The following is a 57,671-nucleotide window of genomic DNA, read 5'->3' on the forward strand; positions in this document are numbered from 1 at the left end:
GGCACGATCTGCTGGGTGTCCTGACAGCCCTGCTCCTTGTCATCACCGGGATAGGTGGCACCGAGGACCCGGATGCCGAGTTCAGTCTCGTCCGGCAGCGCGTCCACCACCTCGTTGAACGCCTGCTGGGCAACCGAGATCCGGCTTCGCCCGTCGATGTCGGTGGCCCGCATCGACCCGCTGACATCGAGGACCAGCTCGACCTTCGGTGGCTCGACCGGGGTCTCCCAATCCGCGAGGGCCGGTGCCGGACCAATCATCACGCTCGTCGCCAGCAGCCCGACGAGAGCTGCCGCCAATCGTCTCGTCTCGATCATCGCGCGCAGTCTAGGGCAGCTCCACATCGGACGAGACCGCGGGTTCGGTGACGCAGATCACGCATGCTTCCCGTCCGGACCGTGCCTAGCGTCGGGTGACGTGGTTGATCCGTCGATCGAGTATCACGAAACGCCGACCACCGGACCGCCGGTGCGTCCACTGGCCCAAAACCGTGACTTCGTCATCCTCTGGGTGAGCCAGTCAATTTCGGCGCTGGGTAGCGCCGTCTCCTCGGTGGGCTTTGTCCTGCTGACTCTGGCCACCACCAGATCGGCAGCACACGCGGGAGCCGTCGGGTCAATCGCCGCTGTCACCACTGTGGTGTGTCGGCTCCCGGCGGGGTCCCTGGCGGATCGACACGACCGCCGACTTCTCATGATCATGGCAGATCTGGGACGTGCGCTTGCGCTGAGCAGCCTGGTCATCGCTGGCATCATCGACCAGATCACGTTCGTCCACATCGTAGCTGTGGCGGCCACGGAAGCGGCCCTGAGTAGTTGCTTTCAACCCGCGGAGACGGCAGCCCTTCGGCTTGTCGTGGCGCGGGAGCAGGTGACCCAGGCCGCCGCCCGAAACGAATCCCGCACGCATCTCGCGACGCTGGTCGGACCCGCCCTCGGCGGCATACTCTTCAGCGTCGGCCGGACGGTGCCGTTCCTGGTGGATGCCGTCTCCTACCTCGTCTCCGCAGTGGGACTGACCCTGATCCGGCGCCCCCTGCGCAACAACACCGAGGATCGTGCGCCGCACAGAAGCCGCGGCACCCCGGTTGGTCGCGCGGTTCCCGCCACGGACACTGATCATGGCGTTCGGGTGGGTTGCGGCGACGGTGACTCCGCTGTTGGCAGTGGCCCACTCCGCATATCTCATCGGTGTCATCGGGGCACTGGCCTTCTTCCTCGGACCCGCAGCCAATGCCGCGATCGTCGGCTACATACTCACCCACGCCGAGACTGTCCTCAAGGGACGGGTGAGTGCCGCCGTGCACTTCCTCGGCGGGAGCCTGCTACCGCTCGCCCCCGCACTCGCCGGGGTACTGGTCCAGTACCTCGATGCCGTCCCGACTGTGCTGCTCTATTCGTCGGCCCTGCTCGCCCTCGCGATCTTCGCAACGGCAACGCGCAGCCTCGGCGTACGTCAGCGATGAACGGAGGTCGCGGCCAGCCAGCACGGGTCAGGTGCGCTGCGGGCCCCCCGGATCGGTGGCGCGCAGGCGCGCACACGCCTGCTCACACGCCCGTTCAAGTTGTTCCGTGGCATCCCGGGACAGACCGCGTTCGGCTGCGGTCCAGGAAGCCCACGCATGGACAACGTCCGGAAGGACGTCACTCACGCCCGGATCACCGATGGCGTCTCGGGTCAGACCCGGCAGGCCCAGGGCGGCCATCACCCGGCGCGGGCCGAGTCGCATCGGATGGCAGCAAGCCCGATCGGTGAGCTGTTCGACGAAGAGGTCCACCGCCTGGCTCGTCGCGTCGTCCCCGGGCAGCTTGGAGCCGATACCGGAGGCGAGGAACGCCCGCTTCATGAGTTCGACATCCACGCTGTCGGGCAGCGGGTCGGGCGGTGCGGCCGCGACGCTCAACGCCCGGGCCCGGGCCAGGGTCAGCGCCCGCATCTTCCGGTACGCAGTCGGCGCCGGATTCGGCTGGTAGTCCCGATCTTCCAGCACCTCGTCCGAGGTGACGATCGCGTCCTCGAACAACCGCCGGGCATACGCCGGGTCGACCGGCTCGGTAACCAGACCATCGACTCCGTCGGCACGGCGCAGGACATCCTGCAGCACCTCCACGTCCATGCCGAGGGTCAGCTCCCGAAACAGGCCCCCATCCACGGCAAGGTCGATCATGGCCAGGATGCCGTGCTCATCATCTCCGTCGTAGGAGAAGACGCAGAGCAGGAAGGCGGTCTCGTTGAAGGGGTCGTGCGCCCACCAGCAGCCCTCCACCCGCACCCGGCCGATCGTGGACGCCCAGGAGGCCTCGGGAACGCCCTGCCGGATGAGCCGGTCGGCGTGCAATCCGGCTAGTTCCCGCTGCGTGTCGACCGGACTCATCGCCTGGAACGCCCGCAGCGCCGCCACCGCCGTCGGTGTCTCCCGCCGACCCAACTCCTGAATGACCCGGGCGTCCTCGCGCGCCGCGACCGCCAGGGATGGCCCGAACCCCTCCGCACCCTGGTGGGCGAGGAGTTGCGTCATCCCCTCCTCGATGCGCCACGGCGAACCATTCGCCATGATCGAAAAGTTCCACTCTACGAAGTCAGCGCCCGCAACGGCACGATCGATGCCCTGATCGCTGTCATCCATCCCCGGATTGTCGCAGCCGATCGGTGACCAGGCGACCACCTCGCCGCGCGCGGCGAGGTGGTACCGCCCCGGAGAGGGCGAGCCGCCACGCGCCGCGGTCAGTCCTCGACCCAACCGTACTGGCGCGCCATGGCGACCAACGCCCGACGGGCCTCGACGATCTGCGCACCGGTCATCGAGGGCACGTTCGCCAGCAGCAGCTCGGTCACGGCGCTGTCGAACTGCTCAACCGCCAACACATCACACTCACCGTCTTCGTCAGACAGGGGCTGCGGGCGACTCGGCGCACCACGGTTCGGTGCGGCTGGAGCCGTCTCCAGCACCACGCTCGCGACCTTCAGGCCCCGTTCGGACTGCACAACCTCGTAGCTCACCCGCATGCCGGCGGCGACTTGGTGCCGCTGATCACCGAAGTCGTTCGCGTGCACAAAGACGTCATCGCCGCCCCCGAACGGCGCGATAAACCCATAACCGCGAACGTCATCGAACCGGACGATCGTTCCCTTTTCCACCACAGTCCCCCAACAAAGACACACCACCAACACCAGAAGCGCGCACCCTGCGGATGGGTTGCACGCGCAGCCAGCCTAGCGGCACTGCTACCGGGACGGGACCGGACGTCAGCGGGGTGAGCCGGAAACGCCGACAACAGCGGTCCCGGGCACGGGTACGATCGGCTCCTTGTGGACGGGAGCCAGCAGGATTTGATGATCACTGTCCCGGCGGGGCGGGTAACGCTCTCCGACCGCCGCACACAGCGCCGGTGGTCGGTCGAGTTGAGGCCGTACGAGCTCGCCCGTTTCCCGGTCACCCAGGCCCAGTATGCCGCGATCATCGGCGCCCACCCGAGCACGGCTCGCGGCGATCAATTGCCGGTCGAGGGGGTGTCCTGGTGGGATGCGGTCCGGTGCTGCAATGCCTGGTCGCGACGGGACGGGTTGTTGCCGGCCTATCGAATCTCCGGCGAGGAGGAGATCGAGTGGGACCCCTCCGCCGACGGGTACCGGCTGCCGACCGAAGCCGAGTGGGAGCACGGGTGCCGCGCTGGTACGACCGGCCCTCGCTACGGACCGCTGGACGAGATCGCCTGGTACCGCGACAACTCGCGGGAGCGCATCCACGAGGTGGGCGGCCGACAACCGAACGCCTGGGGCCTACACGACATGCTGGGCAACGTCTGGGACTGGTGCTGGGATCACTACGACCCGGAGGTCTACGGCAGCTACCGGGTCCTCCGTGGCGGCGGCTGGTTCGACGAGCACTGGAGTTGCCGGGCCTCCGTACGGCGCCGGAGTCATCCGACGTTTCGCGTGGACGACGTGGGTTTCCGCGTTGCGCGCTCCATTCGCCCCCAGTCGGACTGACCTGGCGCCCGCGCTTCATGCCAGGGCGTAGACCCCAGAAATCGCAGCGAACACCTGATCCCGAGCAGCCTCGGCCGGACAGACGCCGATAAGCACGTAGGAGGCCAGCCCTTCTACGCGCAGGCGTTCGCGTTCACCGCCCTCATCTTGGCCCTTGTCGCCATCGTGGCGTTCGCACTACCAGCCGGAGACTCCATCAGGCCACCTCCCGGGTCTCGCCGGACCAGCGCCGGCGCAGCCGGCGGTCGTGACTGACCACCACCACGGCGCCCGAGTATTCCTCGAGAGCAGCCTCCAGCTCCTCGACCAGGCCCAGCGAGAGATGGTTGGTGGGCTCGTCCAGCAGCAGTAGGTCGACGGGATCGCTGAACAGCCGGGCCACCGCCAGCCGCTGGCGTTGCCCGGTGGAGAGCCGACCGATCGGCACGGTGAGGCTCACCGGGGTGAACAGCCCGAGCGAAAGCAGATGGGAACGGTGTTCCTCAGTCGGACCGGGCCGTCCGTGGGCGAAGGCGGCCAGGAGGGTCCGCTCCGGCGCGGCGGTGGAGACCTCCTGCGGAAGGTACCCGATCCGGCCAGAACGGGTCACCTGACCACCGTCTGGGACGAGGTCACCGGCGAGGATCCGCAGCAGCGTGCTCTTCCCGGCGCCGTTCGGCCCGCAGATCAGCAGGCGTTGTCCCGTCGCGACGGTCAGCGTGGTCGGCTTGAGCCGACCGGCGAACGTCACCTCCTGGGCGGCCAGCAGCACCCTGGCGGCGACTGCCGTTTGCGTGGGTGGCTCGAACCGCAGCGGGTCGGGCGGCGGCGGCACCGGATCTGCCTGCAGGCGGCGCAGTCGTAGCTCCGCGTTACGGACGCGGCTGGCGACCGACTGCTGCACCCGGCCCGCGTTGCGGTCATAAGCGATCTTGTTGCGGTCCTTCCTCGCCCGGCCGGGCGCCACCTGTCGGGCCGTGGTAGCCGCGACCTCCCGCAGCCGGTCCAGCTCCGCCTGCCACTGTTCGTACGTCTGCTGCCAGCGTTGCCGGGCCGCCGCCCGCTCGACCAGGTAGCCGGCGTACCCGGTGCCGTAACGGACCAGGGTGCGCCGATCCGCGTCCACCTCGATCAAGCCGGTGGCGACCTGCTCCAGGAAGACCCGGTCGTGGGAAACCACGACCGTGGTGCCGCGCCGGGAGCGGAGGTACCCCTCCAGCCAGCTCAATGCGGTGTCGTCGAGGTGGTTGGTCGGTTCGTCGAGCAGCAGCACCTCGCTGTTGGCGGCCAGCACCGAGGCCAGGTTCACGCGCGCCTGCTCTCCGCCGGAGAGGCCGCCAAGCGGACGGTCCCGCTCCACCGCGGTCAGCCCCAGCCCGTGCAACGCCTGCTCGACCCGGGCGTCGGCCTCGTAGCCTCCCCGCAGCTCGAAGGCGGTCGCCAGGTTCCCGTACTCGGTCAGGTCGTCCTGGTTGCCGGCGGCGAGCCGTGGCTCCAGTTCCCGTAACCGCGCCTCCATCGCACGTAGGTCGGCCAGGGCGGCATCGATCGCCTGCTGAACGGTCAGCTGCCCCGGCAGGTACATGTCCTGGGCGAGGTACCCGACACCGCCGTCCGCGCTGACGGTCACCCGCCCATCGTCCGGCTCCTCTCGGCCGGCGAGCAGGCGCAGCAACGTCGACTTGCCGGAGCCGTTCTCACCGATGATCCCCGTACGCTGGTTCGGGGTGATGGCGAAGGTGACGCCGTCGAGCAGAAGTCGATCGCCATACGCCTTGGTCACATCATGGACGCTGATCTGGGTGGGCATGTGGATACTCCGAGGTCTCAAGGTCGGAAGCCCGCCGCGGCGGGAGGTCAGACACGGGGAACACTCAGCGGAGCATCATGCCTCCCTAAAGCTATGGATGTAGCGATAAGATGCTGACATGGGCCAGCCCCTGTCGACAACCGATAAATCCCCGCGCCGCCCCAACGGACGCAGTGCGCGCGTCCGCCACCAGGTGCTTGACGCCGTCCGCGCGCAATTGGTTGACGGCGGCTTCGACCTACTGACCATGGAGGCTGTGGCCGACCGGTCGGGCGTACACCGGACCACGGTCTACCGACGCTGGCGGGACGTCGGCGGCCTCCTGGCCGATGTCCTGGCAGACGCGACCGGCGACGACTGGAGCCCGCCACAGACCGGCTCGCTGGAGACAGACCTCGCCGCAGTCAACCGTGAGATCCACGCGGCGCTGACCGCCGACCCACCGATCAGCACCGCGCTGATCGCCGCTTCGTTTCGCTCTCCCCAGGCAGCGGAGGCGCTGCGGACCTTCTGGGCCGACCGTCACGCGCGCTGCGCTACCATCGTGCGGCGCGCCATCGACCGGGGCGAGGTCCCAGCCGACACCGACCCCCGCGCCGTGATCATCGCCGCGACCGCCCCGCTCTACCACACCCTCGTCCTACTCCGCTCCTCCGCCGACACCGGCCTCGCCGCACGCTCGGCCCATCAGGTGAGCGTCGCCGCCCGCGCGGGCGCCTTCGCCCGCCCCAGCAGCGAGCTGTTGGCCACTGGTATGCGGGGGTCCAGGGTGCGGTGAGGCCGCAGGCGGTACCGGCGCACCAACACCGCGCACCAGGCACCAGGCACCAGGCACCACCCAGCACAACACCAGCAAGTCCGTGGCGGGGCGGCGCCTGTGAACCTGATCCAGCCCCGCCAACCCGAACTCTTCACGTGCGGCTGTGAAAAAGGTAACCAACATGAGGCTGCGTGCCGTTGAATCCTGTTAGGATTCCGCAATTCTTCATGTCGCCGCCATTGAAGAAGGGAATCTTCTGAATGCATGACGTGGACACCGTGCGTTATCCACTGGCCGCTCCAGGAACCGACGCATGGGAACGCGTCGTCACAAAAACCCGCACCGACCTGCGCGAACACGGTTGCAGCGTGCTGCCGGAGTTCATTCGACCGAGTAGCTGGGAGACGCTACGACGGGAAGGCGCCACAGTTGCCCCATCGGCATATTACGACGTTACGGAAACCAACGTCTACAATACGAAACTCGATGCCGATCTGCCGGCGGAGCACCCGGGTCGCATCATCATGCGACGTGGCAACGCGTTCGTCCCGCGCGATCTGATCCCCGCCGACACTGTCATCCACCGGCTCTACCGCGACCCTTCGTTCGTACGCTTCGTTGCCGCCTGCTTCGAACTCCCGGCGCTCCACGAACTCGCCGACCCGCTCTCCGGCCTGGTACTCAATGTCGTGCAACCCGGCATGGACCATCCGTGGCACTTTGACCTCAACGAGTTCACCGTCAGCCTGCTGACCCAGGAACCGGAGGACGGTGGCGTCTTCGAGTACTGCCCGAACATCCGTTCGGCGGATGCGGAGAACTTCGACACAGTCCGCTCGGTGCTCACCGGCACCGATCGGGCACCGGTACGAGCCCAGACCCTGCGCCCCGGTGACCTCCAACTGTTCAGGGGACGGTACGCGCTACACCGGGTGAGCCCCGTGCACGGGGACACCGCCCGGCATACAGCGATCTTCGCCTACTCCCAACGCCCCGGCGTGATGGGCAGTGTGACCCGTACGCGGCAGCTCTTCGGCCGGGTCCTGCCCGCACACCGCGATGCCGAGCGTCATGCCGTTCGAGTCGACAAGCTGCTGGACTAGTGCTCGCGCACGTAGTCCAATGCGTTTCCACCAGCCCGGAAGACTTCCGACGGCATACCCTTTGACCTCAACCGCTGGCCCAGAAGACGGCCCGACGAGCAGCACAATCCAGGAGGCCGAGTGAGTACGTTCGACAACGAGGACAAGTTACCCTCGATACCGTTGCCCACACTGGAGGAGACCTGCGCCCGGTTCCTCGAGTGGTCCAGGCCGCTGCTGACGGAGCAGGAGTTCGCCGACACCGAGGCCGCGGTGCGGGAGTTCGAGCGGGTCGACGGTCCGGGTCCGAAGCTCCACGCCGACCTGGTGCGGTACAACGAGGACACCGCTACCCACAGCTGGCTGGACGACTTCTGGCCGGCCCGCTACCTCGGCCGGCGCGACCGCATCGCGTTGAACGCCAACTTCTTCTTCCTGTTCCGCGACACGCCGCTGCGCGGGATCGCCGACCCACAGGTGGAGCGTGCGGTGCGGCTCATCGCCGCCACCGTCAACTACAAGGTCCAGCTCGACGCGGAACGCATCCCACCTGCCGTGATCCGCGGGCAACCGCTATCGATGGAGCAGAACAGATTTCTCTTCTCCACCACCCGCATCCCGGGGCCGGTGCAGGACAGTGTCCGAGCGCCGTACAGCGCCGAGATGCCGGGCCCCGCAACCGCACGGCACATCGTGGTGTTCTGCCACGGCAACGTCTTCCGGATGGACGTGCTCGGTCCGGACGGGCGCCCGTACTCCCTCGATGACCTGGCTGCGGGCCTGCGGGAGCTGCAGAAGGCCGGCCTCGTGCCCGCGGCGATGACCACCGCGACCGGCCATCTCACCACCATGGCCCGAGCCGAGTGGGCGGCGGCCCGACAGCGACTGGTCGCACTCGACTCCAGCAACGCCGCGGCGCTGGAGACCATCGAGACGGCGCTGTTCTGCGTCTGCCTGGAGGACCTGGCCCCGGCCGACGACCTAACCGCCTGTGATCAACTGCTGCACGGCGACAGCGGCAACCGGTGGTTCGACAAGGCGGTGTCGCTCATTGTCTTCGCGGACGCCACCGCCGGCGTCAACGTCGAACACTGCGAGCTGGACGGCACCACCATCCTCAGCTTCGTCGACGCAATCCTCGCCGGAACGCCGGAGGAGCACGCCGCGCAGTCAGGTGCGGTGGCACAGGGCGTGCCAGCCATTGAGCCGGTAGCCTTCGTACTCGACGACGGGCTACACGCCGAGATCGCCACCGCGGCACAATCCTTCGCCCAATTCAGCGCGGACACCGCCACCGTGACCCTGTCCATCGACGAGTTCGGGGTGGACGAGGTCAAGCGACTACGGATGTCACCAGACGCCTTCGTGCAGCTGGGGTACCAGCTCGCGCACAAGCGCGCCAAGGGGTTCACCGGTGCCACCTATGAATCCATCGCCACCCGCCAGTACTCGCGGGGACGCACTGAGGCGATGCGCGTCGTCACGCCAGAGGTGCTGCGGTTCGTCGCGGTCATGGACGATCCCACCGCGGCTGGGGATGAGCGACGGGCGGCGTTCCGTGCCGCGGCCGACAAACATGTCGAACGCGCGAAACAGTGTCAGGCCGGCGCCGCACCCGAGCAGCACCTCTGGGAGCTACAGCTCATCCAGCAGCGGCGGGGGGCCGCACTCGGCGTGCCGGAGTCGCCCCAACTCTACGAGACGCCGGGGTGGCGCACGATGCGCGACGACTACCTGAGCACCAGCTCGGCGCCGTCAACCAATATCCGCTACTTCGGTTTCGGGGCCACCAGCAGCCGTTGCATCGGAATCGCCTACGTGCTGCTGCCAGACCGGTTCCAGCTGTACCTCAGCACTCCACGCCCCGTCGCCGACATGATGCACACGTTCGCCGACCGGCTCCGCGAGGCGTTGCGTGAGCTGCGTGCCCTACTCGACGAGCGGTAGCCGACCATAGACCACTGCCACGCCTACACCAGAGGCTCGGTGCAGCGGACCTGCCGGCGGAAAGGGCCGGCAGGTCCGCTGCTAGAAGTGGCCTACTCGTAACCCGCAGTTCAGCGATGGACCACCAATCAGCCTGACCCACGTGACGGGTCAGGTCACAGGTGACGTGAACGATAATTCGTTGCAGGGTCACATCCTGCCGGTCTGGTCGCCACCACCACACCCGACCGGGGGCATCGAGTGGAAGCTGCTCGGTCGTCTGATCCGCAAAGGCGGCCACCCGACGATACGGCTCGATGAGCCCATCCTTCGTCTCGTCTACCTCCGCATACCAGTCCGCCTGTGAATCCTTTTCATACGCCTCCACTGAAACTAGTTCCTCCGGCGCGGGAAACGCACGCCCGAAGGTAGGACCAAAGTAGCCAGCTTCGACATTGAGGCAGTGTTTGAGGATTCCCAGCAGATTGTTGCCGGTTGACGTACGTGGCCATCTCGCCTCGCGTTCACCCAACCCTCTGCCATCGGGCCAACACCGGCAGCGATAGGGTTGAATTAATACCGCCCCGGGACATCGCGGGCGGCTTCTCCGCTAACGGAGTCGGCGCGCACATGCACATGTGCCTGCGCGAGTTGAGGGTGAGCTCCGGCGACACGGTCCTGATCCACGCTGCGGCAGGCACCCTGGGCACCTTCGCGGTCCAGCCGGCCCGGGCCTGGGGGGCAAACACCGTCATCGGCACGACGGGCGAGGCCAACCACGCTTACCTGCGGTCGATGGGCGTACTCCCGGTGATCCACGGCGATGGACCGATCGAGCGGGTAGACCGGGACACCGAAATCGATCACGCCGGTTAGGCCGAACCCGAACTTGGTCAGGCGCGGCCGGAGCACCTACCGCCTCAGCCAACCAAATAGCCACTTCAGACGCTCCGAAACCTCACATAAAATAGCTACGAACCGAGCGCAGCGGCACAACAGCTTGGGGGAAACATGAACCGGATCGAGATCGACCCCCAGATTCAGATCCTCGGTCCCATCCAAGCGACTATCTGCGGTAGCGAGATCGACCTAGGCCCCCCGAAACAGCGAACAATTCTCGCTCTTTTGGCGCTCCGGGCCGGACGACACGTGCCACTCGAGGAGGTGATCGGCGCGCTCTGGGCGGGACAGCCACCGACCCGGGCCGCCAACCTCGTGCACACCTATGTCGCCCGGCTACGCCAGGTGTTGGAGCCGGACACACCACGCCATCGACGAACCAACGTCATCGCCTCGGTACCCGGCGGGTACCGGCTGGCTGTCGGCGTCGGGCAGCTCGACCTGCACGCCTTTCGTGCCGAAGCCCGGGATGCCGCAGCCCTCCGTGAGCGCGGCCAGCCGACCGACGCCTTCGCCCGCTTCGGCGAGAGCATTGGCCGGTGGCGAGATCCCCAGGTCAGCGAGCTGGCCGCGCTCCTGATCGAGCAGGACGACATCCGTCCGCTGCGGCAGGAGTTTCTAGCCGCGGCGCTCAACTATGTCGGCCTAGGCCTAGAGCTGGACCGACCGGAGGCAGTCCTGCCCGTTGCCGAACAACTGGCCTTGACGGAGCCGCTCAACGAGCGGGTACAGGCCCGGCTGTTGCAGACGCTGGCCCGAATCGGCCAGCGGGCTCGGGCCATTGAGCAATACGCCGAGGTCCGCGGCCGACTTCGGCTTGACCTCGGGGTAGACCCGGGGCCCGAACTGTCCGCGGCGTACCGCGAGGTGTTGGACGCCGAGCTGGCCCCGTCGCCCACCCACCGCCCGAGCCCGGCGCACCCGCCACCGTGGCGCGGGGTGGCACCCCTAATCGACGAGCTGACCGGAAGATCAGCCGATCTTGCGGCGGTCAATGACCTGCTCGACGGGTATCGCCTGGTGAGCCTCACCGGTCCGGCCGGGGTGGGCAAGTCCGCGCTCGGCCTGGCCGTCGCCGAGCAGCAGCGGGAGCGGCACGCTGACGGGGTGGCAGTGGTTGACCTGACGGATGTCCGCACCGGGCCCGCTCTCGAGCGGGCGGTGGTCGCCGTGGTCGCCTCCCCACCGTGGCAAACGACGGGGCCACCCGCGCCCCTGGTGCGTCAGCTGGACGACCGACGGCTGTTGCTCGTGATCGACAACGCCGAGTTGGCTACCGATGCGGCGGCCGACCTGGCGGACGAGCTGCTTCGGGGTTGTCCCGGCCTCACCGTCCTGTTGACCTCGCGCGAGTTGCTCGGGATGCGGTACGAGGCGGTGTATCCGGTCCGGCCGCTACGCACCGATCCGGAACCGGGGTCGTCGGCACCTCCACCCGCGCAACAGTTGTTCGCCCGGCGGGCCATGCAGGTGCAGCCGAGCTTCCGACTCGACGAATCCGCCATGCCGGGGGTCAGCGCGGTGTGCCGGGCCCTTGACGGCCTCCCCCTCGCCATCGAGTTGGCCGCGGCGTGTCTGCGGACGCAGCAGCTGGACACCCTGGTTGAGGTCGTCGCCGATCCGCTGCATTGGCTCCGGCCACCACGGCGAGGCGTGCCGAGTCACCATCGGTCGCTCCACGCTGCTGTACACCGCAGCATCGAGTTGCTCGACGCGGCGGAGCTGCGCTGTTTCACCGGGCTCGGGGCGATGCCCGCCGACTTCGACCTGGCAGCCGCTATGGGTGCGGGTGCCGGTGCGGCGCTGATCGGTGATCCCCGCGCCGTACAGGTGCTATTGGATCGATTGGTCGACAAGTCGGTGTTGGAGGTTCGACACGGTCCCGCCGGTCGGATGTACCACATGCTCGGCACGGTTCACGCACTGGCCCGGCAGCTGTTCCAGGAGGGTGGTTGTGCCGGGGCGCTGCCGTCTGCACGGTGCACATGCGGCTGCCACCTCGACGATTGAGCCAGGGTCAGCCGTACATCGTTCTGTACTTTGTACCGTTGCCCTGCTGGCCCTGGATCGCAAACGGAGTGATGCCATCTGCGCCCGCCCCAGGCGATGGGTGGTGGTGGCGGCTTCAAGAAAAGTTCAAGGAGGTGTCAGCAGAATTCTCGGTGGGTGCCCGAACAACCGTACAGGGGGCTCACATGAATTCAACCTCAGGTGTCTCGCCCTACCTGGCGGACCAGGCCCGAAAGGCAGCCGCGGCACAGGCGATCGACCACATGCGCCAGCACCTAGCGGAGCCGCTGCAACTGGCCGACCTGGCTCGGGTAGCGCCTTTCAGCCCCTTCTACTTCCATCGGCTGTTCCGAGACGTGACCACGATGACTCCGGCCCGCTTCCTCGCCGCGTTACGTATGGCGGAGGCACGGCGGTTGCTGCTGCACACGGATCGCACCATCACCGCGATCAGCCGATGTGTCGGCTACACCAGCGCCGCCACCTTCACCACCCAGTTCTCCCGGTTGGTCGGGACCACGCCAGGGTACTTCCGACAGGTGGCACGCCTGCTCGATGGTCGCTGCTGCCATGTCCTGGCGGAACGACTCCACCGCACCGCCGCAGTAGTCACCCGCCCCCGACTGACCCTGCTCGTGCCAGACAGCGAACCCGACGACCTGGTGTTGGTAGGCCTGCGCGGAAAGGGACGGAGCACCGACGTACCGACCGCTTGGGCGGTGGCCGCCGGCAGTTCGGCTGTTCCGGTCGTCGCCCGCCCCAGCACCTACCAGGCCCAGATCGTGCTGGTACGGGCGCACTGCACGCTGATCGGTGCCCTGGTTGACGAGGAGCCGGCGAGCTACCTGGTCGGTACTGCCGAGGTGGAGCTGACCCAGCGCGGCGCGACGGTTGGTCGAATCCTGATCGGACCGCCGCGGCCAACCGACCCACCGGTGCTGGCAATCGGCCCGGTCGGCCGAATCATCGAGACGTTTGCCTGTCTCTCCGAGCCACCAGGGTGGCCAGACTCAGTCCCGCTGGCCACCGCACCCACCACGGTGGCCAGCGCATAATCCCCCTAATCTGAGAAGGCGACCCAGCCAGCCGCCACCTCGCCTGCCATCTTCGCCGCACTTCGTCGGGTCTACGACGCCGTACCACCCGCTGCGACGAAGCGTTGGCTTCGACCCGAGTGCCATCGGAATGACTGTGGAGCTATGTCACCCGGGCAGCGCCCCAGACCGGCAATCAGCTCGACCCGCTCGGACCCAGACAGGGCCTGACAGATCGGCTCATCCGGCCGGTTGGTCTCGTCCTCGATTGCTTGTCGAGATGGCTCCTCGGGCGGCGACCCGCTAAACGCGCGACCGGAGTGGAACTACCTGGACCGGGTCACGACACTGGCCGGGCGGCGCCCCAGGCGGACAGGGCCCGGGCCAGGTCGGGCCCGGTGGAGCCGGCCCAGGCGACATATCCGTCGGGCCGCACCAACATCGGCGTGGTCGGCTCCACCGGCCGAAACGTCACCAGGTGGTCGTAGCCGGGGCCGGTGGGATCCGGATCCACCAGGACGAAGCCGCCACCCCGCAGCGCCGCGTACAGCCGACTTCCGTCCTGGCCCACGAGATCGGGTGCGCGCTGGCCGACCAGCGGATGCGCGCCGCGAGGGGCCGGATAGCGTACACCGATCCCGCTCAGCCGCAATCGCAGCTGGTCGCCCAGCGGTCGCACGGCGATGCCGGCGCGGAAGATCCCGTTGCGGGCTGCCCGCGCGAGCGAGGAACGGAGGATCACCGCCCGGATCAGCCCGCCACTCGTGCGCAGCACCATTCGACCGACCGGCCGGCGCTCCGTCTCGTACGTGTCGAGCAGACTGTCACCAGCCCGACCGTGCAGCACGGCAGCGAGCTTCCAGCCCAGGTTGGCCGCGTCCTGCAGACCCGTGTTCATGCCCATGCCGCCGGCTGGCGAGTGAACGTGGGCGGCGTCACCGGCGAGCAGCACCCGCCCCTGCCGGTAGGCGGTGGCCTGCCGCTCGTCGCTGTGGAACCGGGACATCCAGCGGGGACTGTGCATGCCGTAGTCAGTTCCGGCGATCCGGCGCACCAGAGTGGCGATCTCCTCGAGGGTGACCGGCGTGTTGTCGGGCGGCTCCCAGTTCGGATCCCGCGCCATAACCCGATACCAACCGTCGCCGAACGGAACGATAAGGCAGAAGCCATGCTGGTTGCCCAGGACCGTGAGCACCTCGGGCGGTGACTCGGTGAGCTGGACGTCAGCCAAGATCAGTGAACGGAGTACGGAGTGGCCCGGGAAGTCCAGGCCGAGTTGGTCCCGCACCGTGGAGTGGCGCCCGTCGGCGCCGACCACGTACCGGCCCGTTACCGTGTGAACGTCCCCATCGCGGTCAACGGTCAGCTGCACCTCATCCTGACCTGACTCGATCTTGATTACCCGGGCACCACGGATCAGATCGACCCCACCCGCGACGGCGCGCTCCAGCAACAGTCGCTCCACCTGGTACTGGGGTGTGACGAGCAGAAACGGGAAGCGGGTCGGCAGCGATGCGAGGGACACCGACACCGTGCCGAACAATCGGAGCCGGCCCAGCGCTTTGCCGGTGTCGACCAGTTGGTCGGCGAGCCCACGGGCGTCGAACTGCTCGAGGGTTCGCGCATGCACCCCGAATGCTCGGGTCAGGTTCGACTCGTCGCGGCGCTTCTCCAAAACAGCGACCCGAACCCCGGCCGCCGCGAGATCACCGGCGAGCAGCAGCCCGGTTGGTCCGGCTCCGACAATCACGACATCGTAAGTGGCTTCGTCCATGGGATCAGCCCACCTCCACAGTCCGTTGCGCGGATCGCCCCAGATCAAGAGCATGCGATAACTCGTTCCACTCTCACTGGCGAGCCTACGCAGACGGACATCACTACCACCAGAGAGTGACGACTGTGGCTTCGATGACAATAAAAGTATGGCCGCGGTGCAGATCCGCTGCTAGCAACACGGTGTGCGACCGGCCGCGGATTACGCCGGCCAGGCGGGACGGTTGACACCTGCTACAGCCGCCGGTCGGCTGGTCAACCACGGCTACCGACGCTGGGCCGGACAGCGACGAGCCCGGTCGACCCTCGTCGGGTCGACCGGGCTCGTCGTGGGGTCCGATCAGGCGAGGTCGAACCGGTCGAGCTCCATGACCTTGGTCCAGGCCGCGACGAAGTCCTGCACGAACTTCTCCCGCGCGTCCTCGCTGGCGTACACCTCGGCGAGGGCCCGCAGCTGCGAGTTGGAGCCGAAGATGAGGTCAACCGCGCTGGCGGTCCACTTCACCTTGTCGGTGGCCAGATCCCGAATCTCGTACCCGTGCTCAGTGGACTCCGACGCCTTCCACTGCGCACCCGAGGCGAGCAGGTTGGTGAAGAAGTCGTTGGTGAGCACACCGGGGCGGTCGGTGAGAACGCCGTGCCGGCTGCCGCCGGCGTTGGCCTCGAGCGCCCGCAGGCCGCCGACGAGGACGGTCATCTCGGGTGCGGTCAGGTTGAGCAGGTAGGCACGGTCAACGAGCAGCACCTCCGGCTGGGTCTTCTCACCGGGACGCAGGTAGTTACGGAACGCGTCGGCCCGCGGTTCGAGCACCCGGAAGGACTCGACATCGGTCTGCTCCTGGGTGGCGTCGGTACGACCCGGCCGGAACGGCACGGTCACCTCGACGCCGGCGTCCCGCGCCGCCTTCTCGACCGCGGCCGAGCCGGCCAGCACGATCAGATCCGCGAGCGAGATCTTCGCGCCACCAGCGGCGTTGAACTCCCGCTGGATCTCCTCCAGCGCCGGCAGGACGGTGGCGAGCTGCTCGGGCTGGTTGACCTCCCAGCTGCGCTGCGGCTCGAGGCGGATCCGGGCACCGTTGGCGCCACCGCGCTTGTCGGTGTGACGGAAGCTGGCCGCGGAGGCCCACGCGGTGGAGACCAGCTGGGCGGTCGTCAGCCCAGACTCAAGCACCTTCGTCTTCAGGGCGGCGATGTCGGCAGCGCCGACGAGCTCGTGGTCAACGGCGGGTACCGGGTCCTGCCACAGCTGCGTCTGCGGCACCCACGGCCCGAGGAACCGGCTGACCGGGCCCATGTCGCGGTGCAGCAACTTGTACCAGGCCTTGGCGAAGGCCAACGCGAACTCGTCCGGGTTCTCCAGGAAGCGACGCGAGATCCGCTCGTACGTCGGGTCAACGCGCAGCGACAGGTCGGTCGTGAGCATCGTCGGCCTGTGCTTCTTGGTCGGGTCGAAAGCGTCGGGGATGATCGCCTCGGCGTCCTTGGCAACCCACTGCTTCGCGCCACCGGGGCTGGTGGTGAGTTCCCACTCGTAGCCGAACAGGATCTCGAAGAAGCGGTTACTCCACTGCGTCGGCCGGTCGGTCCAGGTCACCTCGAGGCCGCTGGAGATCGTGTCGGCGCCCACGCCGCTGGCGTGACTGCTCATCCAACCCAGACCCTGCGCCTCCAGGGGCGCGCCCTCGGGCTCGGGTCCCACGTGATCGTCGGCGACCCCGGCACCGTGGGTCTTGCCGAAGGTGTGGCCGCCGGCGATGAGGGCCACGGTCTCCTCGTCGTTCATCGCCATCCGGCGGAAGGTCTCCCGGATGAAGTACGCCGCCGAGGCCGGGTCCGCGTTGCCCCGCGGCCCCTCCGGGTTGACGTAGATCAGACCCATCTCGGTCGCCCCGACGCCCGCCGAGAGCTCCTGCTCGGAGACGTAGCGCTCGTCGCCGAGCCAGGTGTCCTCCGGGCCCCAGATGATCTCCTCGGGCTCCCAGACGTCCTCGCGGCCGAAACCGAACCCGAAGGTCTTGAAGCCCATCGACTCCAGGGCGACGTTACCGGCGAGCACGAGCAGGTCGGCCCAGGAGATCTTCTGACCGTACTTCTGCTTGACCGGCCACAGCAGCCGCCGGGCCTTGTCCAGGTTGACGTTGTCCGGCCAGCTGTTCAGCGGCGCGAACCGCTGGCCGCCGTCACCGGCGCCACCACGGCCGTCATGGATGCGGTAGGTGCCGGCAGCGTGCCAGCTCAGGCGGATCATCAGACCGCCGTAGTGGCCGAAGTCGGCCGGCCACCAGTCCTGCGAGGTGGTGAGCACCTCGGTGATGTCCCGCTTGAGGGCCTCGACGTCGAGCTTGGCGAACTCCTTGGCGTAGGAGAAGTCCTCGCCCAACGGGTTGACCTTCGCCGAGTTGGTGGAGAGCACGGACAGGTCGAGCTGGTTGGGCCACCAGTCCCGGTTGGTACGCGGACGGCCACCACCGACCGCGGTGGGAGAGTCGATCGCCGGGCTCTCGCTCTCGCTGCCGTGCGCGGTGACTGAGTCGTGCGCGACCGGACAGCCGGCCGCCGCCTTCTGATCCACGCCCTGCGCGCTGACGGGGGCGTTGTCCTGAGTGTCGCTCATCTACTTCCCTTCACGTGGTGGAGCGCGGAAGGCGCGTCCGATTTCTGGCAGTTGGGGCAGGTGCCCCGGTAGACAACCTCCGCCTCATCCACCACGAAACCGTGGTCGTCGGAGGCGGTGAGGCAGGGAGCGCGGCCAACCGCGCAGTCGACATCGGCGATCGCTCCGCAGGACCGACACACGACGTGGTGATGGTTGTCCCCTACCCGGGACTCATACCGAACGGGGGCGCCGGTTGGTTGAATGCGTCGCACCAGGCCGGCGGTGGTGAGCGCGCGGAGCACGTCATACACGGTCTGATGCGACACAGTTGGATTATCCACCCGCACCAGGGCAATAACCTCATCGGTGTCGACATGCGGATGGTCACGCAGCGCGGCGAGCACCGCCATCCGGGGACGGGTCACACGCAACGAGACCGACCGCAGCTGCGTCTCGAAGTCGGGCGTCACGCGACGACGATAACCAGTCTTCTGGAATGAATCAAGTTTTACGGCGGACGAGTCCGACCCACCAGGCGGGTCGAGAACCTCCTCACCCAAGACGGCGAGCGGCCACCCCTTCGCAAGGGGGCCGCTCGGAGCCGCACGACGGCTCCACGAAACCAGCGGTTCGGCTGCTCAGTGCTTGGCGCGGTCGAACTGGCAACAGTCGATGTTGAAGTTCTGAAACTCCGCCTCGTCCATCCGCACCTCGAACTCGTGCGTACCCCGACGCAGGAAGTGGGTCTCCGCAATCGACTGGGGCTCGAGCGCGCTGTGTGACGTCGTACCGGCCGCCTCCATCGGACCGAACACCGTCTTGTCACCGAAGGTCATCGTGAGTCGGCCCGCCGGGAAGTACGGCGACGACAGCCGCACGCTCGCCCGGTATGTCCCCGACCTCAGCACCTCAACCGTGTACCTGACCCACTCGCCGCCGCGGATGTAACACATCACCAGCGCGCCGTCGCTGTCGCAGATGTCCACGCCCTCGTACTGGCGGCCCGCCGCGCCACCCCGGTTCTCGTCATCCAGGTCGTGATATCCGATGCCCTTACCCGCGGTGGACGACCGCGGCGTGGCCGTGCCGGGCCAGCGCCTCAATGGCCATGGGCGCATGGTTGGAGAGCCACCCATCCCGTTCCGGCCCGAAGTGCCGAATCCGCTGAAAAGCCTCGTCGAGTACATCCACTCGAGAACGGTAAGAGTTGAATTGAGGTTGAGGTCAACCGCCGACGTGCACTGGCCGCACTGGCTCAGCCCGCATTCGACCAGGATCGGCTGGACAGGTCCACGCGGTAGCCATCCGGGTCCTCGACAGTGACACCCCAACAATCCCAGTAGGGTCCCTGGGAGACCACCCGACCACCGGCCCGCTTCAGGCCATCGATGAACGCGTCATCGATCGGCCGGCCCGGGTAGAGCACCAGTAGGCCCTCGGCGGTGGGCGCCGGCCGCACCGTAAGGTAGTCAGCCGCACTCCCGGCGAGCGCCGACTCGTCACGGCGGCAGGATTCCGGCGGCCACCGCCCTCAGGTCCGCAACCGGCACCCCAGCATTCCCTTCAACGTTGATCACGGTACCGCTGGGCGTCGTGATCACCACCTCGTGGACGGTAGCCTCGGAGCCGACGAATCTGGTGAGCTGGGCTTGGCCGGCCGGAACCGGGAAGCTGTCAATCACCGCCGTGCCCTTGATGGACCAGCCGACCAGCCACTCGGTGACCTGCTCCCGATCAACCTCCGCCGTCGTCCGCTCCGGGCGCAACACCGAAATCCACAGCCAATTCCCCCCGTTGGGTCGCACATAGTTACGGAGCGTTGTCGCGGCGGTCGGATGGTCGGAGCCGGCGACCGCTCCGCCACCTGGTGGTGGGGGCACCTCGCCGTCGTTGTGCAGTTGGTTCTTCGACACGACATAGCTAACAGGTCCAAGCTGCGCAACATAGGCCCGCAGCCCTTCCGTCCGGCGGGAGTGCAGGCACCTTCACACTATGACTACCCCGCATCCCTCTGGAAATGTTGCATGGGTCCCCGGATCCGGCGCCCGGGTGGAGTCCTTTCTAGACGTAGACCGACGCATGCTGGTCGTCGCGCTGCCCGACGGCATTCGCACGAAGCCGGGTTGGTACGGCGACCTGCTCGCCGAGCCGCAGGTGACCCTGGAGAACGACGCCTTCACGATCGAGGCACGCGCGGTGCTGCTCGAGGAGGGCGAACGGGACGCCACGCTCGGCCGGGCGGCGGAGCTGGACCCCGCACTGCGGCGGGAGTTGGCGGACAGGTGACGATTCGGCCTGACCGCGGCCCGGTCAGCCCCGCCCCGCCGCTGCGCGGTTCCCGTACCGCTCGGCGGCACGCGCCTTGGCCTTCGCGGCCTCCACTGCGCGGTCCCGGGGAGACGCCTTGGTCACCAGGTCACCCAGGAGGGTCTGGGTGGCCGCGGCGACCGCACGAACGGCTTCGTTGAACGCCTCCTCGTTGGCCGCGGACGGTCTGGTCGCGCCACTGACCTTGCGCACGTACTGGACCGCGGCGGCCTCAATCTCGTCGTCGGTGGCGGGCGGTTCGAAGTTGTGGAGCACGCGAATGTTCCGACACATGGCTCCACGATGCCAGCCACAAGCCCCAACTTGAACCGCCCACGCCCCACACCGCGCTATCCGCGGGACGAGATCTGTTGCACCGTCCAGTGGTTGCCGTCCGGGTCGTCGAAAACGATGAAGCCGACGTTGTCCAGGCTGTCGCCGTCCCGGGCTGGGCGAAAGCCCTCCGGCCCGGCCACTCGAACCTCGCTGACCGCGACCCCCCGCTCCACCAACTGTTGATGGGCCTTTCGCACGTCCGCGACCACGAACTGCACCCCCTTCAGCGACCCCGGCTCCATCTCACTGATGCCCTTCCCGATGATGATCGAGCACCCGGAGCCGGGTGGGGTCAGCTGCACCGGACCGAACTCGCCGTCACCGCGAGAATCAAAATCCAGGTGGAAGCCCAGCTTCTCGGTGAAGAATTCCTTGGCGCGGTCCACGTCCGCCACCGGCACCAGCACCACTTCCAGAGTCCAGTTCATCTATCCCACTCTCGCTCGCGCTACCCCTTGCTTGGCCCGACACGTTCGCCGGGCGCCGACCTCTCCTTGGTGGCACCCCAACGGGCCCACATCACCGTGACGCGAGCACCTCGTCGAGCCGGTCGTAGCTCTCCGCCACACCCCGCTCCATCGGAGTGGCCAGCACGAGGTCGCGCACCTCCTGCGACGAATAGCGCAGGGTGGTCTTCAGCGTGGTCAACCCGGCGCGCTCCGTGAGTACGGCGGTGACGAGGGACTCGCCCGGCACCCACTGGTCGTCGTAGGACTCGGTGTAGACGAGCCGGTCTGGCGCCTGGACCTCGCGGTACACCCCGCCCTGCCCCATCTTCAGGCCATCCGGCCCCACCGAGACGAAGCGCCAGCTGCCACCGACCCGTAGCTCGACCTCGCATTCGACCAGGCGCCAACCGCGAGCGCCGAACCACCGCCTGAGCAACTCGGGCTTGGTCAACGTGTCGAACACGAGGTGCCGTGGCGCGTTGAACACCCGGGTCAGGACGATGTCAGTCGGTGCCGGTGTGCTCACCCGCAGAGATTTCGCCGTCATGTCCCCTGCCCCTCCCGGGCGCCACTCGACCGACGGACATCGTCACCGGCCTGGAGTTCGTCGAGCAGTTCGTCCAGGTGCCCGTACGCCTCCGCCCAGTAGCCGCGGTAGTTCTCCAGCCAGTCCACTACCAACCGGAGCTGGCCCCCCTCAAGGTGACACGGCCGACGTTGGGCGACACGTCCGCGGGAGATCAGCCCCGCGCTCTCCAAGACCTTCAGGTGCCGAGAGATCGCCGGTTGACTCACCGGGAACGGGGCGGCGATCTCCTTCACGGTCGCGTCGCCCTGCGCGAGCCGGGCGAGGATCGCTCGCCGGGTCGGGTCCGCCAGGGCCGCGAAGGTGGCATCGAGACGCTCGGGCTCATCAAGTGCATAACCAGCTTGTTTCATAACGAGTTGGTTATATCCTTCGGCTGTTGCCCTGTCAAGCCCGACCTCGGCATGTCTTCGCAGGTGGAGGCGCTCCGGCCAGGGGACGAGAGCTGAACGGCTGCCCGGCTAACGCGCCGGTCCGGAAGGTGGGTCGGCCGCGCGGTGGGGTGCCCAAGGACCCGGACCTGAACGCCTGTGCCCTGATGAGGTGCTCAGGGTTCGTACGGGTAACACCTGAGCAATTCGGTCCGGGGAACATCTGATTGATCTTGGTGGAGCGCGTGAGCAGGGTGAAACCATGTCATCGCAACCGCCGTCGAAGCGCTCGATCCGCCCCCACCTGTCGCGCCGCGCCGTGCTGACCGGCAGTTGTCTTGGTCTGCTCACCGCCGCCGGCGCCACGCTCTGGGGCGATCCGCCCTCAGCAGCCACGGTCAGCGATCCTGCGGTGGGCGCCATCCCCGAGGACCGGCTGTTACGGCCGTGGGGACGGGTACCTGCCACGGCGCGCATCGGTACCGGCATCACGGTGGGGCCTACCGGGGAGATAGCTCTGCTGCACCGGGCGGGCACCGCGTTCGCCTACGACGCGGTCATCGACACGGACACGGTCGTCGTCCTGAACCCACGCGACGGCACGGTGCGCCGCACCTGGGGAGCGGGACGGTTTCGTTCGCCTCACTCGATCACCGCAGACAGTGAGGGACGGTATTGGGTCACCGACGTCAGGACTAACAAGATCACCACCTTCGACGCGGCGGGACGGCAGGTCGGTGAAGTGGGCCACGACTATCCCACCGGACTGGAAACCTGCCTGCGAGTACGTAACGTCCTCAGCAACCTGCCGTGCACCCTCGACGGGTACATCTTCGCCCGCCCCACCGACGTGGCCGTGTCGGCCGATGGGTCCATCGTCGTCACCGATGGCTACCGCAACTGCCGAGTGGCCCGGTTCGACACGCACCGCGTGCTGACCCGCCAGTGGGGCGAACTCGGTGACCAGCCCGCACAATTCAACATTCCGCATGGCGTGGCCCTGGACAGCAATGAAGCTGTGTACGTCGCCGACCGGCGCAACGCACGAGTGCAGGTCTTCAATGCCGACGGATCGGTGCGGCACGTGTGGCACAGCAGCGCCCTGGGCCGTCCTTACGACGTCGCGATCGGTCCAGACGACGCGGTCTACGTCCTCGACGGCGGAGATCTCCTGGATGAGAACAACGGTGAGCAGCGCGGCTATGTCTGCCGGCTGTCGACCACCGGGCAGGTCACCCACCGGTGGGCGCTAGCTGATCAGCGCGCCAACCCCCACCAACTCGCCATCGGTGTCCGGGGGGAGATTTACGTGGCGGCTCTTGCCGGTGCCCCCCCTGTGGCGATGGGCTCCCATAAAACCAGCGCGGTCAAACACGACCATGTCCGGGATCCGCCGGCGATGACAGCCCAGCGGGGGCCGGATCGAACTCGGGCTGCTCAGGCCACAGCGCGGCGAACTGCACCCAGCTGGGTTCGAGCAACGATGACGGCAGCGCAGGCGCGGAACTCCATCGATAGCCAAACGTAGACGAGATCGAGACGCTACTCGACAGCCCGATCCACGAGGTACGCGCCGGCGCGGTCAGCATCATGTCCAAGCAGGCCGCACGGAAGAAGACCACCGACGCGCGCCGGGCGGAGCTGTACGACCTCTACCTGCGCCGGCATGACCGGATCGACAACTGGGACCAGGTCGACCTCGGTGCCGCGAACGTGGTGGGGGCACATCTGGTCGACAAGCCCCGCGACGTGCTGTTCGAGTTGGCGCGCTCGGACGACCCGTGGCAGCGACGAACCGCGATCGTCAGCACTGGCGTTCGTCCGCGCCGACGACCTCGACGACACGTTCCGGATCGCCGAGATGTTCGTTGCTGATTCGCATGACTTGGTCCACAAGGCCACCGGTTGGCTGCTACGCAGCGCCGGGGACCAGGACCGGGCACGGCTGCTCGGGTTCCTCGACCAGTACGCGGCCACCATGCCCCGGACGCTACTGCGCTCCGCCATCGAACACCTCGACCAGGAGCAGCGGACCTACGACCTGGGCCGGAAGAAAGCCAAGCAGGGAGCCTCAGCTCGCTAGCCGACACTCCCCGACCCCATGCAGTAAGATGCGCGCATGGCCAAGCAGCTGACCGGCAGGGTGGCGCTCGTCGCCGGAGGGACCCGAGGTGCCGGGCGAGGAACCGCCATTCAGCTCGGAGCGGCTGGGGCAACCGTATACGTCACCGGCAGGTCAACCCGCGCCCAACGGTCGGAGATGAACCGGCCGGAGAGCATTGAGGAGACCGCCGAGTTGGTCAGCGCCGCCGGCGGGGTCGGCATCGCGGTGCAGGTCGACCACCTTGTCCCCGACGAGGTACGCGCGCTGATCGCGCGGATCGAGTCCGAGCAGGGCGCTCTCCACGTACTCGTCAATGATATCTGGGGCACCTCCCAGGTGGAGTGGAACAAAACGGTCTGGGAGTCAGACCTCAACGCCGGGCTGCATACGCTACGTCTCGCCGTGGAAACCCACGCCATCACCAGTCACTTCGCGCTGCCCCTACTCATCCGGAACCCGGGCGGGCTGGTCGTTGAGATGACCGACGGGACAGACGAGTACAACGCGGCCACCTACCGCAACTCATTCTTCTACGACCTCGCCAAGGGCGCCGTGAGCCGGATGGCGTTCGCACTGGCGCATGAGCTCCGGTCGCATGACACGACATCAGTCCTGCTCACTCCCGGATGGTTGCGGTCCGAGGACATGCTGGACGCCTTTGGTGTGACCGAGCAGAACTGGCGCGACGCGCTCACGGTCGAGCCCCACTTCGCAATCTCCGAAAGCCCCGCCTACGTTGGCCGCGCCGTGGCGGCCCTGGCACAGGATCCTGAGGTGTCCCGTTGGCATGGCAGGTCGCTCTCCAGTGGGGAACTGGCGAAGGTCTATGGCTTCACCGACCGGGACGGGAGTCAGCCCGACGCCTGGCGATACCTGGTCGAGGTGCAGGACGTCGGCAAGCCCGCCGACACGACCGGATACCGCTGACCTCACCCGGGCCAGTAGCTGCACGACGGTGAACATGTTCATCCACTGCACATCCTCGAGTAGTTGAAGTCGGAAACTTCGAATGACCATCATTGATGGTCATGAAGAGACCGCAGAGTCTGCTGCTCGCCCTGGCGCTCACCGCGACTGGGGTGCTTGCCCCCACCGCCCCTGCCGCCGCTGCACCGGCACCGCTGAAGGTCCTGACCCACAACGTCATGTTCCTGCCCCAGTCACTTTTCCCGAACTGGGGTCAGGTCACGCGCGCCAACCTGATCGCCGAGGCCGACTACATCACCGGCCGGGATGTCGTCATCCTGCAGGAAGTATTCGACAACGAGGCATCCGACCAGCTCAAAGACCAGCTCGCTACGGAGTATCCCTACCAAACGCCAGTTCTCGGCCGATCGAGGTCCGGCTGGGACGCCACTCTGGGCTCATACTCCAACGCGACGCCGGAGGATGGCGGAGTCACCATCCTGAGCCGGTGGCCCATCCTGGAAAAGATCCAGTACGTCTACGCGGACGGCTGCGGCGCAGACTGGTTTTCCCACAAGGGCTTCATCTACGCGCAGCTCAACGTCAACGACGAACCCGTACACGTGGTGGGCACCCATGCTCAGGCGGCCGACACCGGCTGCGCGGACAACACCGGGGCCCAGGTACGGGCAGCCCAGTTCGACGAGCTCGACGCCTTCCTAGACGCTCGCGGCATCCCGGCGGATGAACAGGTCATCCTCGCTGGCGACTTCAACGTTGACCGCTACTCCACCGAATACGACAGCATGCTGACCCGGCTCGACGTCAGGGATGCGACGTTCACCGGCCATCCGTACTCGTGGGACGCGCAGCGCAACGACATGGCCGACTACAACGACGACCAGGACAGCCGCCAGCAACTCGACTACATTCTGCAACGCAACGGCCACGTGCGGCACGGCTCAGGCGACAACGAGACGTTAGCCGTCGAGGCACCGAAGTGGTGTGTGACGAGTTGGTTTGTCCGCTACTGCTACACCGACTACGCCGACCATTACCCAGTCGCGGCCGACATCTGACGCAGTCACCTGGGGCAGACAGCTGTCCTCCAGGGCTGGGGCTGGGCAGCGGCGCGTGCGCCGCTGCCCAGCCCCAGCCCCAGCCCCAGTCCCAGCCCCACCACCGTCACCACCCCAACCTCGCAGCCAGCCGCCCACCAACCGGCGTGCGGCCAGAACCCCCTGCTTGCTCGGGCTCAGTGGCAGGCGCTGCTCCGCCAGGGTCACGGCACGTGCCCGTTAGCTTTGATCATCGCGCACCGGAGCGAAGAGTCCATGCCCGGCAGCGCGGCTTCGTGTCGCATGGTCGCTGTCAGCTCGCCTCCAATCTCCGTGTTGGGTAGCTCCCGGTATCCAAGCCTCCGGTAGTAGGGGCCATTCCAGGGCACATCGCGGAAGGTGGTCAGGGTCGTCGCCGGACGACCACTACGCCTCCCCCACCCCTCGACGTGTGCGATGAGCCGCCGACCAATCCCGCGCCGAGCGTGCGTGGGCGCTACCGACACCTGCTCGATGTGGGCGTTGCCGTCCAGCACCGCCGCGATGACGTAACCGACCGTCCGATCGCCTTCCTCGGCAACCCAGATCAGCCCCTGCCGCTGACTTCGCCTCAGGGCCTGTCGATCCACGGCATGATCAGCTATTTCTGACATGCCAACCGAATGGAAGAGCTGGCCGGCCTGGACCTCAAGCCGAGCCAGGTCACCGAGCTCCGATTGTCTTGCCGCCCGAATCAGGGACGTCCTCCTCACTCTCGCAGCAGCAGGGCCGCCTGCCATCGACCACACCCTGCTCGCCCAACGCGCTGTCAGGGCCCCGCGATCACGGCGTCATTGCCCGGCATCCGGGTCACGCTGGGCAGTTGCAGCACGGCTGCGGCCGACTGGCCACTCGTCTCGTAGGTCGGGCACATCGCCGTCAGCAGGAACGACTGCCAGGCGATGTCGATCGGATGTGCCTCGGGCAGGCTGATCTGATGGTGGCTGAGGTTGATCCCGGACGACACCTGGCGCCCGCCATCGCGGCTGTGCAACGAAAACATCTGGTGACCGAACACCAGACCGTCATGGCCGAAGAACTCACCGCACGGAGTAGGAAGCGAGAGAATACCAAGACCGTAGGTACCGGCTTCGGGCACATCCGGCAGCATCGGCATCCCGGTGAGCATCTCATCGAGGGTGGCCGGGCTGAGCAGATCACCGTTGAGCAGCGCCCGGAAGAACGTGTTCAGGTCTGCCGTGGTCCCGATCATCTCGCCCGCCGTCCACCCCCAGCTCATGTTGAACTCGCTGAGGTCACGAACCCCGAACGGGGCGAAGTAGGCACCGCTGTGTGGGCCATGAATAGTCGGATCAGTGCCAGGGAACGACGTCCCCGTGAGCTTCAACGGTCGCAGAATGCGTCGCTGCACCTCTGCCGCCGCCGGATTGCCAGTGATCGACTCGATCAGTAAGCCGGCCAGGATGTAGTTCGTGTTCGAGTAACTGAACTCAGCCCCGGGCACGTTGGTCGGCGGCATGGCCAGGCCCATCGCAACCAGATCCGCCGGAGCGTACGTCGTGGCCTGCATCTGGTCGATCGCCGCCCACGAATCGAGCATCGCATTGGTGTAGTTGCCGATGCCGCTGGTGTGGTTCAACAGCATCCTGACGGTGACTTCGGCGCCACGTTCACCCGGCACGATTTCCGGCAGCAGCTCCCCGATCGGGTCGTCGAGGCCCAGGCGGCCCTCGTCAACAAGCTGCAGCACAGTGGTGGCGACGAACGTCTTGGTGATGCTGCCGATGCGGAACCGCAGCTGTGGCTGCATCGGCCGGGGGTGGGTCAGGAACGCCTGGCCGGCACTGCCGCGCCAGTCGTGTCGGCCGTCACGTACAGCAGCCAACGCACCCGGAACCCCGGCTTCGGGCACCGCGGCGAGCGCGGTGCGCAACTCACCCCGATCCAGCCCGCCGGAGGAGCTTCCCCCAGCTGTCTGAGTAGGTAACGCGGCCGCAGATGTGGGCACCACAAAGGCCGTAGCTGCCAGCGTCGCACTGGCAACCGCGATCTTCAACGCCCGAGGAATCATAGACATATTGCGATCCTAGGTGGTGACTGCAACCAGGATTTCGCTGCCGCTCCGATGGCAATCGTCGAAGTGATGTAGTTCGGCATCTCCACCACCGAGCGTCCGTTCGCCGCCCGTGTTGCTCAATATCCATGCTGACCCGTATCGCACGCCCCAAGATGCACAACGAGGAGCATCGATATAGCGCCCCGGGCTGAGGCTCTACGGTATGTGATAGCCAAACGCGAAATCTTCGCTGACGTTACGTTCGACGCTTCTCGCGGTGCGTAGTAGCGCTGAGCGACGCGACCGGCGGCTGGCCCTGCTTGACGCCCTCGGTGCTCCGCGCTCCGCCCGCGCCTACCTCCTCAACGTGGCCAAATTCAGCCAACACCCTGACCTCGCGCAGTACCTGTCGCGCACAAGAAACCGGGTCCTGGTGGAAGCCAGCCCGATGGATCAGGTCTGGGGCATCGGCCTATCCATCACAGACCCACGCGCGGCTGACCCTGCCCGATGGCGCGGTCGTAACCTCCTCGGATTCGGGCTGATGAGCACCCGCGCAAAGCTCGCCTTCGGCTGATCCCGAAGGCCCTGGCAGCTACCGAAGCCTGCGCCGGGCTGCCCAGACATGGTTGGTGGCCGGCGCCCTGGTTCGGGTGCCGGCCACCAGTTTCTTTCTCCCTTGTGTGGGTTGGGTCGTGTGTGTGGTGTGGGTGGGGTTAGCTGGTCCAGTGTTCGGCGACGAGGTCGGCGGCCTGGGTCTCCCACTGGGCGTAGTGGAACGGGAACGCCGACACCTGCACCGTCTGCGCGGCTTCGGTCAGGGGCATGTCCTGCCAGCCCTCGACCTGCTTGAGGCCGTTGAGGAAGGCGGTGGTGGAGTAGGCGGGGTCGGTGATCTGCTCCACGCTGCCCCAACCGGACGACGGGCGCTGCTGGAACAGGCCCTGCGAGTCGTGGTCGTTACGCGCGCCCAGGTGGCCCAGGTTCTCCAGCTTCGACTCCTGCAAACTGGTGGCGATCGCCACCACGGCGGCCCGCTCGTCCATCCCGGCGGCCTTCGTGGCCTCGATGATGGCCTTCACGTTCGACACCTGCTCATCGCCCAGGGCGATGCGCGACTGTGTGCCCTGGGTGCCGTGCGGGATCAGCGCGCTGATGTCGGGTTTATCGGCCTGCACGGCAGCGGAGGCCGAGGCGGGGGTGGGGTCGGTGAGGGTGGCCAGCGGGCCGGCGACGACACCGGTGGACAGGGCCAGACCAGCGATACCCAGCACGCTACGACGCAGAATCGTGTTCATCAGGGATTGCTCCATTCGGGGGTCGACACCCCACACCCGAGGGGGTTCGGGGTGGGTGCGAGCACCGTCCGGCGCTCAACGAAACTAAGGGGAAGAGGTCGGCGACCGCGGGCCTCATCGGGGGCACACGCACGGCGCCGGGTCCAGATGTAACGACCGGCCGGCCACCATCATTCCCGGCGGCCCATGCCCGGCGTCACCCGCCCGAGCGGGGCACCTCCACGGCCGTACGCAGGGTGTAACGCCCCCACGCCCACCGAGATTCCACCACCACCGTGCCCCCGACCACACCCCACACCGACATAGACCAACTATTCGTGACGCCGAGTCACGAAGGCGGTGGTCTTCCCCAGCCCGCTACAAAAGCGGACACCGCGGCACGGTGGGTGCGCGACACCGAGTGACCCAGCATCCGCAGATCGGCGGTTACCCGTCATCGCATCTCATGTCGGTCAATACCGGTAATATACGCCACACCCCGTAGAGCATCCTAGGAAAATGGTAAGCCCGCCCCGCGACCTACCCCAACCAACCGGCCGTCGCGGTCTACCCGGATGCGCCGGCCCATGCCGAGACGGTCTTGCCGCCCTACTCCGGCGGCGGGGTGACCCGCCGGTGCCGTCGGGGTCCAAAAGTCGGTTGTCGGCGACAGTGACGTCCGGGACGCTGGGCGGCATGTCGTTGTGAGGGCAGCACCTTCGTCGCCGCCACGCCATCGCGATCGGCGGCCGTCCACCCAACCCTTGGTGAGAAGTGAGCGTCCTTGTCTGTTCCACCTTTCCGGCCGGAGTCCCGGCCGGCACCCACCCCTGCCACCGTCTCCGTTTTCGCCTCCCCGACCAGCTGGGTCGAGTCCGACGCCGTTGACCAGTGCCACCAGGTGGCCGCCCTCGACGGCATGGTCCATGTCGCCGGCATGCCGGACCTGCACCCCGGCAAGGGCGCCCCGATCGGCGCCGCGATGACCTCGACCGTGCTCTACCCCCATCTGGTCGGCTCGGACATCGGCTGTGGCATCGCCGTCTTCCCGATCGTGCTGAAGCGGGTCGTACCGGAGCGGCTCGCCCCCCGCTTCCCCGACCTGGACCGCCCGCTCGATCCGGACCGGGACGCCGACGACCCGGCCTGGTCCGTGCTGGACGGTGACATTCCGGCCGGCCACCTCGACGGTCTCGGTACCGTCGGGCGGGGCAACCACTTTGTCGAACTCGCCCGCGTCGGCGAGGTCCTCGACCCGGGCCACGCCGCGCGACTCCGGCTCACCGCCGGCGACACGGTCCTCGTCGTCCACAGCGGTTCCCGTGGCCTCGGCGAGCGGAATCTGCGTGCGCACACCGAGCAACGCGGCGCCGGGCCCACCAAGGACCCGGCCGCGTACCTGGCGCGGCACGACGACGCGGTGCGCTGGGGTTCGCTGAACCGGCGGCTACTGGCGGCCCGGGCCGCGATCGCGCTGGGTGCCGAGCCGACGGCGCCGATCGTGGACCAATGCCACAACCTGGTCGAGGTACGCGACGGGCACTACCTGCACCGTAAGGGCGCGGCGCCGGGCGACGGCCGGGACGTGCTCGTCGCCGGCACCCGCGGCACCCCGTCGTACCTGGTGGCCGCGCACGCGGGGGCCCAGGCCAATCATTCGGTGGCGCACGGGGCGGGCCGCAAGATGTCCCGGGCGGACGCGCTGCGCCGGGGCCGGGCCAAGCACACGGTCAAGGAGCTGCGCCGCACCCCGCTGGGTTCGCTGGTGGTCTGCGGTGACCGGCAGCTGCTCTTCGAGGAGGCGCCGACCGCGTACAAGCGGATCGAGCAGGTGGTGGGTGACCTGGTCGCCCACGGACTCGCCACCCCGGTGACGACCACGGTCCCACTGGTCACCTACAAGACCCCGGACATGGGGGTCACCCCGCGTGGCGATCGACGGCCCGAACGCCGGCGGCGGGGGCAGCGATGAGCCTGCACCTGCTGCTGTCGGCTGGCCGGGGTCCCCAGGAGTGCGCCTGGGCGCTGGCCCGGCTACTGCGCCGGCTGGAGGCTGACGCCGCCCGCAACAACGTGGACGTGGTACGGCTGGACAGTGTCGTCGGTGACCGACCCGGCACCTACCGGTCGGTGTTACTCCGACTCACCGGCACGGAGGTGGAGGCGTTCGCCGGCGGCTGGACCGGGACGTTGTGCTGGCAGGCGCCCAGCCCCTACCGCGCCGGCCAGGGCAGAAAGAACTGGTACGTCGCAGCCCGACGATGCGAGGTAGACGCCCCGGTCACCCCGTTCGCCGAGACGGACGTGGAGGTGCTTGCCGTACGCACGGGTGGGCCGGGGGGCCAGCACCGCAACAAGGCCAGCACCGCGGTGCGGGCCACGTACCGCCCGACCGGCACCGTCGTCGTCGTTGACACCGAACGACAGTTCAGCCTCAACCGCAGCATCGCGCTGCGGTTGCTACGGCAACGACTCACGGCCGGTGACGAGGCGGCCGGGCGGGCGCTGGTGGCCGCCCGGCGGCGCGCCCACGACGAGCTGGTCCGGGGCGATCCGACGCGGGTCGAACGGCCCTGACCGGTCTTCCCGCCACGGCGGGTCCGCGCCGAGTAGTACGAACAGACCGCTCTGTCGGCCCTCAGCCCTCTGTCCCCGTTGGGCCAGACGGTCTCACTGGAACCCAGTGGCCGGCGCGAGGCCCAGGTGGTGGCGGTCTCGCGCCGGCCGGTTCAGCCGCCTACGGATTCCCCGTACCTTGGGGGCGTCTGTGGTTGGCGGCCTCGGGGGTAGGGATCAGGAAAGGACTTCGAAGGTCCAAGTCTTGGCACCGGAGCTGATGGTGGTGCCGTCGGCAGCGAGCACGCCGGTGACCTCGAAGGTGACGTCGTAGGTCCCGGCGGCGTCGAAGCCCCAGTTGACGTGGGCGTGGGTGTTGTAGTTGACATTCAGGCTGTCGGGGAGCCCGTCACCGCTGTCGAAGAGCACCGTTGGGGTGCCGCCGGAGACGGTGTAGGCGCTGAAGCCGGCCGGCCCGGTGACGTTGGTGAGCTTGAAGGTGACCCGGTTGTTCTGGAACACGCCACTGGGCACCTCTTCAGTGTTCCAGCCTGCCCACAGCAGATCGGAGCTGCTGGCCTGCGGTAGCACCCACGCTTGATTGTCGGTGCCGAGGAACGACCACTCACTACCGCTGGGCACGGTGACCTTGGCGGTGTTGGGGACGCTCAGGATGACATCGGCGGGATCGCGCTCCACCGAGTCGTCGTCGAGCAGGTTGACGGTCAGTGCGCCGCCGGCGTAGTCGACGTCGAGGACGTCAACGTGACCGCTGGAGATCACGATCGGCGTTGCGGCAGCGGTAGTGGTGGTGCCGGCAAGCAGCGCGGCGGTGACGGCGAGGCCGGTGAGAATTCGGCGACGGAGGTGCATGGTGCTCACCCCTGAACCACGACGCGCAGGGTGACCGCCTCGCTGCTGACCTGCTCCCCGGTGTCGGCGAGGGTGCCGGTGGCGCTGAAGGTGAGGCAGTAGGTGCCGGCGCGGTCGAAGGCCCAGTTGTAGTGCTGGTGGTCGCCAGCGTTCAGGGCGATGGTGTCGGGCAGACCGGCACCGCTGTCGACGAGGACGTTGGGCTGCCCGACCGCGTTTTCGGTGTAGAGGGCGAGTTCCCCGGGCCCGCTGACCGACTGCATCGCGAGGGTGAGCTCGTCGTCGGTGAAGACGCCGGACTCGACCTCCTCGGTGGCGACGCCGGGCCATACGAGGTCGGTGTCCTGGATCTGGGGCAGGATCCACACTGTCGACACGCCGGGGGTGCCGAGGAAGTCGAAGGCGGGGTCGTTCGGGACCGTCACCTCGGCCTGCTGCTTGACGACGATCTTCACCTCGTCGGCGGCGTATTCGACGTCATTGTCCTCGTCGTGGACACCGAGCTCCAGCTCGCCGGCCTCATAGGCGATATCGACCAGGTCGATGTGCCCGGAGCTGAACCTCACCAGTGATGCCTGCGCTGGTTGCGTTGCCGCGAGCAGCGCCGCGGTCGCCGCCCCGGAGGCGAGCAGCAGGCGGATGGGCTTACGCACGAAGGAACTCCTTCCCCGCGGTCCTCCTTGGACCGCAGCTATTGGAAATGATAGTCGTTTTCTTTAACTGGGGGAAGCGGCTGCCGGGTGAAGTCGGTCACGGTGACGTGTCCTCAGTGGATCGCCACGCTGCGGGGCCGGGCAACGACCACCGAAAGCCGCCGACCCCACACCCAGCACGACTGAAGCCACGAGCCGGTGATGAGAGCATCTCAAGATCACCGATGACCACTCGCCCTCGCCGACCCTCCGGGCGGTCTACCGGGTAACCGGTGACGCCTCCTGACGGGAACTGGGGTCGGACAGTGACGAGGGCCGGGAACTATCACCCTGCCCACCCCGCCGCCGCCACCGCCTGGCCAAGAGGCCATGTCGAGGGGCAAGCAACCAGGCGGCAAGGAAGACGGCCGTGGCAATCAGCACGATCGTGCCACCAACGGGGGTGTCGTAGCTCCACGACAGATACAGGCCAACCACCGCTGCCGAGCCGCCGATCACCGGGGCGAGCAGCATCATCACGCCGAGTCGGTCGGTGAGCAGACGCGCCGCCGCCGCAGGGGTGATCAGTAGAGCGAGGACAAGAATGTTTCCGATCGTCTGCAAAGAGATCACCACGGCGAGGGTGACCAGAACGTAGAGCACGATGTCGAGCCAGAAAACCGGAAGCCCCATCGAGCGCGACATCTCCCGGTCGAGGCAGACCGCGACAAACTCCTTGTGCAGAGCGAGTACCAGGCCGAGGATGACCAAGCCGGCGCCGCCGACGACATAGAGGTCCCGGTCGGGAATGCCGGTGATCGAGCCGAACAGGAACTGTTGCAGGGACCCGGCGTACCCCGGGGCCTGTGAGATGATCACAATGCCGAGGGCGAACGCGCCAACGAGGAAGACACCGATGATCGAGTCCTCCTTGACCCGTCGATTCTGCGAAAAGATCGCGATCAGCAGTGCGGTGGCGACCCCAGCGACGGCTCCGCCCAGGACCAAACTGCCCTGCAGGACGAAGGCGACCGCGATTCCCGGGAAGACCGCGTGGGCCACGGCGTCGCCGATGAAGGCCATGCCCCGCAGGACCACATAGCAACCCACGACACCGCAGACGATGCTCGACATGACCGCGATCGCCAAGGCCTTCGGCAGGAACGCGAGGTTGGGGTTGAACAGGTCGGTGAGAAAGTCGGTGATCGACATCAGATCGCCTTCACGAGCTTCAGTAGCGGGGAGGTATCACTCACGCCGAAAGTCGTCGTCCACAGCGCGGCGTCCTGCAGGTCCGCCGGGTGTCCGTCGGCGATGATCCGGCCGTTGAGCAGGACCAGTCGGCTACAGGTGTCCACTGCGGCCACGAGGTCATGGGTGGTCATCAGTACCGCGTGCTCTGCACCAGCCAAACTGGTGAACAAGTCACCCAGTAGTTCCTGGGTGGGCATGTCCAGCCCGGTGAACGGCTCGTCCAGCAGGAGGATCCGCGGCGCGAGAGCCAGCGCGCGAGCGACCAGGACGCGTTGACGTTGCCCACCGGACAGCTCACCGACCGGGCGGCGACGCAGCTCGGTGAGCTGTACTCGGTCCAGCGCGGCGCCGACAGCCCGCCAGTCGGCGACGCCGGGGCGGCGGAACAGCCCCATTCGGCCGGTCCGGCCACTCAACACGGCTTGCTCGACGGAGATGGGAAAGTCCCAGGTGAACTCGTGGCGCTGGGGGACATAGCCGATCTCGCAGCGGCCGGGGCGCGACGGCTTGCCCCCGACCAGCACCCGGCCGGCGCGGATACCGGTCAGCGCCAGAATCGCGCGCAGCAAGGTGGTCTTGCCGGCGCCGTTCGGGCCAAGGAGCCCGACCAGCTCACCCCGGTCCAGGCGCAGGTTGATGTCCCGCAGGACCGGTCGGCCACCGAGATCCACCTCCAGCTGGTCCACCTCAAGCTCGCTCAACGGTCACCCCCGGACAGCGAGGTCCCGCCTTCTCGCTCAGCCTGCCGCTTGGCCCGGCGTCCCCGCAGCAACAGAAGCACCAGGCCGGTGGCGAGCAGGACCGCCAGCGTCACCATCGCGGGGAGGAGCAGATTTATGGACTCGGCGGCTGGCTTGCCGGCCTCGGCGCGGTCGCTGACCGGTGAGGTCTGTTCCGCCGATCCGGGGAGGTCGGTGGTGGCGGTATACGCCTCGTCAACGCTGGTGCCGTCGCCCACGGCAAAGCGCAACATGCGGGTTGCTGACACTGTCTCACCGCTGATCAGGTCGGCGGACACCTGCACCGCGATCAGGTAGACACCTGGTGCGGTGAAGACCCAGTTGGCGTGGGTGTGGGTGTTGACCTCCGCCCAGAACGGCTGGGCCTTCGGCTCGACGGAGCGCCACAGCGGCTCGGGGGCCGCGAAGTTCCCCGACTGCAGGTACGTCGTGAGGGTTCCGGGGCCGTCCACGCCGAGCAAGGAGAGGGTGACGCCACGGTCGATGCTCTGCATCACCCGGGGATCCTGGGTGTTCCAGCCGAGCCAGACGACATCGGGCTTCTGGACCTGCGGCACCACGTACACCTGTTCGCCGGCGTCAACGCCGAGAAACTCGTACGCCGGATCCTCCGGAACGGTCTGCAGTGCCGCGTCGGACACCCGCAACACCGTCTCGTCGGGGTCACGCCACACCGGCTGTGCCTGCGTACCGTCGTGAATCAGCAGTGTCCACTGGTCATCGACGTAACGGGGGCCGAGGTCGATGTGTCCGGCACCGAGTTCCGCCCGACCGGTGGTGAGCGGCTGGTCGGCGGCGATCGACTGGCTGAGCCCCGGGGTGGGCTCCTGCGCCGCCGCGGCAGCCGGCATCGTCGTCAGCACGATCAGCACCGCGAGCACGCAGCGTGGGAGCAGCCCGCGTACGCGGGTGCGGCGTCGCACCCATCCGGATGTCACTGAGGCCTCCCCTGGTTGGTGGTGGTCAGACAGTCACGCAGCGATTCAGCGTTGAACCGCATCATCTGCACGTAGTTGGTGATGTCGCGGTCGAAGGTGTCGCCGTAGATCGCACACACCCGGAGCCCTTCCTCACGGGCCACCTCGTTGAGGGTGGTAGACCGGGCTGCCAGGTTCGGCTCCAGGAACACCGCCGGGATCTTCAGGTTGCGGATCGTCTCGGTAAGACGGCGCCGGTCGGCAAGGCTCGGTTCGACGGCCGGGTTCGGGGCGACGAACCCGGAGATGTTCACCCCGTACGCCTGGCCGAGGTAGCCAAAGGCGTCATGAGTGGTGATCAGGTGCCGTCGCGACGGCGGAATCTCGGCGATGGTGTTGCGCACGTACGTGTCGAGCTGCTCCAAGCTGTGGATGTAGGCCGAGGCGTTCGACCGATAGGTCGCCGCGCCTCGGGGATCGGCCTCGATGAGGGTGTCGCGGATAAGTTCGGTGTAGGAGATCGCGTTTCGCACGTTCTGCCACAGGTGCGGGTCGATCTCCCCGTGTACGTGTTTGCCGAGTACCGCCTGCGGAAGCTGGTACACCCGACTACCGGGTCGGCCGAGGAACCGGAGCCGGCGATCGCCGGGCACCTCCAGCAGCGCCTTACCCGGCACCTCGATGACCGTGCGGGCCGGATCGTAGACCCGCTGTTCGGCTTCCCCGCTGCCCTCCGGGTCGGCGAACAGGTAGAGCCGTTGCTGATCGAGGTCAACGGTGAGATCAGCGTGGCCGGCATTCAGGACCGTCGCCTCGGGCATGCCCGGCACCGAGTAAGGATCCACCCCGACGGCGAACGTGAATTCCTGCTCGCCCATCGGAACCGATGGTGCCTGCGGGTCAACGGACAGCGTCGCCCGCATGCTCAGCCGGTAAACACCGGGTTTGGTAAACGCCCAGCTCATGTGCGTGTGCGCGTCGGGTGGGAGCACGGCGGTGTCGGCACGGAAGCCATTGGCCGGATCGAACCCGTCGGTGGAGTCAACGTAGACCGACGGGTTGCCGAACGACTCGGTGAGGTAGGCGACCACACCACCCGGACCGTCAGCCGACGTCGCGCTGAGCAACACGTCCGAGGCGCGGTTCGCACCGTGCACCGCACCGGTCCCCCGTACCCGCATGCCCAGCCAGAGGGTGTCCAGCGACACGTCCTCGACCAGCGGAATGATCTCCGCGGCGTACTTCACCGCTCCCTCTGCCAGCGAGATGTTCGGCACCCCCGCGCGCAGGTTGGCGTCCAGCGCCTTGATGATGGCCTGCTCTTCGAGTAGCAGATAGTTACTGAAGGCGACGTCGGCGTAGACCACGTCCCGGATGTCGCGAAGCGACGGCTCATAGCTGTGCGGATCTGCACCGTCGCGCACCAGCGAACTGACCGCTACCCGGTCACCGCCGACGTTGTGCACCAGGTCGCGCAGGATTCCGGTGGTCGTGATGACCTGTAGGCGCTCGTCGTTCGCGCTCAACGCCACCTCCGACCGACAGCCGGCGACCAGCCCCACAATCAGCAGCGGCAGGATCGCCCGCCGCAACCAGGACCGGGGCGCCGGAATCACGAGCCCTCCTGGTTGGTGCCAGCACGGCGACGGGCGAGCAGCACCAGCAACGCCCCGGCGACAACAAGGACAACGCCAACCGTGCCCGCCAGCAACACCCACCCCGCGCCCGTACGCGGCAGCGGGCCGGTGCCACCCTGGTCCTGTCCGTCGTCCCCGGAGCCGCTGCCCGATCCAAAGCCACCGCTCGGGTCGGTGCTATCGCCGACGGCAATGGTGAGCGTCTTCGTGTCGGTGACCGCCTGGCCGGCGGTGGTGGTGCCGCTCATCTGCACCGCGAGGCGGTACAGGCCGGGCTTACTGAAAGCCCAGTTGCCGTGCGCGTGCGTGTTCAGCGGAACAGCCAGCTGCTGCGGGAACGACGTCGCGGAGTCGAACAGCACGTCGGCCTCGCCGAACGAGCCGGTCAGGAAGAGCGCGAACCGCCCGGGCCCGTCAACGCCCTTCAGCGTCCAGGTGACGTCGCCCTTGATACCGGAAACGACCGACTCGTGCTGGGTGTTCCAGCCCGGCCAGACGATGCCGGACTGCTGGGACTGTGGCAGCAGCCAGACCGAATCGCCCTGCGGACCGAGAAAGTCCGCACCGGCGGGTACAGTGATCTTCGCGTTGTCCTTGATCCGCAACACCACGTCGGCGGTCTCTCGCCAGACAGCCGGGCTGGTGCGATCGTCCTTGATCCGAATTGTCCAGTCGGCTCCGGAGAGTTGCGGCCCCATGTCGACGTGTCCATCGGCGATGACCTGCTGGGCACCCGTCTCCGTGGTGGTGCCCGTCTTCGCGGCCGCTGGCGCCATCGGCGCGGCGAGAGGTTTCGGTGTCGCAGTCGGCCTCACTTCGGCGACGGTCGGGGCGAGCGCCGCCGTGTCCGGCTGGCTGCCGGGCCGCGGAGGCTGCGCAGCCGACGGCAGCACCTGCCCAGCCGGGACGATCTCGGGTACGCGAACCCGATATGTCGCCTCAGCGCTGGCCGCCTTGCCGGAGCGCAGGTCCGCCGACACGGTCAGCGTGAGCCGATAGTCGCCGGCGGCGTCGAAGGCCCACACCACACCATCGGTACGCGTAGCCGCTGGTAGTCGCAGAGACCGCGGCAGATTCGTGCCGCTGCCGAACAACGCGGTCGCCCCTTCGAGGCCCGACAATTGGTAGGCGGTGAAGTTGCCCGGCCCCTCGACCGACCGCAGGCGCAGCGTCACCATGTCCTCGGTGACAGCGCCCAGAGGTACCCCGGTGGTGTCCAGGGTGGGGAATTTGGTGTCGCCGGCGGACAGCGACCACACCGGCTGGCCCGCCGGCCCCAGGAAGGCAAGGGCTGACCTGGCCGGAACCCGGCCCGCCAAACCCCCGTCAGGGCCGAGCACCACCTCGGCCGGGTCGTAGCCTGGCACGTCGCGGGCCACCTGGCCGGCGTCTCGGATTCGCAGTGACATCGCGTCACCGTCGAGCGTCACCGAAACCAGGTCCGCATCGGTCGCGCCTATCGTGGCCGTTTCAGCGACAGCCGGCGCGGCCCCTACGGCCAGGGCCAGGACGGCCAGGGCAAGGCCGGCCGCGCCGGCACCCCTGCTTTTCATCGTCATTGCTCGCTCCCCAGGCGACGTGATGGTGTTGTCTCGTGCGGTTCCTGAGCGGCACCGTTGTTGGCAGCGTCCTGCGGCGTCGTCCGGCTCGCCTCCGACCGGCCCTGCTCACGGGCGGTCGCCACCGCCTGCGCGATCGCTCGAAGCTGCCGGCGGCGGGCAACGATCAGCAGCCACCCGGCGAGCCCGATCGGGATCAGTAGGGCCAGCTGTAGCCAGGGCACCGCCCAGACGGTGGCCCGCGTCGTATCGCCCCGCGGTGGCGGGTCAAGGACCTGGTCGCCGACGGCGGCGGGGGTGACAGTGAGCCTCGTGGTCAGCCGGAAGAGCGGCGGCACACCCGTCATCCGTACGGTGGTGGTCACCTCACCACCCGGCAGGATCTCCGGTAGGCCCGCCGCTTCCACAGAACGTCGGCCGAGGCCGAGGGGGCCGGCCACCTCAAGCGTGGGTAGGCCGGTGAGCCGGACGTTGCCGGTATTGCGGACGGTGACGGTGGCGGTGAGCGTGCCACCGACCAGGGGGTTCAGCGACCCGGTGTGCCGTACCCGAAGGTTCTCGACAGTCAACGCGGGTCTCAGCTCTCCAGTGACCCGCAGGTAGATCCGGGCGCCGACGCGGTGATCGACGGCGACCTGGTTGCCCTGGCCATCCGCCGCCGTGGTGGCGAGTGACGCGACAACACCTCCGGCGTGGTCGCCCGGTGTGGCGTTCTCCGGAACCGTAAGGGTGAACGGAACATTCAGTCGCGACGTTGACGGGATCGTCACACTGCGTTCGGTGAAGCGGACCCAGGAACCCACATCAGTGGGTTGCTGACCGCCGGCCAGCAGGTCAAAACCGCCGTTTTCGGTGGTGAAGGCGTCGCTGGCGTAGAGGTTCAGGGTGAGCGGACGCGTCGAGTGATTGGTGACCGCGACGTAGTCGGTCACCGTCGCGCCGGGGTTGAGCTTGTAGGTGAAAGCCGGGCGGCCGTTCGGTCCGTCCGGACTCGATGGCGCCACCCCCCAGGTCACCGCGGATGGAGCCGACGACGGGCCCGGTGGCGGCGTGGGTGGGGCCGAGGCGGCGCCGAGCAGGGCGAGGCCGGTGGCGATGGCGGCGAGCAGGCGCATGGGGGCGACGATTTCCGTTCCGTGGGGCAGGGAATGGGTGGGCGGGCGCGGTTGCGCTCCGCCCACCCCGCAGCTGTCCGGGGCCCTGAGGTCAGTGCCGGGCCCTCGGACCGGCCGGCACCCTTAGATCGCGGTAAGGGTGAGGGTCGCAGTGTAGGTTCCCGCGGCCGTCTCGGTGGGCAGGCTGAGCCGCAGCCCGGCACCCAGTTGGGCGGTGCCCCGCCCGGCCTCGTTCGGCGCCGAGCCCAGAACCGCGCTGCTGCCGAGGCCGCCGCCGCTGCCGACGACGTACGGTGCCACCTCGGGGCCGGCCACGACCCCCTGCCCGGCGCCCTGAGCCAGGACCCGGGGGGTCCAGCCGAGGTAGCCGGCGCTGAAGGAAGAGCCGTCGGGACCGGCGAAGTCATCCGGGATCTGCCCGGATGCGCTCCAGCCGGGTTGACCGGCGCGGGTGTCGGTCACCGTGACGGGCCGGAGCTCACCACTGCTCTCCCATCGGTCACCGGCGCTGTTGAGCTGGGCGGGTGGCAGCACCACCGCCCGGTCGTCCGGGTCAACGCTGATGACCAGGGAGCCCTGGGTCTCGTCGATCGACGCGGTGATCGTCTGTGAGTTCCCTGGCTCCGCCGGCGCGAACGCCACCCAGAGAATAACCGGCTCGCTGACGGCCGACACCACGTCATCGTCGTCGTAGAGCTTGGCCAGGTACTCGCAGGCGTTCAGCTCCCGGGTCGCGGTGAACGAGTAGCTGGCACCCGCCTCGCCCGGGATCATCGTCCAGTCCGTCGCACCCGGACACCTGCTGAACCAGTGGTAGGAATCCAGCTCGGTCTGCGGCGTCTGCACCGCGTTGAGCGTGACGGTGTCGTTGGGCTGGTACTCATCGGCCATGCCGCTGACCGACAGGCCGACCTCCGAGCCGTCACCGGGCAGTTCGCCGACGAGGAACGAATAGTCCACCGGTCCGGTGCTGATCGTGGTGCCGCCGGTCAGCGTCGCATCGACCTGGAACGTCAGCGTGTAGTCGCCCAGCGCGCTGAACGCCCAGTTCGAGTGCGCATGGGTGTGCACCGGCACCTCGATCGCGCCCGGAAGCCCGTCATCCCCGCGGAACTTGATGATCGGACCACCGAACGAGTCCTGCGTGAACAACGTGACGTTTCCCGGCCCCTGCACCTCGACCAGGCTCAGTCGCACCGTGTCGTTCTCGAACACATCGGACTCGAGAGTCGTGGTGTTCCAACCCGGCCAGAGCAGATCCGGGTCCTGGGTCATCGGCAGCAGCCAGATCTGGCTACCTGCCGGGCCGAGGAAGGCGAACCGGGGATCGTCCGGAACGGCCATCGCCGCCTCCGGCAGGACCTGGAACGTGACATCCGCCGGATCCCGGACCACGGCTGGGCTGAACGTGTCGTCATTGACCTTCAACGACAGACTGCCGTCGCTGTAGCGCACGTCGATCGCGTCGGCGTGCCCCTTGGACAGCACCACCTTCTCCGCCGCCAAAGCAGCGACCGGCGCCGCCACCAGGCCAACGACCACCGCCCCGGCTAACAGGGCCGCAAAGCCGCGAGCCCGCACCGTCGCATTCATGCCTCCCCTTTCACACCGCGTGCCCACGCGGTGGTACGTGGTGGTGTCACCGTCGGTCTGCCGGGCCAGCAGATCTTCGGCTCGCACGCCGCGAGGCGTGTCGACAACGGTAACGACAACGGTTTTCATTATTGCACTGTTGGTCAACCAGTTCCACGCGGGGATGGAGGCGATCCCACGCACCGCCAGCTACACCTGCCCCGCCACTGGCCCCGCACCTGCCATCGGGCAGGCCCTACTCGCCCTTTGACCTTGCCCCTTGGGCAAGCAGCACTGTGGTCCGTGCCGGCCACCCGGCCGGCACGAGGAGGATGACACCGTGGAGCTGCTGACGATCGGCGCGTTCGCCCGGGCGGCGCGGCTGACCCCGAAGGCGTTGCGTCTGTACGACGAGGTGGGGCTGCTGCCGCCCGCGGCGGTCGATCCCGATTCCGGCTACCGGTTCTACGCCCCAGAGCAGTTGGCGCATGCGCGACTGATCGCCCAGTTACGCCGCATCGGCATGCCGCTGGCCGACATCCGTACCGTGTGCGACCTGGAGCCGGACGCGGCGGCCCGAGCGGTCACCGACTACTGGCAGCAGGTCACCGCCGACACCGCGACCCGCGCACACCACGTCGCCCGCCTCGTCGCGCACCTGTCCCAGGAGGGCGTCACCATGTCCACAACCAACCCCACCCCGACCATCCGCTACGCCGCCCGCTGCGACCAGGGCAACGGGCGCGACAGCAACGAGGATGTCGCCTACGCCAGCGACCGGCTGCTGGCCGTCGCCGACGGCACCCGGGGCGCCGGCGCCACCGCCAGTAGCGCGGCCGTCAACGCGCTCAGGGCGCTCGAACCAACCGACCGGCCCGCCGTTGACCTGCTCGCCATGCTGGCCGCAACCATCGACGACGTCGATCGCGCGGTGCATGCCACCAGCACCGACGACAACCAGCCGGCCACCACCCTGACCGCGCTGCTGCGTCGCGGGACGCAACTAGCCCTGGTACACATCGGCGACACCCGCGTCTACCTGCTCCGCGGCGGTGAACTCGCGCAGCTCACCCAGGACCACACCTGGGTGCAGAGCCAGGTCGAGCACGGCAAGCTCAGCCCGCAGGAGGCTGCCACCCACCCGCAGCGCGCCCTGCTCACCCGCGCGCTCGGTGGTGGCAGCCAGCCCGTCGAAGCCGACCTGGCGCTGCGCACCGCCCTGGCCGGTGACCGCTACCTGCTCTGCTCCGACGGCCTGTCCGCCGTCGTGAGCCGAAGCGACCTGCACACCGCCCTCGCCGGGTCCGGTGACCCCGAGCCAACCGCACAACGACTGATCGACCTGGCCTACGCGGCCGGCGCGCCGGACAACATCGCCTGCGTCGTCGCCGACATCATCGCCGCGTAGTGGGGTCGTCGCCGCGTAACGGCGTCGTCGGCACAACGCCGTTACGCGGCGCACGGAGCCCCGACCAGGACACTTGGCCTGCGCCGTGATCCTGATAGATCCTTGTGGTGGCCAGCCCCGAACGGGTCAGGTCACCGACGAACCGCTCGTACGCAGCCCACCTGGTCATCAGACAGGAACTTCACAGGCACAGCCGAACAACGTACGTCTGGGTCCGTCGGTTCGGAGTTAGTTCCGCCAATTGTCGGTCAGGGTCAGTGTTCCGCTGTTCGGGATCGTGGCGGTCCGGTTGCTGCCGTTTTCCCAGGTAACCTGACCGTTGGACTCCTTGCGGATGTACTTGTACTGGATGGCGATGCCGCTGGACAGGGGGGTGGTCAGCCGCCACTGGGGATAGCTGGCGGCGCTCATCGGCAGGGCGCGGTCGGGGTTCCATGAGCCGAGGTCAGGGTGGTCACCGACGACGAAGACGTTCTGCCCCCAGACGGTGGTGGCGGTGACCGCGAACGTGACGTTGACGCGATCCGACGGGGACTGGGACGGGTCCGGAGTCGGGCTGCCCGTGGCACCCCGGTAGAGGGCCACCGCGTCCCCCGGGCCGATGCTCGCGGCGAACTGGCCCAAGGAGTTGACCGTGTAGGTGGGTCCGGTGCATCCGCCACTCGTGGTCGGGTCACCGTGCTGCACGTCGCAGTAGGTGCCGGTGGGCAGTGACGTCTGGAAGGTTCGGGTGAGGGTGCCGCCTTCCTGGTTGATGGCGACGAAGGCCCGGTCACCGCGGCCGAACGCGATCTGATCGTTGCCGTTGTCCCACCAGTTCGTCACACCGGTGCCGGCGGCGGCGTTGCGGAAGCCCACCATGTTGGCTATCTGGCGCCAGGCGTGTTGGCACTTCCACCCGTCGGAGTAGCAGGCGTTGACGTGGCCGCCGTTGGGCGGGCCGGCATCCCGGTCGCTGAACTCGTAGCCGGAGTGCACGTGCGGCGCGCCGTACGGCCAGGCCAGCATGAACACATTGGCGAGCGTGTAGTCGGAGCCGTTCTTGTAGGAGAGGGTCTCGCCGTTGCGTTCGGTGTCGTGGTTGTCGACGAAGACGCCGGCCTTGCCGCTGGACAGGTAGCCCCAACCTTCACCGTAGTTGCGCAGATAGGCCAGCTTCTCGTTCTGGAACACCCGCTTCAGGTCACGCGCGTAGCGGAACTCCTGCACGTCGCCCGTGCCGAGGTACTCGCTGGGCTGGACCGCCTCACCAGCACCGTAGATCACCTCCTGGATCCAGTAGGCGTCGGGGTTGCTCATCCGGGAACGGATCGCCGCCAGGTCGCTGGCGGCGATGTGCTTGGCCGCGTCGATGCGGAAGCCGTCCGCGCCGAGGGAGAGAAGGTCGTTGAGGTAGCCAGCGACACGCCCCCGTACGTAGTCGGACCCGGTGTTCAGGTCTGCCAGGCCGAGCAGTTCACACTCCTGGACCTCGTAGCGGTTGCGATAGTCGCTGATGTGTTCGCGGCAGGAGTGGAAGTCCTGGACCTGGTAGAAGCCTGGGTAGTCGTACTTGTTGTAGTTCGTGCCGCCGGTGCCGGTGCCGGATCCTGCGGTCATGTGGTTGATAACCGCGTCCACGATGACCTTCACACCGGCACCGTGGCAGGCCTCGGCCATGGCCCGAAACGCGTTCCGGTCACCCAGCCGGCCGGAGATGTGGTAGCTGACGGGTTGGTACGACGTCCACCACTGCCAGCCCTGGATGTGCTCCTGCGGCGGGGAGACCTGGACGAAGCCGTACCCCTTGGGCCCCAGTGTGTCCTGGCAGGCCCGGGCGATCGAGTCGAAGCGCCACTCGAACAGGACAGCGGTGATGTCCCGGTCGCCCGGCGGCGACGCCTGAACGTTGGCCGGCAGCGAGGTGGCGGTGATGACGGTGATGACGGTGACGAGAGCGGCGGCGAGGAGGCCGGCTGCACGCCGACACCAGCGGTGTGGACCGAGCGTGGTCAGCACCTGAGTTCTCCTAACAGGGACGGTGGAGTGGGACGGGTCGGGGGCACCGTCAACCGGCGGGCGCCATTGACGACTCTCTGATAGATCTTGCAATCAGCACTGCAACACCGACGAAACTTGCTGGAAAATTTTGCACAGATGGTAACCATACCCGTAGGCAAACGTCAATACGTCTCGAGCCCGCACCGAGTCAAGACCTGCCGCATAGCTGCAAGGGGTCAAGGGGTGGTAGGACCGCTGATCGCCGACCGGTCGATCGGGGTCAGCGTCCCGTCGAGGATCGCGTACGCCAAACGTGCGGCCCGGCGCATCGCCGCGTGCAGGTCGTCGATGATTCGGGCTTCAGGCTGGCGTCTTCGACCCGGCGGCGGCCCATATCGCCTTTGACCGGTGTGGATCGTTGTCGGCCATGGTGGTGGTCCGTCTGTCACGGCGGCGGGCGTGGTCTTCCTGGTCCTCAGATTGTTGGGACGGTGGCTGCGTTGGCCTCCAAGGCGAAAATTCCGGTATAACGGACGTCCGCTGGTCGACATCCCGTTCCGGAGGTGCCCGTGATGAAGCAGTTGCGTGACCGTCTCGATGAGGTGCTCAAAACTGGCCAGCTCAGCGGCCTGCATGCCATCGTGGCGGTTCGTGGCGGCCAGACGTTGTTGGAGTACTACGGGATCGGCGAGGACTTCGCCTGGGGCGACTCGCGGGGCGTCGTCGAGTTCAGGCCCGAGACGCTGCACGACATCCGGTCAGTCACCAAGAGCGTCACCGCGCTGTTGTACGGCATCGCCCTTGGCAAAGGGTTGGTCCCACGGCCGGAAGAACCACTCGTGCCGCGGTTCTCGCAGTACCCCGACCTGGCCGCCGATCCCCAGCGTGCCCGGCTCACGGTCGCGCACGCGCTGACGATGTCCTTGGGCCTGGAGTGGAGCGAAGACGTCCCGTACAACAGCCCGGCCAACGCCGAGATCGCGATGGAGCTGGCACCGGACCGATACCGTTACATCCTGGAGCGGCCGACCCTCGAGCCACCCGGCACCCGTTGGACCTACTGCGGTGGTGCCACGGCCCTGCTCGGCCAACTGATCTCCGACGGCACCGGGCTGTCGCTGCCGCAGTATGGGCAGGCCGTGCTGTTCACGCCGCTGGAGATCGATCAATTTGAGTGGATGACTGGCGCAGACGGAGTGGCCTCCGCAGCCTCCGGACTGCGACTTGCGCCCCACGACCTAGCCCGGCTCGGCGAGCTGGTGCTGGCCGATGGAGCCTGGGACGGTCAACCGATCGTCCCGGCCGACTGGATCCACACGATGCTTCAGCCACGACTACAGACCAGCTGGGGCGGGGGGTACGGCTACCAGTGGTATGTCGAATCCACCAAGGACCCACGGCTGGTGGCCGGCTCGGGCAACGGCGGTCAGCGCCTGTACGTCCTACCTGACCTGGACCTTACCGTGGCCATCACCGCTGGCAACTACGACGACCCCGACCAGTGGCGGGTCCCGCGGGCGGTGCTGGAGCAGGTCATCCTTCCCGCAGTGGCTTGACCAGGCGAAGCTCTCCCTCACCGCCGACGAGACCGGTGGCCGCAGCGGTCCACTCCCGTACGAACGCGTCCTTGTCCCGAAGAGGCTCACCGTGGTGTCCCGGCGTACGCTGCCGGGGTCGCCGCCCGGAGCGCGGCCACGAACGCTTCGAGTTCGGCCGCGAGCTGGCCCCAGGTTGGCGTTGCCCTCCGAGCTCACCTCTCCGTCGATCCAGTGGTTGACCACCCATCACCACGGGTAGCCCCCACCCGGCGGGCACCGCACCATGCTCGTCCGAGGGTGGTGTGCACACCGGCGAGGCATGGGGGGTGACCTCGCCGGGTCGGTGGTGATCGCGGGTCGCGGTCAGGACGGTGTCGGTGCGGTGGTCGGGACCGTGAGCAGGTCGTGCAGATCGGTGGGGTACTCGCGAATGTCGGCCGTGGCGACGTGACGGACGATGCGGGCACGGTCCAGGACGGCGATGTCGTGGGCGACCTGGCAGGCCAGGGCGAGGTTCTGCTCGGCGAGCAGGATCGCGGTGCCTTCGGCGGCGAGGCCGGTGATGATCGCCGCGAGCTGCCCCACGACGGCGGGGGCGAGTCCTTCGGCCGGCTCATCGAGCAGGAGCACGTCCGGGGCGGCCAGCAGCGCGCGGGCCAGGGCGAGCATCTGCTGCTCGCCGCCGGAGAGCTGGTGAGGTCGGTGCTGGCGTCGCTCGGCCAGGACCGGGAACAGGTCGAGCACCTGGCGGGCGTCGACGCTCCTGGAGCGGGTGGGGTGTGGTCGGGGCAGGGTGAGGTGTTCGTCGACGGTGAGTCCGGCGAACAAGCGGCGGCCCTGGGGAACCATGCCGAGGCCGGCGCGGGCCCGACGGCGGGTGTCGCACCCGGTCAAGGGCTGTCCGTGCAGGAGGATGTCGGTGCCGGGTCCGGCGGGGTGTAGGCCGGCGATGGTGTTGATCAGGGTGGTCTTGCCGGCGCCGTTGCGTCCGACGACCGCGGCCACCCGCCCGGCCCGCACGTCGAGGGTGATGTCGGTGAGCACCGGCGCGCCGGTGTAGCCGGCGCTCAGGGTGCGCACGCGCAGGACTGGCGTCCCGGCCACGGCCGCCGGGGTGGCCGGGCTGTTGGGTGCCGGGCTGGTGAGGGCATCGGTGCCGAGGTAGACGCGGCGTACGTCGGGGTGGTCGCGGATCTCTGCGGGGGTGCCGGTGGCGATGTGCTGGCCGTGGTGCAGCACGGTGACGGTGGTGGCGACGGCGGCGACGAAGTCGAGGTTGTGGTCGACCAGTAGCACGGTCATGTCGTCCGGCAGCGCGCGGATCAGCTCGGTGAGGCGGGTGATCTCCTCGGCGGCGAGGCCGGCGGAGGGCTCGTCGAGCAGCAGGAGCCGGGGTGCGGCGGCGAGCGCTACGGCGATCTCCAGTCGGCGCTGGTCGCCGTAGGCGAGTTGGCCGGCGGGCCGCTCGGCCAGCTTGGCCAGACCGACCTGGGCCAGGGCCGCGTGGGCGGCCGTCACGGCACGCCGTTGGGGCCGCAGGGCCGCGAGGCGTTGCCCGGGGACGGCGAGTAGCACGTTCTGCACGGCGGTGAGTGGGCGGGCCAGCGCCGGGTGTTGCCAGGTGCGGGCGATCCCGGCGCGGGCCCGGCGGTGGGCCGGCCAGCCGCTGATGTCGTGTCCGGCGTAGTGGATGCGCCCGGAGGTAGGGCGCAGGGTGCCGGCGACGAGGTGCAGCAAGGTGCTCTTGCCGGCACCGTTGGGGCCGATGATCGCGTGCCGGGCCCCGGGGGGCAGCTCGACGCTGACCTCGTTGACAGCGCGGCGGGCGCCGTAGGAGCGACTGACGGTCACCAGGCGTAGTAGCGCGCCGGTCATCTCCGCCTCCTCGGGAATCTCGTGGTGAGGCCGGCGAGGCGGTGCCGGGGCAGGTAGGCCAGCAGCAGGAAGGCCAGGCCGAGCAGGGTGGGTCCGTGGCCACCGAGCAGACCGCCGACCCAGTCCCGGGCGGCAACGAGGAGGACCGCTCCGGCGCAGGCGCCGGCCATGCTGCCGGAGCCGATGAGCGCGGCAGCGAGAGCGAGGGCGGAGACGCCCATGGCCGCGTCGGCGGGCGAGACGTACCGGGTGTCCGCGATGGCTAGTGCCCCGGCCGCGCCGGCGATCCCCCCGGCGATCGTGTATGCGGCGAGCAGCAGCCGGCCGGTGTGCTGCCCGGCTGCCTGCACCCGGGGTTCGTGGGCGGCGATGCCGCGCAGCAGCCACGCGAAACGGGTCCGAACGACAACGGCGACGGCCGCGCCGATCAGCAGGGTGCAGGCCAGCACGTACAGGTACACCCAGCCGGGCCGCACCATCGCCGGCAGGCCAGGCAGCGCGACGACGGGCGGCGTGTGAATGCCTTCGCTGCCGCCGGGCGCCCACTGGTTCGCGGCGGCGTGGACGAGTTCGCCCAGGCCGAACGTGACCATGAGGAAGGTGGTTCCCCGGGCCCGCACCGCCAAGACGCCGGTCACGGCTGCCGCGACAGCACCAGCAGCGGCAGCGGCGAGCAGTTGGACCGGGCCGAGGCCAGTCAGCGTGGCGACGCTCGCGGCGGTGTACGCGCCGACGACCAGGTAGGCGGCCTGTCCCAGCGGCGCGAGTCCGGGGAGCCCGGCCAAGAGTTGGGCGCTCATCGCGAGGACAGCCATGACCAGGGCGGTGGTGGCAAGAGAGATCAGATAGGCATTGATCAGCCACGGCAACGTCACCGCCGCCACCAGAACACCGACCCCCGCTGTCGGCAACAGCCACGCCGGCCCGAACCCACAGCGGCGGACCGGCGTCTGTGCGATGCCCGCGTCGGGGTTCGGGGTGAGGATGGTGGTCATGCGGGCCGTCCTGGGAGTGCGGTGCGTTGGCGGATGGTGAGCGCGGCAAGCATGGCGGCGGCGAGCAGGAACGCGGCAGCGCCGGGGACGAGGGCCACGCCGAGGGTGAGGATCTGCCCGACGCCGAGTGCGGCGAGCAGGGCACCGCGGATGCTGCCGAGGCCGCCGACGACGCAGACGATCAGCGAGTACACCAGGATGGTGGTGTCCACGCCCGGCGATGGGCCGATGACCGGCGCCCCGAGCACCCCGGCGGTCACGGCAAGGACTCCCCCACCGACCAACACCCCGGTCCGGACGAGGCCGGTGCGCAGGCCGCTGGCGGCGGCCATGCCCGGGTCGGCGACCACCGCGCGCACGACCGCTCCGACGCGGGAGCGCTCGACGAACCAGAACAGCCCCACCACGAGCAGCACCCCGACGGCGATGAACCCCAGCCGATAGACCGGATACTGGTAGTCACCCAGGCTGACCGAGCCGGCGAGCGCCCGGGGCGGGTCGACCGACCGCGGTTCGGCGCCGAACACGGTGCTGAACTGGTCGGCGGCGATATAGGCGACGCCGAGGGTCGCCAGCACCTGATCGAGCGGCCGGTCGGTGAGCGGGCGCACCGCGGCGGCCAGACCCGCTCCCCCGAACGCGCCCACCACCACCGCACCGGCGAGGGCGAGGGCGAGGCCGGCCCAGCCGCCGTCGGCGAGGTACCACGCGAGGTAGGCACCAGCGAGGTAGAGGGTGCCGTGGGCCATGCTGAGCACCCCGGCCACGCCGACGATCAACGTCAGCCCAGCGGCGATGGTGAACAGCAACAGCCCGTACGCGACGCCATCCAGCGCGGTGATCGTGTAGGGGTTGACGAGCCCGGCCAGGCCCACGGCACTCCTCCTTTCCTCGCTGCGGGTCCGCCGGTCAGGTGTGGGCGGGGCGGCGGCCGACGGTGGTGTGCATCAGGTAGCCGGACAGCAACAGCTCCGGGTCCATCAGCACCTCCCGCAGCTCGGTCAGCTCGTCGCGGGTCATCCCGGCGTCGAGCAGCTGCGCCTCGCGCTGGATCGAGTTGCTGCGGTGCAGCAGGCAGATGCCGGTGCCGCCGCGCCAGGACCGGGATTCGATGTGACTGTCGACGTCGACCAGGCCGGCGCGCATCATCACCTCCGGTGCCCGCTTGGCCCAGCCCATGTCCGCCCCCCTTGACTCGCCGAAGCCGATCAGCGCGTCATGGAAGCGTTCGATCAGCTCGGTGGCGCGGGGGCTGGGGCTGCGGCGGATCATGTCCCGCCAGGTGCAGTCCCAGTCCGCCACCACGAGCACCCCACCCGGAGCGAGAGCCCCCATCAGCTGGGCGAGGACCTGCTCCCGCTCGGGCAGGTGCATCAGCACCAGCCGGGCGACGACCGCCTGCTGCGCCCCCTCCAACGTCAGGTGGCGGATGTCGCCGGTCCGGACGGTGATGTTGGGGCCGGTCGGGATGTGGCGGGGGTCGAGGTCCACGGCAGTGACGTGCCCGGCCGGGGCGATCTGGTCGGACAGCCACGCGGTCAGCGTGCCCGCTCCGGCGCCGACGTCGGTGACGTTCCAGCCCCGCGTCAGCCCGGCCTCGGTCAGGAGCCGACGGGTGCCGAGATCGAGGATCTCACCGAGGAACCGCAGCTGGTTGGCGGCCTCGTCGGTGGCGTTGTCGAACATGTATCCGGCGGTCTGCTCGCCGGCGGTGGTCGTCGTCATCGCGTCTGTCCTTCCGGGGGTCAGGAACCGAGGGTGGTCAACGTCTGCATGGTGCGGTTGACCCACACCTGCCCGTCCTGGGCGACCTCGCGCAGGTAGTACGCCTGCACCGGGGTGTGGTTCTTGGGCCCGAACTGCCAGGCACCCCGGGGCGAGTCGATCGACCCGACCCGCGACAGCGCCGCAGTCAGTGACTGCCCGGTCAGCTCACCACTCGCCCCGCCAGCCGCGGCGGACGCGGAGGACGAGGTTGCCGGGCTGACCGCCGTGGAGCTGCCCGGCACCGGCGACGCCGCTGGGGCGTCGGGGCCGGCGAGCGCTTCGGCGATGGCCTTGTCCAGCACGAGCGCCGCGTCCCACGCGCACACGTGGTAGAGATTCGGCAGCTTCCCGTCGTTGGCCGCCGTGTACCGGCGCACGAAGTCCCGGTTCGCCGCGTTGTCCAGCGTGGTGGAGTAGTTCAGGGCCGTGTAGATCCCCTCCGCCGCCGGGCCCAACGCGGCCAGCGACGGGCCTTCGGTGAGGAATCCTGAGGCGTACAGCGGCACATCGACGCCGTACTGCCGGTACTGCTTGACGAACTCCACCGCAGAGGCACCCGCGTAGAAGGTGTAGACCGCTGCCGCCCCAGATTCCTTGATCTTGGTGAGGTACGGGGAGAACTCGGTGGTCGGGGCCGGCGCCCACGGCGTCCACGTCGGCTCTCCGCCAGGGTTGGCCAGCTTCCCGCCGGCCTTGCGGAACGGGTCGACGAACCCGCCGATCTGGTCGCGTCCGCCGATGTAGTCCGGGCCGATCACCCACACTCGGCCCTCGCCGACCTTCTGGCGCAGGTAGCCGGCGATCGACGCGCCGGTCTCCTGACTCAACCACGACGTCGACCACAGGTAGGTCGGGTCCTCTACCGTCGACGGGCGCCCGCCGGTGCCGATCAGCGGCACCCCGGATTCCTTCAGCAACGGGTACAGGGTCTGCACCGTGTCCGCGGTCCCGCCGCCAACCAGGGCGAGGACCTTGTCCTGCTCGATGAGCTTGCGCGCCGACGCGAGCGCGGTGGCCTTGCCCTCGCCCTCGTCGGCCTCGATCACCGTGACCGGTCGGCCGCCGAGCTTACCGCCCAGCTTGTCCAGGGCCAGCCGAAACCCGGCGGCCTGGTCGTCGCCGATCGCCTTGTAGGGACCGGACTTCGGCACGATGAGGCCAATGCGGATCTCCTCGCCGCTGGCGTCCGAGTCGCCAAGGCTGGACCCGGAGCATCCGGAGACCGTGAGAAGCAGGGTGGCGACGGCGATGGCGACCGCTCGTCGCCGCCGAGATCGGCCGGTGGTCTGTTGAGGGGTCACAGGAATCCTTTCGTCGACAGTTTCGCGTCCGGGATACGCCGGTACTGGCCGTGTTCAGGGGCGATGAGGTTGCTGCTCGCAGCCAGGGGCGCTGCCGGCGGCATCACGGGTGGTGGCTTGCGGCGCGGTCGGTGGTGAGGAGGTGCTTCAGGACGGAACGGACGGAGGCGGGCTCGGTGGCGTCGCAGGTCAGGACCGGGACGTGCGACGCGACCCGCAGCGCCTCGCGGATCTCGTGACGGTTACGAGTGCCGCCGAGCGGCCGGTTGATCGCCACCAGGTACGGCAGGCGGCGGGCGTCGAGCCAGTCCAGCGCCGGATACGAGGCGGGCAGCCGGGTGGTGTCGACCAACACCACGGCACCGACGGCACCGGCGCTGCACTGGTCCCACATCCACCACCAGCGCCGCTGATCGGGGGTGGTGCGCACGGCGATGGTGACACCGCTGGGCAGCGTGGCGTAGCCGACCTCCCACACGCTACCCGGCTGCCCGGCCAGCACCGTGTGGCCGTGACTGGCGGACCGCAGGAAGCACGTCTTGCCCACGCCTGGGCCGCCGACCACCAGGACCGTGACCGCCGAGGCCCGCCCGTCTGCCACGCTGGTGCCCCTGTCCACGATCATCACCGCCCGCACGCGAGTCAACCGGCGGTGCGGGGTCCCGGCTTGGCCTGCTCACCGATCCGGGCCGCGAGCGCCGCCAGTTCGTAGGCGACCTGGGATGGGTCACATTCGGTGCGGGCCAGGGCCGCCAGCGAGGTTCCGTCGGGCACCTGCTGCACCACGAGGATGCCGTCGTTCATCATCAGCATCTGGAATTGCACGCCGCCGGTCTCCAACAGGTCGGTGGCGCCACGGGCCAGGCTGACCAGACCGGACACAATAGCGGCGAGTTGGTCGCCCCGGTCACTGTCCAGACCGGCGGTGCGGGCCAGCAGCAGCCCGTCCCCGGACACCGCGACGACATGGGCCACGGCCGGAATCTGCCGGGCCAAGCCATCCAGCACGACCGAGAGCTGGGGATTGCGGGGTGTGGCAGTGGTGGCGCTCATCAACGTTCTCCTGTCGAAAGGGGAGGGGTGGCAGACGCGGCCCGCAGGCCGCGTAACGTGCCGGCGACCTGCGCCCTGATCGCCGCAGGATCGATCGGCGCGGATGGTTCGGAGTGGGTGCGCGGTGTCGGTATCCCACCCGGCACCACGTGCGCTTGGGAACGGCGCCGCGGCAGACCGGACGTGGTATGCCCGTCGGTGGCCGGCTCAGCGGTGGTCGCCGCAGCATGCCAGCCCGCGTCGGCCGCGGTCCGGAACCCACCGTGCCCGTCGCCGCTCTGCGGCCACAGCCACGGCGACCGGACCGCCATCTCCCGAAACGTCGGGGCATCCGCCGGCCGGGCAGCGCCCGCCGGCAACGGAAGCGGACCTCGCTCGTGGCGCACCAGCGGCAATTCCATCGTCGCGTCCGACGGCGGCACCGTCGGGGACAACTGGGTGGGCCCGGTCCAGCCGCTACCGGTTCGCGGAATCGGCGGCACCGACGCGGGAGCCGCATTCACCGGCGACGCGAACGGTTGCTGAGGCCCTCGCTGGATCTGGCTGGGAACAACAATCTCCCGTACGTGCACCCGGGTCACGTACTCGGCCGGTACGGTCACCTCGGCCGTGATACCGGCCGGCCGGCTCGGGTTCAGGCGCACCGTCACGCCGAACTCGCGGGCAAGACGGGAAACCACGACCAAACCCATCTGGTCGGTGACCGCGACCTCCACCTCCGGACTCAACAGCAGTGCGTTGGCGCGGTCCAACTGCTCGGGGGTCAACCCGAGGCCGGAGTCGACGATGAGGATCTGCACGTCGCGCCCAGCCCACACCGCGAACACCTGCACCTGGTCGGCGGAGAACCGGGTAGCGTTGTCCAGCAACTCCGCGAGGATGGACTTGACCGCGGCAACCGCGCGGGCGTCGATCTCGGCTTCGACCAGCCGCTCCACACTGATCCGGGCGAAGCCCTCGGTCTCCGACAACGCCGCCTGGATGAGGTCGCCGAGCTCCACCGGCTGTCGCTGCACCTGGCCGGGGCCACCACCGGCGACGATCAGCAGGTTCGCGCCGTAGCGGCGCAGACGCGTCGCCTGCTGGTCAGCGCCGAACACCCTGGCCAGCCGGTCCGGGTCATCCTCGTCGCGTTCGAGGTTGTCGATGCTGCCCAGCAGCTGCTCCGTCAGCGCCTGCACCCGCCGCCCGATCGACGTGATCATGGCGCTTACCAGAGCCCGACCTCGCGCCTGATCCACCGTCGCATCCACTGCGGAGCGAAGAACCCCGTTGAAGGCGTCTGCGACCCGGCCCACCTCATCCCGGCCGACCACCGGCACCGAGACCCCGCCAGCGCCCTCAGCCAACCGCTGTGCCTCCGCAGGGTCCGAGGTCGCCCGCAGCCGTCCGACCAGGCCCGGTAGCTCGACATCCGCGACCCGCCGCGCACCCTGCTCCAACATCGACAGCTGGCCAACCAACGACCGCGCCACCCGCACCGCGGTGAGCACGGCAACGGTCAACATCACCGTCAGCACACCGGCCTGCACCACCGCTGCGCGAACCTGCTCCATCCACAGGTCATCGGCGGTGGCCCCAATGTCACCATTCACCGTCACCTGCACCTGAGAGAGCAGATCCGCCCGGGTGGTCATCACCCGGCTCCACTGCTCAGCACCGCCCGGCAGCCGGACCGGCTCGTACACACCGGTGCCCGACACCGCCCCGTCCAGCCGTACGGCGGCCAGCACGTCCGGGCCGGTCAACGTCCGACCCGCCAATGCCTGCCACGACGACCGCGCCAAGGCGTCGAACTCGCGCAGCGCCTCGTCCTGTGCAGAGCGAGCGGCCACAACCTCGGCATGTAGTGCCGGGGTCAACCGCCGCGCCGCCACCGCCTGCAACACCGCCACCTGCTGCTGGCTCACCGACTCGCGGGCCCGCGACAACGCCGCCGACGCTCGTATCTCATCCGCGAGCTGAGGAGTCACCCTGCTCTGCGCTACTGCGGGAAGCAAGTCATCAAGATCAGCGATTATCCCTCGGTAGCCGAAGGCTACCGCCGACAGCGACACCAGCCCGTCACCACGCACCCGCTGTCGCTGCGCCCTCACGTCCACCAACCCCGCGTCCACCCTGGCTAAGACCACTCGCACGGACTCCGGGAGTTCGTCAAGCCGGTCGCGCCGCTCGTGGAACCGCGACAACGCACGGTCCGTGTCCTGGACTGCCCGCTCGAAGTCCGCAGGAGTGACCGTCGAGCCAGGCAGCAGCAAACCCACCGCGGCGTTCCGCTCGACCTGAAGCCGCTGTGCTACCCCCGCACCAGCCGCACTCGCCGCGAACATGTCCCCGGCACGCTGCGCGGATCTGGCCTCTGCGATCGAGGACCAGAGGCCGAAGCCCGTCGAGAGCACCGCCACCAGCGCGGTCGGTACCACGATCAGCGCCGCCTTGACCCGGACCGGCATGTCGGCCAACAGCCGCGTTCTCGCAGCCGAGCCCTGCCTCGTAGTGCTGTCCAACCCCACCATCCTTGTGATCGTGCCGCTAACGACAGGTCGCGAGCCGCTGGCGAGGAGACTCACGCAGGCCACCGCTCCACAACCGGGCCCGAAGGCGAGGCCGGCCCTCCACTTGAGCGACACCAACCGCTGGATCTCCGCCTCACGAACCAGCCAGCCAGCCACACCACGGAAAACCAACCCGACCAGGAAGGCGATGAGCAGCAGCGCCTCTCCCCTGACGCGCCTCTCTCGACGCCCCGGAGGTGTAGACGAATGATCCGGCCGACACGAAGGGGAAACTCCCTGGTAGCAGGGCCGGTACCGCCGGCCGGGCGGCCGCCTTGCAGCGCCTATCGATACCTTGGCTGATCCATTAGACTTTGGGCGCGCCCAAAAATCAACCACCACACTATGTGGACTCACAAAGCCCCGCGTGATGTAGGGGGACCGCCCCGGTTCGGTTGACTCCTGACCTGTGAGGATACGTTCCTCGCTGGAAGGATGTCTGTCATGCCGAAAGCGTTCCCCCTGGAGTTCCGCCGAGGACGCTGTCCGTCCCGGGAGCACCAGCAGCGAGTCGGCGGAGCTGCGGGAGTTGCGCCGTAGGAACAGGGTGTTGGAGCGGGAGAACGAGATTCTGCGGCGGGCCGCGGCGTAATTCGCCAAGGAGATCTCCCCACAATGATGTACCCGCTGGTCGGTGATCTGGCCGCGGGCGGGATCCCCGTCGCGGTGACCTGCCGGGTGCTGGGGTTCAGTAAGCAGGCCTATTACGCGTGGCGTAAGAATCCGGTGTCGCAGCGGGACTTCAACGACGCGTATCGGATCAACGCCGCCCTCGACATCCATGCCGATGACCCGGCGTTCGGGTACCGGTTCATCGCCGATGAACTCCCCGCCCACGGCATCACCGCCGGCCCGAACCGGCTGTGGCTGACCGACATCACCGAGCGTCCCACCGCCGAGGGCAAGCTGTACCTGTGCGCGATCAAGGACATGCACTCCGGTCGGATCGTCGGCTACTCCACCGACTCGCAGGTGAGAGCCTCGTTGGCCGTCGCGGCGCTGTCCAAGGCCATCCGGCTGCCGAACCCGGC

General features: G+C 68.3%; 45 protein-coding genes and 14 pseudogenes (2 of these 59 running past the window's edge). 20 read left to right on the plus strand and 39 right to left on the minus strand.

All coding sequences use genetic code 11. The features are described 5' to 3' along the window. Positions 1–317, minus strand: the 5' portion of a protein-coding gene (locus SALPAC6_RS0107920; RefSeq protein WP_018252894.1) for a VWA domain-containing protein. Its footprint begins 967 nt before the window's first position; 317 of the gene's 1,284 nt are visible here — the first part of the coding sequence; the start codon lies at positions 315–317; its stop codon lies off the left edge, out of view. 100 nt (positions 318–417) lie between these two features. On the opposite strand from SALPAC6_RS0107920, the pseudogene SALPAC6_RS25530 reads away from it, so the two are divergent. Continuing rightward, positions 418–1,465 (plus strand): annotated as a pseudogene (locus SALPAC6_RS25530) (MFS transporter). A gap of 27 nt (positions 1,466–1,492) precedes the next feature. Here SALPAC6_RS25530 and SALPAC6_RS0107935 read toward each other — a convergent pair. Together SALPAC6_RS0107935 and SALPAC6_RS0107940 are read right to left on the minus strand one after the other, a co-directional pair. Continuing rightward, entirely contained in the window at positions 1,493–2,626 is a 1,134-nt protein-coding gene (locus SALPAC6_RS0107935) for a beta clamp domain-containing protein (protein ID WP_026189428.1), read from the minus strand. A gap of 98 nt (positions 2,627–2,724) precedes the next feature. Then, positions 2,725–3,141, minus strand: a complete 417-nt coding sequence (locus tag SALPAC6_RS0107940) for a cold-shock protein (protein WP_018252898.1) — start codon at positions 3,139–3,141, stop codon at positions 2,725–2,727. Positions 3,142–3,309: 168 nt separating this feature from the next. Between SALPAC6_RS0107940 and SALPAC6_RS0107945 the strand changes: the two genes are divergently transcribed. Further along, positions 3,310–3,990, plus strand: coding sequence for a formylglycine-generating enzyme family protein (locus SALPAC6_RS0107945; protein ID WP_018252899.1), 681 nt, complete (start codon positions 3,310–3,312; stop codon positions 3,988–3,990). Positions 3,991–4,005: 15 nt separating this feature from the next. Here the strand turns inward: SALPAC6_RS0107945 and SALPAC6_RS28885 are convergent. Beyond that, positions 4,006–4,104, minus strand: a pseudogene (locus tag SALPAC6_RS28885) (TetR family transcriptional regulator); the annotation flags it as partial. An 82-nt stretch (positions 4,105–4,186) separates the two neighbouring features. Next, a complete protein-coding gene (gene abc-f, locus SALPAC6_RS0107950) occupies positions 4,187–5,779 on the minus strand; it encodes a ribosomal protection-like ABC-F family protein (protein ID WP_018252900.1) in 1,593 nt (530 codons plus the stop codon). A 193-nt stretch (positions 5,780–5,972) separates the two neighbouring features. Here abc-f and SALPAC6_RS0107955 point away from each other — a divergent pair, with 193 nt between their 5' ends. The 3 genes from SALPAC6_RS0107955 (at position 5,973) to SALPAC6_RS0107965 (ending at position 9,568) form a co-directional block, all read left to right on the plus strand. Then, positions 5,973–6,557 (plus strand): TetR/AcrR family transcriptional regulator, encoded by a 585-nt coding sequence (locus tag SALPAC6_RS0107955; protein ID WP_018252901.1) that lies wholly within the window; start codon positions 5,973–5,975, stop codon positions 6,555–6,557. A 242-nt stretch (positions 6,558–6,799) separates the two neighbouring features. Then, positions 6,800–7,642 carry a HalD/BesD family halogenase gene (locus SALPAC6_RS0107960; protein WP_018252902.1) on the plus strand — a complete coding sequence of 281 codons (843 nt, stop codon included), beginning with the start codon at positions 6,800–6,802 and terminating at the stop codon, positions 7,640–7,642. Positions 7,643–7,762: 120 nt separating this feature from the next. Further along, positions 7,763–9,568, plus strand: a complete 1,806-nt coding sequence (locus SALPAC6_RS0107965) for a choline/carnitine O-acyltransferase (RefSeq protein ID WP_018252903.1) — start codon at positions 7,763–7,765, stop codon at positions 9,566–9,568. Positions 9,569–9,695: 127 nt separating this feature from the next. Here SALPAC6_RS0107965 and SALPAC6_RS27430 read toward each other — a convergent pair. Further along, positions 9,696–10,082, minus strand: a pseudogene (locus SALPAC6_RS27430) (DinB family protein); the annotation flags it as partial. A gap of 47 nt (positions 10,083–10,129) precedes the next feature. Between SALPAC6_RS27430 and SALPAC6_RS27435 the strand changes: the two are divergent. From SALPAC6_RS27435 to SALPAC6_RS0107985, 3 genes and pseudogenes are all read left to right on the plus strand, one after another. Next, positions 10,130–10,390: pseudogene (locus tag SALPAC6_RS27435) on the plus strand (NADP-dependent oxidoreductase); the annotation flags it as partial. 168 nt (positions 10,391–10,558) lie between these two features. Further along, positions 10,559–12,457 carry an AfsR/SARP family transcriptional regulator gene (locus SALPAC6_RS0107980; RefSeq protein ID WP_018252906.1) on the plus strand — a complete coding sequence of 633 codons (1,899 nt, stop codon included), beginning with the start codon at positions 10,559–10,561 and terminating at the stop codon, positions 12,455–12,457. Between the two features lie 185 nt (positions 12,458–12,642). Continuing rightward, positions 12,643–13,512 carry a helix-turn-helix domain-containing protein gene (locus SALPAC6_RS0107985; protein ID WP_018252907.1) on the plus strand — a complete coding sequence of 290 codons (870 nt, stop codon included), beginning with the start codon at positions 12,643–12,645 and terminating at the stop codon, positions 13,510–13,512. Between the two features lie 319 nt (positions 13,513–13,831). Here SALPAC6_RS0107985 and SALPAC6_RS0107990 read toward each other — a convergent pair whose 3' ends face one another. The 7 genes and pseudogenes from SALPAC6_RS0107990 to SALPAC6_RS27440 all read right to left on the minus strand — a co-directional run. Further along, positions 13,832–15,265: an FAD-dependent monooxygenase gene (locus tag SALPAC6_RS0107990; RefSeq protein WP_018252908.1), complete on the minus strand. Its 1,434-nt coding sequence runs from the start codon at positions 15,263–15,265 to the stop codon at positions 13,832–13,834. Positions 15,266–15,604: 339 nt separating this feature from the next. Next, on the minus strand, positions 15,605–17,881 hold the full coding sequence (gene katG / locus SALPAC6_RS0107995; protein ID WP_018252909.1) for a catalase/peroxidase HPI: 2,277 nt from the start codon (positions 17,879–17,881) through the stop codon (positions 15,605–15,607). After that, positions 17,878–18,333, minus strand: coding sequence for a Fur family transcriptional regulator (locus SALPAC6_RS0108000; protein WP_018252910.1), 456 nt, complete (start codon positions 18,331–18,333; stop codon positions 17,878–17,880). Before SALPAC6_RS0108000 ends, katG begins: the two co-directional genes overlap by 4 nt. A gap of 168 nt (positions 18,334–18,501) precedes the next feature. Then, positions 18,502–18,930 (minus strand): annotated as a pseudogene (locus SALPAC6_RS25540) (glycerophosphodiester phosphodiesterase family protein); the annotation flags it as partial. Next, positions 18,923–19,054, minus strand: a pseudogene (locus tag SALPAC6_RS31390) (questin oxidase family protein); the annotation flags it as partial. The pseudogenes SALPAC6_RS31390 and SALPAC6_RS25540, both read right to left, overlap by 8 nt. Positions 19,055–19,118: 64 nt before the next feature. Continuing rightward, positions 19,119–19,328: pseudogene (locus tag SALPAC6_RS25545) on the minus strand (VOC family protein); the annotation flags it as partial. A gap of 34 nt (positions 19,329–19,362) precedes the next feature. Further along, positions 19,363–19,824 (minus strand): annotated as a pseudogene (locus SALPAC6_RS27440) (hypothetical protein); the annotation flags it as partial. An 88-nt stretch (positions 19,825–19,912) separates the two neighbouring features. On the opposite strand from SALPAC6_RS27440, the pseudogene SALPAC6_RS0108020 reads away from it, so the two are divergent. Further along, positions 19,913–20,235 (plus strand): annotated as a pseudogene (locus SALPAC6_RS0108020) (nitroreductase/quinone reductase family protein); the annotation flags it as partial. On the opposite strand, the gene SALPAC6_RS0108025 reads toward SALPAC6_RS0108020, so the two are convergent. From SALPAC6_RS0108025 to SALPAC6_RS0108040, 4 genes are all read right to left on the minus strand, one after another. Next, positions 20,174–20,464, minus strand: a complete 291-nt coding sequence (locus tag SALPAC6_RS0108025) for a DUF2277 domain-containing protein (protein WP_026189431.1) — start codon at positions 20,462–20,464, stop codon at positions 20,174–20,176. The pseudogene SALPAC6_RS0108020 and the gene SALPAC6_RS0108025 overlap by 62 nt on opposite strands. A gap of 56 nt (positions 20,465–20,520) precedes the next feature. Then, entirely contained in the window at positions 20,521–20,934 is a 414-nt protein-coding gene (locus SALPAC6_RS0108030; RefSeq protein ID WP_018252917.1) for a VOC family protein, read from the minus strand. A 91-nt stretch (positions 20,935–21,025) separates the two neighbouring features. Then, positions 21,026–21,502 (minus strand): SRPBCC family protein, encoded by a 477-nt coding sequence (locus SALPAC6_RS0108035; RefSeq protein WP_018252918.1) that lies wholly within the window; start codon positions 21,500–21,502, stop codon positions 21,026–21,028. Beyond that, positions 21,499–21,894: an ArsR/SmtB family transcription factor gene (locus SALPAC6_RS0108040; protein WP_018252919.1), complete on the minus strand. Its 396-nt coding sequence runs from the start codon at positions 21,892–21,894 to the stop codon at positions 21,499–21,501. The genes SALPAC6_RS0108035 and SALPAC6_RS0108040 overlap by 4 nt, the downstream gene beginning before the upstream one ends. A 337-nt stretch (positions 21,895–22,231) precedes the next feature. Between SALPAC6_RS0108040 and SALPAC6_RS25555 the strand changes: the two are divergent. From SALPAC6_RS25555 to sph, 4 genes and pseudogenes are all read left to right on the plus strand, one after another. Beyond that, positions 22,232–23,315, plus strand: a pseudogene (locus tag SALPAC6_RS25555) (peptidyl-alpha-hydroxyglycine alpha-amidating lyase family protein). A gap of 127 nt (positions 23,316–23,442) precedes the next feature. Then, a pseudogene (locus tag SALPAC6_RS25560) lies at positions 23,443–23,995 on the plus strand (DNA alkylation repair protein); the annotation flags it as partial. Positions 23,996–24,031: 36 nt separating this feature from the next. After that, positions 24,032–24,943: an SDR family oxidoreductase gene (locus SALPAC6_RS0108055; protein ID WP_026189432.1), complete on the plus strand. Its 912-nt coding sequence runs from the start codon at positions 24,032–24,034 to the stop codon at positions 24,941–24,943. A gap of 101 nt (positions 24,944–25,044) precedes the next feature. Beyond that, the gene (gene sph, locus SALPAC6_RS0108060; protein WP_026189433.1) at positions 25,045–26,001 is read left to right on the plus strand and encodes a sphingomyelin phosphodiesterase; all 957 of its coding nucleotides are present in this window, start codon (positions 25,045–25,047) and stop codon (positions 25,999–26,001) included. A gap of 203 nt (positions 26,002–26,204) precedes the next feature. On the opposite strand, the gene SALPAC6_RS0108065 is transcribed toward sph, so the two are convergent. Continuing rightward, the gene (locus tag SALPAC6_RS0108065; protein ID WP_018252923.1) at positions 26,205–26,732 is read right to left on the minus strand and encodes a GNAT family N-acetyltransferase; all 528 of its coding nucleotides are present in this window, start codon (positions 26,730–26,732) and stop codon (positions 26,205–26,207) included. Positions 26,733–26,788: 56 nt separating this feature from the next. Continuing rightward, positions 26,789–27,913 (minus strand): serine hydrolase domain-containing protein, encoded by a 1,125-nt coding sequence (locus tag SALPAC6_RS0108070; RefSeq protein WP_018252924.1) that lies wholly within the window; start codon positions 27,911–27,913, stop codon positions 26,789–26,791. A gap of 487 nt (positions 27,914–28,400) precedes the next feature. On the opposite strand from SALPAC6_RS0108070, the pseudogene SALPAC6_RS25565 reads away from it, so the two are divergent. Then, positions 28,401–28,613: pseudogene (locus tag SALPAC6_RS25565) on the plus strand (NADAR domain-containing protein); the annotation flags it as partial. Between the two features lie 139 nt (positions 28,614–28,752). On the opposite strand, the gene SALPAC6_RS0108080 reads toward SALPAC6_RS25565, so the two are convergent. After that, positions 28,753–29,334 carry a hypothetical protein gene (locus SALPAC6_RS0108080; RefSeq protein WP_018251621.1) on the minus strand — a complete coding sequence of 194 codons (582 nt, stop codon included), beginning with the start codon at positions 29,332–29,334 and terminating at the stop codon, positions 28,753–28,755. Between the two features lie 763 nt (positions 29,335–30,097). Between SALPAC6_RS0108080 and SALPAC6_RS0108085 the strand changes: the two genes are divergently transcribed. Then, entirely contained in the window at positions 30,098–31,285 is a 1,188-nt protein-coding gene (locus SALPAC6_RS0108085) for an RNA ligase RtcB family protein (protein WP_026189435.1), read from the plus strand. Next, complete coding sequence (prfH, locus tag SALPAC6_RS0108090) at positions 31,282–31,890, plus strand: peptide chain release factor H (RefSeq protein ID WP_018252927.1); 609 nt, start codon at positions 31,282–31,284, stop codon at positions 31,888–31,890. The genes SALPAC6_RS0108085 and prfH overlap by 4 nt, the downstream gene beginning before the upstream one ends. Positions 31,891–32,106: 216 nt before the next feature. Here prfH and SALPAC6_RS0108095 read toward each other — a convergent pair whose 3' ends face one another. The 9 genes from SALPAC6_RS0108095 to SALPAC6_RS0108135 form a co-directional block, all read right to left on the minus strand. Continuing rightward, entirely contained in the window at positions 32,107–32,742 is a 636-nt protein-coding gene (locus SALPAC6_RS0108095) for a choice-of-anchor M domain-containing protein (RefSeq protein WP_397539415.1), read from the minus strand. Between the two features lie 5 nt (positions 32,743–32,747). Beyond that, positions 32,748–33,395, minus strand: coding sequence for a choice-of-anchor M domain-containing protein (locus SALPAC6_RS0108100; protein WP_018252929.1), 648 nt, complete (start codon positions 33,393–33,395; stop codon positions 32,748–32,750). Between the two features lie 258 nt (positions 33,396–33,653). Next, entirely contained in the window at positions 33,654–34,586 is a 933-nt protein-coding gene (locus SALPAC6_RS0108105; RefSeq protein WP_018252930.1) for an anchored repeat-type ABC transporter permease subunit, read from the minus strand. Then, on the minus strand, positions 34,586–35,329 hold the full coding sequence (locus SALPAC6_RS0108110) for an anchored repeat-type ABC transporter ATP-binding subunit (RefSeq protein WP_018735239.1): 744 nt from the start codon (positions 35,327–35,329) through the stop codon (positions 34,586–34,588). Before SALPAC6_RS0108110 ends, SALPAC6_RS0108105 begins: the two co-directional genes overlap by 1 nt. Further along, positions 35,326–36,306, minus strand: a complete 981-nt coding sequence (locus SALPAC6_RS0108115) for a choice-of-anchor M domain-containing protein (RefSeq protein ID WP_018252932.1) — start codon at positions 36,304–36,306, stop codon at positions 35,326–35,328. The genes SALPAC6_RS0108110 and SALPAC6_RS0108115 overlap by 4 nt, the downstream gene beginning before the upstream one ends. Beyond that, complete coding sequence (locus SALPAC6_RS0108120; RefSeq protein ID WP_018252933.1) at positions 36,303–37,901, minus strand: anchored repeat ABC transporter, substrate-binding protein; 1,599 nt, start codon at positions 37,899–37,901, stop codon at positions 36,303–36,305. The genes SALPAC6_RS0108115 and SALPAC6_RS0108120 overlap by 4 nt, the downstream gene beginning before the upstream one ends. Continuing rightward, a complete protein-coding gene (locus SALPAC6_RS0108125; protein WP_018252934.1) occupies positions 37,898–39,481 on the minus strand; it encodes a TIGR03773 family transporter-associated surface protein in 1,584 nt (527 codons plus the stop codon). Before SALPAC6_RS0108125 ends, SALPAC6_RS0108120 begins: the two co-directional genes overlap by 4 nt. Next, positions 39,478–40,596 (minus strand): WxL protein peptidoglycan domain-containing protein, encoded by a 1,119-nt coding sequence (locus SALPAC6_RS0108130; protein ID WP_018252935.1) that lies wholly within the window; start codon positions 40,594–40,596, stop codon positions 39,478–39,480. Before SALPAC6_RS0108130 ends, SALPAC6_RS0108125 begins: the two co-directional genes overlap by 4 nt. A 123-nt stretch (positions 40,597–40,719) precedes the next feature. Next, the gene (locus tag SALPAC6_RS0108135) at positions 40,720–42,189 is read right to left on the minus strand and encodes a choice-of-anchor M domain-containing protein (protein WP_188115251.1); all 1,470 of its coding nucleotides are present in this window, start codon (positions 42,187–42,189) and stop codon (positions 40,720–40,722) included. 97 nt (positions 42,190–42,286) lie between these two features. Here SALPAC6_RS0108135 and SALPAC6_RS30015 point away from each other — a divergent pair, with 97 nt between their 5' ends. Together SALPAC6_RS30015 and SALPAC6_RS0108140 are read left to right on the plus strand one after the other, a co-directional pair. After that, positions 42,287–42,439, plus strand: a complete 153-nt coding sequence (locus tag SALPAC6_RS30015) for a hypothetical protein (RefSeq protein ID WP_223874427.1) — start codon at positions 42,287–42,289, stop codon at positions 42,437–42,439. Positions 42,440–42,508: 69 nt separating this feature from the next. Beyond that, positions 42,509–43,576: a MerR family transcriptional regulator gene (locus SALPAC6_RS0108140; RefSeq protein ID WP_018252937.1), complete on the plus strand. Its 1,068-nt coding sequence runs from the start codon at positions 42,509–42,511 to the stop codon at positions 43,574–43,576. A 228-nt stretch (positions 43,577–43,804) separates the two neighbouring features. Here the strand turns inward: SALPAC6_RS0108140 and SALPAC6_RS0108145 are convergent, their stop codons facing one another. Continuing rightward, entirely contained in the window at positions 43,805–45,574 is a 1,770-nt protein-coding gene (locus SALPAC6_RS0108145; protein WP_018252938.1) for a carbohydrate-binding module family 20 domain-containing protein, read from the minus strand. A gap of 230 nt (positions 45,575–45,804) precedes the next feature. Next, positions 45,805–45,903 (minus strand): annotated as a pseudogene (locus SALPAC6_RS28890) (IS5/IS1182 family transposase); the annotation flags it as partial. A gap of 225 nt (positions 45,904–46,128) precedes the next feature. On the opposite strand from SALPAC6_RS28890, the gene SALPAC6_RS0108155 reads away from it, so the two are divergent. Next, positions 46,129–47,112: a serine hydrolase domain-containing protein gene (locus SALPAC6_RS0108155; RefSeq protein WP_018252939.1), complete on the plus strand. Its 984-nt coding sequence runs from the start codon at positions 46,129–46,131 to the stop codon at positions 47,110–47,112. A 345-nt stretch (positions 47,113–47,457) separates the two neighbouring features. Here the strand turns inward: SALPAC6_RS0108155 and SALPAC6_RS0108160 are convergent, their stop codons facing one another. From SALPAC6_RS0108160 to SALPAC6_RS0108195, 8 genes are all read right to left on the minus strand, one after another. Then, positions 47,458–48,969, minus strand: coding sequence for an ATP-binding cassette domain-containing protein (locus tag SALPAC6_RS0108160; RefSeq protein ID WP_018252940.1), 1,512 nt, complete (start codon positions 48,967–48,969; stop codon positions 47,458–47,460). After that, positions 48,966–49,964 (minus strand): branched-chain amino acid ABC transporter permease, encoded by a 999-nt coding sequence (locus SALPAC6_RS0108165; protein WP_026189437.1) that lies wholly within the window; start codon positions 49,962–49,964, stop codon positions 48,966–48,968. The genes SALPAC6_RS0108160 and SALPAC6_RS0108165 overlap by 4 nt, the downstream gene beginning before the upstream one ends. Beyond that, positions 49,961–50,839 carry a branched-chain amino acid ABC transporter permease gene (locus SALPAC6_RS0108170; protein ID WP_026189438.1) on the minus strand — a complete coding sequence of 293 codons (879 nt, stop codon included), beginning with the start codon at positions 50,837–50,839 and terminating at the stop codon, positions 49,961–49,963. Before SALPAC6_RS0108170 ends, SALPAC6_RS0108165 begins: the two co-directional genes overlap by 4 nt. Before the next feature lie 34 nt (positions 50,840–50,873). Continuing rightward, positions 50,874–51,689, minus strand: a complete 816-nt coding sequence (locus tag SALPAC6_RS0108175) for a class I SAM-dependent methyltransferase (protein ID WP_018252941.1) — start codon at positions 51,687–51,689, stop codon at positions 50,874–50,876. A gap of 20 nt (positions 51,690–51,709) precedes the next feature. Beyond that, complete coding sequence (locus SALPAC6_RS0108180; protein ID WP_018252942.1) at positions 51,710–53,032, minus strand: ABC transporter substrate-binding protein; 1,323 nt, start codon at positions 53,030–53,032, stop codon at positions 51,710–51,712. Between the two features lie 103 nt (positions 53,033–53,135). After that, a complete protein-coding gene (locus SALPAC6_RS0108185; protein ID WP_397540899.1) occupies positions 53,136–53,657 on the minus strand; it encodes a hypothetical protein in 522 nt (173 codons plus the stop codon). A 17-nt stretch (positions 53,658–53,674) separates the two neighbouring features. Next, positions 53,675–54,085: a roadblock/LC7 domain-containing protein gene (locus tag SALPAC6_RS0108190; protein ID WP_018252944.1), complete on the minus strand. Its 411-nt coding sequence runs from the start codon at positions 54,083–54,085 to the stop codon at positions 53,675–53,677. Continuing rightward, positions 54,085–56,538, minus strand: coding sequence for a sensor histidine kinase (locus tag SALPAC6_RS0108195; RefSeq protein ID WP_223874275.1), 2,454 nt, complete (start codon positions 56,536–56,538; stop codon positions 54,085–54,087). Before SALPAC6_RS0108195 ends, SALPAC6_RS0108190 begins: the two co-directional genes overlap by 1 nt. A gap of 604 nt (positions 56,539–57,142) precedes the next feature. Here SALPAC6_RS0108195 and SALPAC6_RS25570 point away from each other — a divergent pair. Further along, positions 57,143–57,671: pseudogene (locus tag SALPAC6_RS25570) on the plus strand (DDE-type integrase/transposase/recombinase); its annotated part runs 90 nt beyond the window's last position; the annotation flags it as partial.

Source organism: Salinispora mooreana (genome assembly GCF_000379065.1).
Taxonomy (GTDB): Bacteria; Actinomycetota; Actinomycetes; order Mycobacteriales; family Micromonosporaceae; genus Micromonospora; species Micromonospora mooreana.

Coding starts and splice junctions, on each gene's coding strand:
- katG (WP_018252909.1), bottom strand. CDS start 17,881: ATGAGCGACACTCAGGACAACGCCCCCGTCAGCGCGCAGGGCGTGGAT.
- SALPAC6_RS0108135 (WP_188115251.1), bottom strand. CDS start 42,189: ATGAATGCGACGGTGCGGGCTCGCGGCTTTGCGGCCCTGTTAGCCGGG.
- SALPAC6_RS0107980 (WP_018252906.1), top strand. CDS start 10,559: ATGAACCGGATCGAGATCGACCCCCAGATTCAGATCCTCGGTCCCATC.
- SALPAC6_RS0108165 (WP_026189437.1), bottom strand. CDS start 49,964: ATGACCACCATCCTCACCCCGAACCCCGACGCGGGCATCGCACAGACG.
- SALPAC6_RS0107935 (WP_026189428.1), bottom strand. CDS start 2,626: ATGGATGACAGCGATCAGGGCATCGATCGTGCCGTTGCGGGCGCTGAC.
- SALPAC6_RS0108025 (WP_026189431.1), bottom strand. CDS start 20,464: ATGTGTCGGAACATTCGCGTGCTCCACAACTTCGAACCGCCCGCCACC.
- abc-f (WP_018252900.1), bottom strand. CDS start 5,779: ATGCCCACCCAGATCAGCGTCCATGATGTGACCAAGGCGTATGGCGAT.
- SALPAC6_RS0108175 (WP_018252941.1), bottom strand. CDS start 51,689: ATGACGACGACCACCGCCGGCGAGCAGACCGCCGGATACATGTTCGAC.
- sph (WP_026189433.1), top strand. CDS start 25,045: ATGAAGAGACCGCAGAGTCTGCTGCTCGCCCTGGCGCTCACCGCGACT.
- SALPAC6_RS0108080 (WP_018251621.1), bottom strand. CDS start 29,334: ATGAACACGATTCTGCGTCGTAGCGTGCTGGGTATCGCTGGTCTGGCC.
- SALPAC6_RS0108055 (WP_026189432.1), top strand. CDS start 24,032: ATGGCCAAGCAGCTGACCGGCAGGGTGGCGCTCGTCGCCGGAGGGACC.
- SALPAC6_RS0107990 (WP_018252908.1), bottom strand. CDS start 15,265: ATGGACGAAGCCACTTACGATGTCGTGATTGTCGGAGCCGGACCAACC.
- SALPAC6_RS0108105 (WP_018252930.1), bottom strand. CDS start 34,586: ATGTCGATCACCGACTTTCTCACCGACCTGTTCAACCCCAACCTCGCG.
- SALPAC6_RS0108035 (WP_018252918.1), bottom strand. CDS start 21,502: ATGACGGCGAAATCTCTGCGGGTGAGCACACCGGCACCGACTGACATC.
- SALPAC6_RS0107960 (WP_018252902.1), top strand. CDS start 6,800: ATGCATGACGTGGACACCGTGCGTTATCCACTGGCCGCTCCAGGAACC.
- SALPAC6_RS0108130 (WP_018252935.1), bottom strand. CDS start 40,596: ATGCGCCTGCTCGCCGCCATCGCCACCGGCCTCGCCCTGCTCGGCGCC.
- SALPAC6_RS0107985 (WP_018252907.1), top strand. CDS start 12,643: ATGAATTCAACCTCAGGTGTCTCGCCCTACCTGGCGGACCAGGCCCGA.
- SALPAC6_RS0108030 (WP_018252917.1), bottom strand. CDS start 20,934: ATGAACTGGACTCTGGAAGTGGTGCTGGTGCCGGTGGCGGACGTGGAC.
- SALPAC6_RS0108195 (WP_223874275.1), bottom strand. CDS start 56,538: ATGCCGGTCCGGGTCAAGGCGGCGCTGATCGTGGTACCGACCGCGCTG.
- SALPAC6_RS0108040 (WP_018252919.1), bottom strand. CDS start 21,894: ATGAAACAAGCTGGTTATGCACTTGATGAGCCCGAGCGTCTCGATGCC.
- prfH (WP_018252927.1), top strand. CDS start 31,282: ATGAGCCTGCACCTGCTGCTGTCGGCTGGCCGGGGTCCCCAGGAGTGC.
- SALPAC6_RS0108125 (WP_018252934.1), bottom strand. CDS start 39,481: ATGACGATGAAAAGCAGGGGTGCCGGCGCGGCCGGCCTTGCCCTGGCC.
- SALPAC6_RS0108155 (WP_018252939.1), top strand. CDS start 46,129: ATGAAGCAGTTGCGTGACCGTCTCGATGAGGTGCTCAAAACTGGCCAG.
- SALPAC6_RS0108190 (WP_018252944.1), bottom strand. CDS start 54,085: ATGAGCGCCACCACTGCCACACCCCGCAATCCCCAGCTCTCGGTCGTG.
- SALPAC6_RS0108160 (WP_018252940.1), bottom strand. CDS start 48,969: ATGACCGGCGCGCTACTACGCCTGGTGACCGTCAGTCGCTCCTACGGC.
- SALPAC6_RS0108095 (WP_397539415.1), bottom strand. CDS start 32,742: ATGCACCTCCGTCGCCGAATTCTCACCGGCCTCGCCGTCACCGCCGCG.
- SALPAC6_RS0108185 (WP_397540899.1), bottom strand. CDS start 53,657: ATGATCGTGGACAGGGGCACCAGCGTGGCAGACGGGCGGGCCTCGGCG.